The 57,671-nt window shown below is 71.3% G+C and carries 48 protein-coding genes (2 of these 48 running past the window's edge); 24 read left to right on the forward strand and 24 right to left on the reverse strand.

The window, feature by feature from the left end; all coding sequences use genetic code 11:
* A protein-coding gene (galK, locus tag H9651_RS08385) for a galactokinase (RefSeq protein ID WP_191718831.1) crosses the window boundary here: on the reverse strand, positions 1-375 show its beginning. 825 nt of this gene lie to the left of the window's left edge; 375 of the gene's 1,200 nt are visible here — the first part of the coding sequence; its start codon is at positions 373-375; the stop codon falls past the left edge of the window.
* Positions 372-1,541 carry a galactose-1-phosphate uridylyltransferase gene (gene galT, locus H9651_RS08390; RefSeq protein WP_191718975.1) on the reverse strand — a complete coding sequence of 390 codons (1,170 nt, stop codon included), beginning with the start codon at positions 1,539-1,541 and terminating at the stop codon, positions 372-374. Before galT ends, galK begins: the two co-directional genes overlap by 4 nt.
* A gap of 134 nt (positions 1,542-1,675) precedes the next feature.
* Between galT and H9651_RS08395 the strand changes: the two genes are divergently transcribed.
* Positions 1,676-2,659, forward strand: a complete 984-nt coding sequence (locus H9651_RS08395) for a LacI family DNA-binding transcriptional regulator (RefSeq protein ID WP_191718976.1) — start codon at positions 1,676-1,678, stop codon at positions 2,657-2,659.
* A 30-nt stretch (positions 2,660-2,689) separates the two neighbouring features.
* Here the strand turns inward: H9651_RS08395 and galE are convergent, their stop codons facing one another.
* The 8 genes from galE to H9651_RS08435 form a co-directional block, all read right to left on the reverse strand.
* Positions 2,690-3,667, reverse strand: coding sequence for a UDP-glucose 4-epimerase GalE (galE, locus tag H9651_RS08400; protein ID WP_191718832.1), 978 nt, complete (start codon positions 3,665-3,667; stop codon positions 2,690-2,692).
* 42 nt (positions 3,668-3,709) lie between these two features.
* Positions 3,710-5,467: a glycoside hydrolase family 35 protein gene (locus H9651_RS08405; protein ID WP_191718833.1), complete on the reverse strand. Its 1,758-nt coding sequence runs from the start codon at positions 5,465-5,467 to the stop codon at positions 3,710-3,712.
* A gap of 58 nt (positions 5,468-5,525) precedes the next feature.
* Positions 5,526-6,974: an aldehyde dehydrogenase (NADP(+)) gene (locus tag H9651_RS08410; RefSeq protein WP_191718834.1), complete on the reverse strand. Its 1,449-nt coding sequence runs from the start codon at positions 6,972-6,974 to the stop codon at positions 5,526-5,528.
* Between the two features lie 46 nt (positions 6,975-7,020).
* The gene (locus H9651_RS08415; RefSeq protein ID WP_191718835.1) at positions 7,021-8,109 is read right to left on the reverse strand and encodes a mandelate racemase/muconate lactonizing enzyme family protein; all 1,089 of its coding nucleotides are present in this window, start codon (positions 8,107-8,109) and stop codon (positions 7,021-7,023) included.
* Complete coding sequence (locus H9651_RS08420) at positions 8,106-9,005, reverse strand: 5-dehydro-4-deoxyglucarate dehydratase (RefSeq protein WP_191718836.1); 900 nt, start codon at positions 9,003-9,005, stop codon at positions 8,106-8,108. Before H9651_RS08420 ends, H9651_RS08415 begins: the two co-directional genes overlap by 4 nt.
* Complete coding sequence (locus H9651_RS08425) at positions 9,002-9,982, reverse strand: NAD-dependent epimerase/dehydratase family protein (RefSeq protein ID WP_191718837.1); 981 nt, start codon at positions 9,980-9,982, stop codon at positions 9,002-9,004. The genes H9651_RS08420 and H9651_RS08425 overlap by 4 nt, the downstream gene beginning before the upstream one ends.
* Entirely contained in the window at positions 9,979-11,316 is a 1,338-nt protein-coding gene (locus tag H9651_RS08430) for a Gfo/Idh/MocA family protein (RefSeq protein ID WP_191718838.1), read from the reverse strand. The genes H9651_RS08425 and H9651_RS08430 overlap by 4 nt, the downstream gene beginning before the upstream one ends.
* A gap of 91 nt (positions 11,317-11,407) precedes the next feature.
* Positions 11,408-12,409: a LacI family DNA-binding transcriptional regulator gene (locus tag H9651_RS08435; protein WP_191718839.1), complete on the reverse strand. Its 1,002-nt coding sequence runs from the start codon at positions 12,407-12,409 to the stop codon at positions 11,408-11,410.
* 124 nt (positions 12,410-12,533) lie between these two features.
* Here H9651_RS08435 and H9651_RS08440 point away from each other — a divergent pair, with 124 nt between their 5' ends.
* The gene (locus tag H9651_RS08440) at positions 12,534-13,577 is read left to right on the forward strand and encodes a M24 family metallopeptidase (protein ID WP_225216518.1); all 1,044 of its coding nucleotides are present in this window, start codon (positions 12,534-12,536) and stop codon (positions 13,575-13,577) included.
* 4 nt (positions 13,578-13,581) lie between these two features.
* Here H9651_RS08440 and H9651_RS08445 read toward each other — a convergent pair whose 3' ends face one another.
* Positions 13,582-14,259, reverse strand: coding sequence for a rhamnogalacturonan acetylesterase (locus H9651_RS08445; RefSeq protein ID WP_191718840.1), 678 nt, complete (start codon positions 14,257-14,259; stop codon positions 13,582-13,584).
* 57 nt (positions 14,260-14,316) lie between these two features.
* On the opposite strand from H9651_RS08445, the gene H9651_RS08450 reads away from it, so the two are divergent.
* Genes H9651_RS08450 through H9651_RS08475 form a run of 6 tightly spaced genes read left to right on the forward strand, consistent with a single transcriptional unit; the run spans position 14,317 to position 20,983 of the window.
* Positions 14,317-16,101, forward strand: coding sequence for an ABC transporter ATP-binding protein (locus H9651_RS08450; RefSeq protein ID WP_191718841.1), 1,785 nt, complete (start codon positions 14,317-14,319; stop codon positions 16,099-16,101).
* A gap of 40 nt (positions 16,102-16,141) precedes the next feature.
* The gene (locus H9651_RS08455; protein WP_191718842.1) at positions 16,142-17,266 is read left to right on the forward strand and encodes a Gfo/Idh/MocA family protein; all 1,125 of its coding nucleotides are present in this window, start codon (positions 16,142-16,144) and stop codon (positions 17,264-17,266) included.
* On the forward strand, positions 17,263-18,174 hold the full coding sequence (locus H9651_RS08460; RefSeq protein WP_191718843.1) for a DUF6807 domain-containing protein: 912 nt from the start codon (positions 17,263-17,265) through the stop codon (positions 18,172-18,174). The genes H9651_RS08455 and H9651_RS08460 overlap by 4 nt, the downstream gene beginning before the upstream one ends.
* Positions 18,174-18,890: a cupin domain-containing protein gene (locus tag H9651_RS08465; RefSeq protein ID WP_191718844.1), complete on the forward strand. Its 717-nt coding sequence runs from the start codon at positions 18,174-18,176 to the stop codon at positions 18,888-18,890. The genes H9651_RS08460 and H9651_RS08465 overlap by 1 nt, the downstream gene beginning before the upstream one ends.
* Before the next feature lie 57 nt (positions 18,891-18,947).
* Complete coding sequence (locus H9651_RS08470; RefSeq protein ID WP_191718845.1) at positions 18,948-20,042, forward strand: Gfo/Idh/MocA family protein; 1,095 nt, start codon at positions 18,948-18,950, stop codon at positions 20,040-20,042.
* Positions 20,039-20,983, forward strand: coding sequence for a family 43 glycosylhydrolase (locus H9651_RS08475; protein WP_318244814.1), 945 nt, complete (start codon positions 20,039-20,041; stop codon positions 20,981-20,983). Before H9651_RS08470 ends, H9651_RS08475 begins: the two co-directional genes overlap by 4 nt.
* Positions 20,984-21,015: 32 nt before the next feature.
* Here H9651_RS08475 and H9651_RS08480 read toward each other — a convergent pair whose 3' ends face one another.
* From H9651_RS08480 to H9651_RS08510, 7 genes are all read right to left on the reverse strand, one after another.
* Positions 21,016-22,410 carry an HNH endonuclease signature motif containing protein gene (locus tag H9651_RS08480; protein ID WP_191718846.1) on the reverse strand — a complete coding sequence of 465 codons (1,395 nt, stop codon included), beginning with the start codon at positions 22,408-22,410 and terminating at the stop codon, positions 21,016-21,018.
* A 189-nt stretch (positions 22,411-22,599) separates the two neighbouring features.
* Positions 22,600-25,251 carry an exo-rhamnogalacturonan lyase family protein gene (locus H9651_RS08485; protein ID WP_318244815.1) on the reverse strand — a complete coding sequence of 884 codons (2,652 nt, stop codon included), beginning with the start codon at positions 25,249-25,251 and terminating at the stop codon, positions 22,600-22,602.
* Positions 25,248-25,898 (reverse strand): DUF1961 family protein, encoded by a 651-nt coding sequence (locus tag H9651_RS08490; RefSeq protein WP_191718847.1) that lies wholly within the window; start codon positions 25,896-25,898, stop codon positions 25,248-25,250. The genes H9651_RS08485 and H9651_RS08490 overlap by 4 nt, the downstream gene beginning before the upstream one ends.
* Positions 25,895-26,776 (reverse strand): carbohydrate ABC transporter permease, encoded by an 882-nt coding sequence (locus tag H9651_RS08495; protein WP_191718848.1) that lies wholly within the window; start codon positions 26,774-26,776, stop codon positions 25,895-25,897. The genes H9651_RS08490 and H9651_RS08495 overlap by 4 nt, the downstream gene beginning before the upstream one ends.
* The gene (locus H9651_RS08500; protein ID WP_191718849.1) at positions 26,776-27,744 is read right to left on the reverse strand and encodes an ABC transporter permease; all 969 of its coding nucleotides are present in this window, start codon (positions 27,742-27,744) and stop codon (positions 26,776-26,778) included. The genes H9651_RS08495 and H9651_RS08500 overlap by 1 nt, the downstream gene beginning before the upstream one ends.
* A gap of 58 nt (positions 27,745-27,802) precedes the next feature.
* Positions 27,803-29,332: an extracellular solute-binding protein gene (locus H9651_RS08505; protein WP_191718850.1), complete on the reverse strand. Its 1,530-nt coding sequence runs from the start codon at positions 29,330-29,332 to the stop codon at positions 27,803-27,805.
* A gap of 59 nt (positions 29,333-29,391) precedes the next feature.
* Positions 29,392-30,030, reverse strand: coding sequence for a YesL family protein (locus H9651_RS08510; RefSeq protein WP_191718851.1), 639 nt, complete (start codon positions 30,028-30,030; stop codon positions 29,392-29,394).
* Positions 30,031-30,353: 323 nt separating this feature from the next.
* Here H9651_RS08510 and H9651_RS08515 point away from each other — a divergent pair, with 323 nt between their 5' ends.
* The 11 genes from H9651_RS08515 to H9651_RS08565 all read left to right on the forward strand — a co-directional run bounded on the left by H9651_RS08515 (position 30,354) and on the right by H9651_RS08565 (position 42,745).
* Positions 30,354-31,646 carry an ABC transporter substrate-binding protein gene (locus tag H9651_RS08515; RefSeq protein WP_191718852.1) on the forward strand — a complete coding sequence of 431 codons (1,293 nt, stop codon included), beginning with the start codon at positions 30,354-30,356 and terminating at the stop codon, positions 31,644-31,646.
* 74 nt (positions 31,647-31,720) lie between these two features.
* On the forward strand, positions 31,721-32,716 hold the full coding sequence (locus tag H9651_RS08520) for a carbohydrate ABC transporter permease (protein WP_191718853.1): 996 nt from the start codon (positions 31,721-31,723) through the stop codon (positions 32,714-32,716).
* Positions 32,713-33,636, forward strand: a complete 924-nt coding sequence (locus tag H9651_RS08525; protein WP_191718854.1) for a carbohydrate ABC transporter permease — start codon at positions 32,713-32,715, stop codon at positions 33,634-33,636. Before H9651_RS08520 ends, H9651_RS08525 begins: the two co-directional genes overlap by 4 nt.
* 13 nt (positions 33,637-33,649) lie before the next feature.
* Positions 33,650-34,303, forward strand: coding sequence for a hypothetical protein (locus H9651_RS08530; RefSeq protein ID WP_191718855.1), 654 nt, complete (start codon positions 33,650-33,652; stop codon positions 34,301-34,303).
* 31 nt (positions 34,304-34,334) lie between these two features.
* Entirely contained in the window at positions 34,335-35,633 is a 1,299-nt protein-coding gene (locus H9651_RS08535) for an ABC transporter substrate-binding protein (RefSeq protein ID WP_191718856.1), read from the forward strand.
* A 46-nt stretch (positions 35,634-35,679) separates the two neighbouring features.
* Entirely contained in the window at positions 35,680-37,203 is a 1,524-nt protein-coding gene (gene arfA, locus H9651_RS08540; protein WP_191718857.1) for an arabinosylfuranosidase ArfA, read from the forward strand.
* A gap of 179 nt (positions 37,204-37,382) precedes the next feature.
* Positions 37,383-38,510, forward strand: a complete 1,128-nt coding sequence (locus tag H9651_RS08545; protein ID WP_225216579.1) for a Gfo/Idh/MocA family protein — start codon at positions 37,383-37,385, stop codon at positions 38,508-38,510.
* Positions 38,510-39,712: a dihydrodipicolinate synthase family protein gene (locus H9651_RS08550; protein WP_191718981.1), complete on the forward strand. Its 1,203-nt coding sequence runs from the start codon at positions 38,510-38,512 to the stop codon at positions 39,710-39,712. Before H9651_RS08545 ends, H9651_RS08550 begins: the two co-directional genes overlap by 1 nt.
* Entirely contained in the window at positions 39,709-40,593 is an 885-nt protein-coding gene (locus H9651_RS08555) for a sugar phosphate isomerase/epimerase family protein (RefSeq protein WP_191718858.1), read from the forward strand. Before H9651_RS08550 ends, H9651_RS08555 begins: the two co-directional genes overlap by 4 nt.
* Entirely contained in the window at positions 40,590-41,621 is a 1,032-nt protein-coding gene (locus H9651_RS08560; RefSeq protein ID WP_191718859.1) for a LacI family DNA-binding transcriptional regulator, read from the forward strand. Before H9651_RS08555 ends, H9651_RS08560 begins: the two co-directional genes overlap by 4 nt.
* Positions 41,618-42,745 carry a glycerate kinase gene (locus tag H9651_RS08565; protein ID WP_191718860.1) on the forward strand — a complete coding sequence of 376 codons (1,128 nt, stop codon included), beginning with the start codon at positions 41,618-41,620 and terminating at the stop codon, positions 42,743-42,745. The genes H9651_RS08560 and H9651_RS08565 overlap by 4 nt, the downstream gene beginning before the upstream one ends.
* 140 nt (positions 42,746-42,885) lie before the next feature.
* On the opposite strand, the gene H9651_RS08570 is transcribed toward H9651_RS08565, so the two are convergent.
* Positions 42,886-43,884 (reverse strand): magnesium and cobalt transport protein CorA, encoded by a 999-nt coding sequence (locus tag H9651_RS08570; RefSeq protein WP_191718861.1) that lies wholly within the window; start codon positions 43,882-43,884, stop codon positions 42,886-42,888.
* Positions 43,885-44,081: 197 nt separating this feature from the next.
* On the reverse strand, positions 44,082-45,722 hold the full coding sequence (gene pgm / locus H9651_RS08575) for a phosphoglucomutase (alpha-D-glucose-1,6-bisphosphate-dependent) (protein ID WP_191718862.1): 1,641 nt from the start codon (positions 45,720-45,722) through the stop codon (positions 44,082-44,084).
* A 53-nt stretch (positions 45,723-45,775) separates the two neighbouring features.
* Here pgm and pheA point away from each other — a divergent pair, with 53 nt between their 5' ends.
* On the forward strand, positions 45,776-46,735 hold the full coding sequence (gene pheA, locus H9651_RS08580) for a prephenate dehydratase (RefSeq protein ID WP_191718863.1): 960 nt from the start codon (positions 45,776-45,778) through the stop codon (positions 46,733-46,735).
* Positions 46,736-46,760: 25 nt separating this feature from the next.
* Here pheA and H9651_RS08585 read toward each other — a convergent pair whose 3' ends face one another.
* The 3 genes from H9651_RS08585 to H9651_RS08595 all read right to left on the reverse strand — a co-directional run bounded on the left by H9651_RS08585 (position 46,761) and on the right by H9651_RS08595 (position 51,636).
* Positions 46,761-47,819, reverse strand: a complete 1,059-nt coding sequence (locus H9651_RS08585) for an LLM class flavin-dependent oxidoreductase (protein WP_191718864.1) — start codon at positions 47,817-47,819, stop codon at positions 46,761-46,763.
* 80 nt (positions 47,820-47,899) lie between these two features.
* Positions 47,900-50,431, reverse strand: coding sequence for an OmpL47-type beta-barrel domain-containing protein (locus H9651_RS08590; RefSeq protein ID WP_191718865.1), 2,532 nt, complete (start codon positions 50,429-50,431; stop codon positions 47,900-47,902).
* A 188-nt stretch (positions 50,432-50,619) separates the two neighbouring features.
* Positions 50,620-51,636, reverse strand: a complete 1,017-nt coding sequence (locus tag H9651_RS08595; protein WP_318244817.1) for a LacI family DNA-binding transcriptional regulator — start codon at positions 51,634-51,636, stop codon at positions 50,620-50,622.
* A 144-nt stretch (positions 51,637-51,780) separates the two neighbouring features.
* Between H9651_RS08595 and H9651_RS08600 the strand changes: the two genes are divergently transcribed.
* From H9651_RS08600 to H9651_RS08615, 4 genes are read left to right on the forward strand one after another with little or no spacing between them, the layout of a single operon-like run.
* Positions 51,781-53,799 carry a beta-galactosidase gene (locus H9651_RS08600; protein WP_191718867.1) on the forward strand — a complete coding sequence of 673 codons (2,019 nt, stop codon included), beginning with the start codon at positions 51,781-51,783 and terminating at the stop codon, positions 53,797-53,799.
* On the forward strand, positions 53,796-54,731 hold the full coding sequence (locus tag H9651_RS08605) for a carbohydrate ABC transporter permease (protein WP_191718868.1): 936 nt from the start codon (positions 53,796-53,798) through the stop codon (positions 54,729-54,731). The genes H9651_RS08600 and H9651_RS08605 overlap by 4 nt, the downstream gene beginning before the upstream one ends.
* Positions 54,728-55,633 carry a carbohydrate ABC transporter permease gene (locus tag H9651_RS08610; protein ID WP_191718869.1) on the forward strand — a complete coding sequence of 302 codons (906 nt, stop codon included), beginning with the start codon at positions 54,728-54,730 and terminating at the stop codon, positions 55,631-55,633. Before H9651_RS08605 ends, H9651_RS08610 begins: the two co-directional genes overlap by 4 nt.
* Before the next feature lie 59 nt (positions 55,634-55,692).
* A complete protein-coding gene (locus H9651_RS08615; protein WP_191718870.1) occupies positions 55,693-57,024 on the forward strand; it encodes an ABC transporter substrate-binding protein in 1,332 nt (443 codons plus the stop codon).
* Positions 57,025-57,066: 42 nt separating this feature from the next.
* On the opposite strand, the gene H9651_RS08620 is transcribed toward H9651_RS08615, so the two are convergent.
* A protein-coding gene (locus tag H9651_RS08620; RefSeq protein ID WP_191718871.1) for a cryptochrome/photolyase family protein crosses the window boundary here: on the reverse strand, positions 57,067-57,671 show its 3' end. It continues 733 nt past the right edge of the window; the window shows 605 of its 1,338 coding nt (coding positions 734-1,338); its start codon lies off the right edge, out of view — the gene reads right to left on this strand; it ends in the stop codon at positions 57,067-57,069.

A 57,671-nucleotide genomic window follows, 5' to 3' on the forward strand; every position in this document is an offset into this window, starting at 1 on the left:
GACCGCATCGGGGGTGAGGCTGGCGGCGTGCATGAGCGCCCAGGCGACCCCGAGCGGGTAGGCCGACCACTCCGGCACGCGCGGGGCGCCGTCGCTCGGGAAGAGCGCGTCGAGGTCGGCCAGGGCCACCTCCACCGGCTCCGGGTCGAAGGTCGAGGCCACGCGGATGCGGCCGTCGGTGCGGGGCGCCACGGCGACACGGGTGCGCTGCGGCGTCGCGAACGGCAGCACGAAGCCGTCGTTGTAGTCGGTGTGCTCACCGATGAGGTTGACCCGACCGGGGGCCGACCAGACGCTCTCCGGCTCGTGACCGGTGAGGTCGACGAACAGGTCGCGGGCGGCGCGCACCGAGGATGCGGCAGAGGACTCGGTCACAGGGACACTCCTTCGATGGCGGTGCGCAGCCGGTCGGCGGCGACTTCGGGGGGAACGTCGCCGATCCAGGCCCCCATGGCCGCCTCGCTGCCGGCGAGGAACTTGAGCTTGTCGGCGGCGCGGCGGGGACTGGTCAGCTGCAGGTTGAGGCGTACGGTGTCGCGGCCGTGGCGCACCGGCGCCTGGTGCCAGGCGGCGATGTACGGCGTCGGGGAGTCGTACAGCGCGTCGACGCCGCGCAGCAGCCGCAGGTACAGCGGCGCCAGTTCGTCGCGCTCGGCGTCGGAAGTCTCGCTGAAGTCGGCCACGTGACGGTGCGGCAGCAGGTGCACCTCCAGCGGCCAGCGGGCCGCGAACGGCACGAACGCCGTCCAGTGCTCGCCGCTGAAGAGCACCCGTTCGCTGCCGCGCTCGAAGTCGAGGATGCGCTGGAAGAGATCGGGAGCGGTGCGGTCGATCGAGTCGAGCAGACGGGTCGTGCGCGGCGTGATGTACGGGTAGGCGTAGATCTGGCCGTGGGGGTGGGGGAGGGTCACACCGATCGCCTCGCCGCGGTTCTCGAACGGGAACACCTGCTCGACGCCGGGGAGGGCGGACAGGGCGGCGGTGCGGTCTGCCCACGCCTCGATGACGGTGCGGGCGCGGGTGACCGACTGAGTGCCGAAGGAGCCGGAGTGCTCGGGGCTGAAGCACACCACTTCGCACCGGCCGACCGAGGACCGGGTGCGACCGAGCCCGAGGTGCTCGAGGTCGTCGATGCCGCGCGGCGGGTCGCCGGCGGCGGGGGCGTCGCCGTGCGCTTCGGCGAGGGCGGGCCCGAACGAGGGGGACTTGTTCTCGAACACGGCGACGTCGTACCGCGAGGGGATCTCCGACGGGTTGGTGGGGGTCTGCGGCGAGAGCGGGTCGAGCTCGGCCGGCGGCAGGAACGCGCGGTTCTGCCGGGAGGCGGCCACCGAGATCCAGTCGCCGGTCAGGATGTCCTGGCGCATCGTGGCGGTCGCCGGGCGCGGGTCGAGCGTGCGCGCGTCGATGGCGCGCTCCGGGCCGAGCGTCGTGTCGGGATCGTCGAAGTAGATGAGCTCCCGGCCGTCAGCCAGTCGCGTGGGACGTTTGACGACACCGGCCCCGAGGGTGACGGCGTCAAGATCGTGCTGCTCTGGCATGTTCACGTCAACATGCTATGTCGGGCGTGTGTTATCGTCAACATCACTTGGTCAGAGAGGATGCCGTGGCCCCCGACCCGATGACGGATCCCGAGCGGTCCACCGGTGCCCCCACACTCCGACGCCGGGTGTCGATGCTCGACGTCGCCGCCCGGGCGGGCGTGTCGGGCCAGACCGTGTCACGGGTGGTCAACGGCAGCCCACGCGTGGACCCCGCCACCCGGCAGCGCGTCGAACAGGCGATGGCCGACCTCGGCTACCGCCCGCACCGCGCGGCGCGGGCGCTGCGCACCGGACGCACCCAGACGATCGGCCTCGTCGCGACCACGCTCGCCACCATCGGCAACTCCCGCATGCTGCAGGCGGTCGTCGAGGCGGCAGCCGGCCGCGGCTACGCCGTCACCGTCGTGACGCTCGATGCGGCATCCGGCATCGGGGATGCCTTCGCCCGGTTGCGCGACCAGGGGGTCGACGGGGCCATCGTGCTCAACGAGGCGACCGCCGTCGTGAGGGATGCCACCGCGCCCGAGGGTCTCGCGCTCGTCGTCGTCGACTCGCCGCCCGACGATCGGTTCGCCGTCGTCGGCACCGACCATGCCGCAGGCGCGCGGGCGGCGACCGCCCACCTGCTGCGCCTCGGCCACGACACGGTCTGGCACCTGGCCGGGCCCGAGCCGTCGTTCGCCGCGGGCGAGCGCGAGCGCGGCTGGCGTGAGGCGCTCAGCGCTGCCGGTCGCCCCGCGCCGCCGCCGGTGCGCGGCGACTGGACCGCAGCATCGGGGCGCGCGGCGGCCGCCGGGCTCGCCGGCGATGTGACCGCCGTCTTCGCGGCCAATGACCAGATGGCCCTCGGGCTGCTGCGCGCCCTCGCCGAGTCGGGTCGGCAGGTGCCCGACCGGGTCAGCGTCGTCGGGTTCGACGACGTCGCCGACGCGGCCGACTACCGGCCACCGCTGTCGACGGTGCGTCAGGACTTCGACGCGCTGGGCGCGGCGGCGGTGGCGGCGCTGGTCGGAGCCATCGAGGGCACGATCGACGGTGCCGGCCACGTGCCGGCGCTGCTGCCCGCGCCGCTCGTCGTGCGCGACAGCACCGCGCCCCCGCCGCAACGCCCGTAGCGCGCGGCGGGAGACGCGGGAGCGGCGGAGTCAGTCCGCGGCGCGGCGGGCTTCCCAGCCGGTGCGCACCATCTCGTCGACCGAGTAGCGGTTCTCCCACTTCAGGTCGCGGGCGGCCAGCTCGCCGGTGGCGACGATGCGGTCGGGGTCACCGGCGCGGCGCGGGGCGATCTCGGGGGTGAAGTCCACGCCGGTCACGCGCGCCATGGCATCCATGATCTCGCGCACCGACAGGCCGTTGCGCGAACCCAGGTTGTACGCCGGCTCCAGCGGGTCGCCGGCGGCGAGCCGCTCGGCGGCCACGACGTGAGCGGCGGCGATGTCGGCGACGTGCACGTAGTCGCGCACGTTGGTGCCGTCGGGGGTGTCGTAGTCGTCGCCGTTGATGCGGGGCGTGCGACCCTCGATCAGGGCCTCGAACACGAGCGGGAACAGGTTGTGCGGGCTGGTGTCGTACACCTCGCGGTCGCCGGAGCCGACGACGTTGAAGTAGCGCAGCGACGTGTGGCGCAGCGGCTTGTCGGTGCCGGCCGTCGCGACCGCCTGATCGCGCAGCAGCCACTCGCCGATGAGCTTCGACTCGCCGTAGGGCGACGCCGGGCGCTTGGGGAGGTCCTCGGTGACGAGCTCGACCTCGGGGGTGCCGTAGACGGCGGCCGACGAGGAGAACACGATCTTGTCGACGCCGGCATCGGCCATCGCCTGCAGCACGACGCGCGTGCCCTCGACGTTCTGCTCGTAGGTGTGCAGCGGCCGGGTCACCGACACGCCGGCGTACTTGAAGCCGGCGACGTGGATGACGCCCTCGACGTCGTGCTCGCGCAGGGTCTGCGTGACCAGCTCACGGTCGAGGATCGTGCCCTTCACGAACGGCACCCCTTCGGGCACGAACGACGCGTGGCCGCTGGAGAGATCGTCGATCACGACGGGAGCGAGCCCCGCCGAAGCGAGGGCGCGGACGACATGGGCACCGATGTAGCCGGCACCGCCGGTGACAAGCCAAGACATGACTCCATCCTGCCGGATGCCGCCGCGCCCCACCGACCCCGGCTACTCGACCTCGTGTCCCAGGTGGGGACGGGCGACGAAGCGCGCGGTGGCATCGGTGAGCGCTTCGAGCTCGACGATGACGACCTCGTTCGTGCCCGCACGGGTGACCGGCCCCGGTACGTAGAGCGTGCGCTGCGGGCCGCGGCGCCAGTAGCGGCCGAGGAAGAACCCGTTGACCCACGCGAAGCCCTTGCCCCACCCGGCGGTGTCGAGGAAGAGGTCGGCGGCGGCGGCGAGCTCGAACGACGCGCGCAGGCCGACGGGGCCCGCGGCGCGGCCGCCGGTCACCGGGGCGGCGGCGGCGGCCTGCGCGACCGCCGCCCCGAGCGCGGGCACGTCGAACGTGCGCACGTGCCACGGTGCGGTGATCGGCTCACCGTCCAGGCGCACACCGCCGACGAGGCCCTTGGGCTCGCCGATCTTGGTGTCGTAGTTGACCCGGCCGGTCTCCTCGACGAGCAGACGCAGCTCGGCGCCCGCGGGAAGCGGCATCGCGAGGTCGCCGATCGTGCGCTGCAGGATGCCGACGGGGCGCTCGTCCACGGCCACCCAGGCGTAGTCGCGCACATCGGCGTCGAGCACGGTGGTCGCCTCGGTGTCGAGGGCCGCCGTGTACTCGGCGAGCACCAGGTCGGGGCCGAGCTCGTCGAGCGTGGGCGGGGTGTCGAAGACACCGCGGTCGGTTGCGACGAGCGGCAGCGGGTCGCCGACCGAGGCGAGCGCGACCTGCAGCACGGGGGCATCGACGGGCTCGGGGAGCGGCTCGTCGGGCACCGGCGCGTGCTTCGCGATCACCTCGCGGAACGCGCGGAACTTCTCGGTGACGTCGCCGGACTCGGTGAGGGGGGAGTCGTAGTCGTAGGAGGTCACCAGCGGCAGGTAGCGACCGGAGTCGTTCGCGCCGTTGGTGAGGCCGAAGTTGGTGCCGCCGTGCACCATGTAGATGTTCACGGATGCGCCCGCGGCGAGCAGCTCGTCGAGGTCGCGGGCGGCGTCGGCGAAGGTCGTGGTGTGGTGCTTCTCGCCCCAGTGGTCGAACCAGCCGCACCAGAACTCCATGCACATGAGCGGCCCGGTGGGCTGGTGTTCGCGGAGGGTCGCGAGGCGCTCGCCGATGCGGGAGCCGAACGACCCGGTCTTGTGCAGGCCCTCGTGCGCGCCGCCTTCGAGCATGTGCGCGATGGGCTGGTCGACCTGCGTGAGCGGCACCGTGATGCCGGCCGCGCGGGTGAGGCGGATCAGCTCGGCGAGGTAGGCCTTGTCGGAGCCGTACGCGCCGTACTCGTTCTCGATCTGCACCAGGATGACGCTGCCGCCCTGGTCGATCTGACGCGGCGCGACGATCGCGTTGATGCGGTCGAGGAAGCTCGTCACGGCCGCGAGGTAGCGCGGGTCGGAGCTGCGCAACGTCATCTCGGTGTCGGCGGTGAGCCAGGTGGGCAGCCCGCCGTTGTGCCACTCGGCGCAGATGTAGGGCCCCGGGCGCACGATGGCGTGCAGGCCCTCTTCGGCGACCAGATCGAGGAAGCGGCCGAGGTCGAGCCCGCCGGAGGCATCCCATTGCCCCGGCACCGGCTCGTGCGCGTTCCAGGCGACGTAGGTCTCGATGGCGTTCAGCCCCATGAGCTTCGCCTTGCGCAGGCGGTCGCGCCAGAGGTCCGGGTGCACCCGGAAGTAGTGCATCGCGCCCGAGATGATGCGGTGGGGTTCGCCGTCGAGGAGGAAGTCGGTCTCGCCGATCCGGAAGCGGGAGGTCATCGCCCCAGCCTAGCCAGCAAACGCTTTCCCTCCCGACGGCGGCCGGGTGCCGCCCCGGCTACCGCGAGGGCACCGTCAGCACGCCGTTGCGGCGGTGCGGCACGCCCGCCAGCGCCTCATCGCGCAGCGCCGGGGGGAGCAGCGGCGTCGGGGCGTCCTGGAAGGCGATCGGCCGCAGGAACCGGCGGATCGAGGTCGCTCCCACCGACGTGTGCAGCGACGTCGTGGCCGGCCACGGGCCGCCGTGGTGCTGCGACCAGGTGACGGCGACACCGGTGGGCCAGCCCGCGAACAGCACCCGACCGGCGCGCTCCTGCAGCAGGGCGAGGGTCCGGGCGACGTCGTCGCCCGGCTCGGCGTGCAGCGTCGCGGTGAGCGCTCCCGGCACGGCGCGCAGCGCGCGGTGCAGATCGTCGGCGCCGTCGTAGCGCACCAGCAGCGTCACCGGTCCGAAGCACTCCTCCAGCAGCGTCTCGGGGCGCGCGGCGACGGCGTCGGCGTCGGTCGCCAGCACGATCGGCCGCGCCCCGTCGGGCGTCTCGGCGCCGGTCGCGACGACCTCGACGGCGGGGTCGGCGGTGAGCGCCTCGACCCCGGACGGGAAGGCCTCGGTGATGCGGTCGGTCAGCAGCGGCCCGCCGGCGATGCCGGTGACGGCGGCTGCGGTGGCCGCTTCGAACCCGGCCCCGCGCGGCACGAACACCACGCCCGGTTTGGTGCAGAACTGGCCGACCCCCAGCGTGAACGAGCCGGCGAGGCCCGTGGCGAGCTGCTCCCCGCGTGCCGCAGCCGCGGCGGGCGTGATCACGACGGGGTTGGTGCTGCCGAGCTCACCGTAGAAGGGAATCGGGTCGGGCCGTGAGACGGCGAGGTCGAACAGCGCCCGGCCGCCCGAGAGCGATCCGGTGAAGCCTGCGGCCTGCACGAGCGGATGCCGCACCAGCGCGTTGCCGGCCTCGCGACCCTCGACCAGTGCGAGCGAGCCGGCCGGTGCGCCGGCGGCCTCGAGGGCGGCGACCGCGATCTCGGCGGTGCGCCGGGACAGCTCGGGGTGACCGGAGTGGGCCTTCACGATCACCGGGTTGCCGGCGGCGAGAGCCGAGGCGGTGTCGCCGCCGCACACCGAGAACGCGAACGGGAAGTTCGAGGCCGCGAAGACCGCCACCGGCCCGACGCCGGTGAGCATGCGGCGCAGCTCGGGGCGCGGCGGGGTGGCCGTGGCATCCGCGTCGTCGACGATCAGCTCCTGGTAGGACCCCTCTTCGACCACGGCCGCGAACAGCCGCAGCTGGCCGGTGGTGCGGCCGACCTCGCCGGCGAGGCGCGTGGTGCCCAGGCGCGTCTCGCGGTCGGCGATCTCAACGAGTTCGTCGGATGCCGCATCGAGCGCGTCGGCGAGGGCGCAGAGCCACCCCGCACGCTCGGCGGCGGACGACGCACGCCACACCGGGGCGGCCGCGGCCGCGGCCGAGACGAGGGAGTCGAGCTGATCGGACGTGGTGGTCATGGTGTGGCCTTTCGTCGGCGGGGACGGCGGATCGGGCGGGGTGCGTCTAGCGCAACCGCATCCCGAGTCCGGCGTGCGGGGTCTCGGTGAGGCGCCCGTCGGCGATGGCGACGGGGGAGGGATCGGACAGCGCGCCGAGGAAGCCGAACCCGGCATCCTCGACGTCTTCGACCAGCGGCGCGGGCACCCCGGGGGTCGCGGGAAGGCACAGCGCCAGCTGGCCCGAGAGCTCGGGGAGCAGGTGCGGATGCAGCGCCGCGCCGTGGTCGGCGGCACGCTCGGCGATGCGCAGGAAGGGGGTGATGCCTCCCACGCGCACGATGTTCGGCTGCACGATCTGGGCGGCATCGGCCCGCAGGAAGTCCGCGAACCGGTGCACCGTGTGCAGGTTCTCGCCCAGCGCGATGGGGATGGCGGACGAGGCGCGCAACCGGCGGGCGAGCTCGGTGTGCCCGGCGAGGTCGTCGGCGCGCAGCGGCTCCTCGATCCAGGCCGGGGAGACCTCGGCCAGCACCTCGAGGTGGCGCGTCGCGCGGTCGAGGTCCCACCGCTGGTTGGCGTCGATCATGAGCGCGCGGTCCGCTCCGATGACCTCGCGTACGGCGCGGAGGCGCTCGAGGTCTTCGGTGACGTCGGGCTTGCCGACCTTGACCTTGACGGCGTCGAAGCCCGCCGCCGCCCAGCGCTCGGCCTGGGCGACGAGCTCGGGGAGCGGGTAGTGCAGGTTCACACCGCTGCCGTAGACCGCCACGCTCTCGCGGTGCCGCCCGACGAGCTGCGAGACCGAGCCACCGGCGGCGCGCGCCGCGGCATCCCACACCGCCAGATCGAGCCCGGCCAGGGCGATCGTGGTGATGCCGCCGCCCCCGGCCTCGTGCAGGTGCTCCCAGAGCCCCTGCCACGCCTCACCGGGGGCGGCCGAGCGCCCCACCGCGGCGGGGGCGAGGTCGTGCTGCAGCAGCGCCCGCACCGCTTCGGCGCCGATCTGAGGGGTCCACGAGAACCCCCAGCCCTCGGCGCCGTCGTCACGCACCAGGTGGGTCGCGATCACGCCCACGCTCGTCACATCGGCGCCCCACGGGCGCGTCAGCGGCACGCGCACCAGGCGCGCGTCGAGCGAGGCGATGGTGGTCACAGCAGCGCCCGCCCGGCGTCGAGGATCGCGGCCAGGCGTGCCTCCTGCTCGGGCGTCGGGTCGACCAGCGGCGCACGGACGCTGCCGACCGGGAGCCCGCTGAGGCGGAGCCCGGCCTTGACGAGCGAGACGCCGAAGCCGGGGGTCTCGTCGCGCAGGGCCACGAGCGGTGCGTAGAACCCGTCGAGCAGGGCCAGGCGACGGGCTTCGTCGCCGTCGACGTAGGCGCGGTAGTGGGCGCCTGCCACCTCGGGGATCATCGCGAACGCCGCCGACGAGTACAGCGGCATGCCGATGCCGCGGTAGGCGGCCTGCGTGAGCTCGGCGGTGAGCAGCCCGTTGAACAGGGCGAAGTCGTCGCGGCCGGATTCGGCCACGGCGCGCACGATCAGCTGGGCGGTGCCGATGTCGCCCACGCCGTCCTTGAAGCCGACGACCTTGGGGTTCTCCAGCAGACGGCGCACCGAATCGGGCGTGAACTGCGCGTTCGCACGGTGGTAGACGATGACCGGCAGATCGGATGCCGCGGCCACCGCTTCGACGTACGCGACGAGCCCGGCCTGCGGCGCCCCCACGAGGTAGGGCGGCAGCACCAGCAGTGCGTCGGCGCCGGCATCGGCCGCGCCCCGCGCCACCTCGAGCGCGTGACCGAGGGGTCCGCCGGCGCCGGCGACGACCGGCACGGCGCCGGCCACCGCGGCGACGGCGGTGCGCACGACCGCGGTCGCCTCGGCCGACGTGAGCGCGTGGTACTCGCCCGTGCCGCAGGCGGGGAAGACGCCGCCGGCGCCGGCGGCGATGCCGGTGGCGACGTGCTCGGCGAGGAGGGTGTGTTCGATCGCGCCGGCGCGGTCGAACGGCGTGACGGGGAAGAAGAGGATGCCGTCGAATCTCATACGGGCGCGTCCTTTCGGGCGGGGGTGGGAGGGAGGGTGGCGGTGGCGTGTGTCGGGACGTCTGCGTCGGTGGTCGCGCCGACATCGGCGAGTTCGGTGCGCCAGCTGTGGCGCGGCGCCCAGCCGAGCAGGCGGCGGGCTTTGGCGTTGGAGAAGGCGGGCAGGGTGCCGGTGAGGCCGGCAGCCAGCTCTGCTGAGCCCGGCACGAACAGGGGCAGCAGTTCGGCGAGCGGGCGGCGGGCGAGGGCATCGTCGGCGCCGACGAAGAACGTCTCGCCGTTCGGGATGTCGGGGAGGGCGGCCAGCAGGGTGTCGGTGAAGCGGGCGACATCGCGCGCGTCGACGTAGTTGAACAGGGCCGGGGCCGCCAGTGCGGGGTCGTCGAGGCGTTCGCGCACGGTGTGGCCCTGCTGAGTGGGCTCGCCTGCCCATTCTTCGGGGGTCAGCACGTAACAGGGACGGAACGACGCGAACCGCACGGCGTCGCCCACCTGGCGGCGCAGCATGTCGACCGTCTGCTCGATCACGAGCTTCGACAGGGCATAGGCGTTCCACGGACGCGGCGGGGTGCGCTCGTCGAGCGGGAAGCGCTCGGGAAGCCACCCGGCGGGGGCGTGGTACCCCAGCACGGTGGGGCTGGATGCCGCGACCACCCGGGTGACGCCCGCGGCCACCGCGCCGCCGAGCACCGACATCGCCAGTGCGGCGTTCGTGCGCAGGATGACGTCTTCGGGGGCGCTGAAGGGCACCGCGATCGCGGCGAGGTGCACGACCGCCTCGGGGTGGGCGGCCTCGAGCGCGGCGCGGGTGGCCGGCGCGTCGCAGAGGTCGATCTCGCGCTGCGTGACGCCCGCCGACTCCAGCGCGGGCGAGGTGGCGCGGTCCAGCGACAGCACGTCGTGGCCGGCGGCCGCGAGCCCTGCGGCGAGGGTGCGCCCCAGCCGCCCGGCGCCTCCGGTGACGACGATGCGGCTCACGCGGAGCCTCCCGACAGCAGCGGGATGCCGAGCTCTTCCACTCGCACCGGCAGGCCCGTCTGCAGCGAACGGTTGCCGGCGATGCCCACGGCGATCGAGCGCACCCCGTCGGTCCAGTCCGCCGGGCGGGACAGGGGATCGTCTCCCGGTCCGACGAACACGTCCGACAGCAGCAGCGCGTCACCGCCGCCGTGCCCGCCCGCTCCGGCGTGGATCGGCACCTCGACGGCCTCTTCCCAGTGGCGCTGCACGAGCAGCCGCTCGCCCCGGGGACGCAGCGAAGCCGCATCGGCGGCGGCCACGGCGCTCGGGTCGAGCACGGGGTGCAGGCCCTCGTCGACGAGCACCGCGCCGCGCTCGACGACCTCGAGCTCCGCGCGGCCGAGGGTGCCGTTGACGGCCACCCGGTAGCCCTCCCACGGGGCGTGGGCGTTGAGGGAGTACGACAGTGTGGCGCCGCCGGAGTAGTCGACGACGAGGGCGAGGTTGTCTTCGATCGTGATGCCCGGACCGAACACGTCGCGGTCGCGGATGTACCCGTCGTGCTGTTCCGCCGCGAGGTAGAGGGCCTCCAGACGAGGGTCGTCGCGCAGGTCGAGCTCGAACGGGTCGTGGTCGCCGTCGTGGGTGCCGCGGGTCGGGCGCTCGCCCAGGCCGCGCGCGGCGGCGTTGGCGTCACCGTAGAAGCGCAGCCCGCCCGAGGCGTAGACCCGTCGAGGTTCCTGGCGCAGCCACCAGTTGACCAGGTCGAAGTGGTGGCTGGATTTGTGCACGAGCAGCCCGCCGGAGTGCTGCTTCTCGCGGTGCCAGCGGCGGAAGTAGTCCGCCCCGTGCTTGGTGTCGAGCATCCAGGAGAAATCGACCGAGGTGACCTCGCCGATGAGGCCGTCCTGGATGACCTGGCGCAGCGCGCTGTTGCGAGGCGAGTAGCGGTAGTTGAACGTCAGCACGACGCTGCGCCCCGTGCGCTCGACGGCGCGCTCGATGGCGGCGGCGCTCGCCGCGTCGATCGTGAGGGGCTTTTCGACCACGACGTCTGCGCCCGCGTCGAGCGAGCGCACGATCAGCTCGGCGTGCAGGTCGTCGCGCGCGCAGACGATGACCCGATCGATGTGCTCGGCCCGGATCATCTCCTCGAGCCGGTCGGGCGTCCAGACCGTGGGGGCCTCGGCGCCGCGCTCTTGGGAGTAGGCGACGGTGCGGGCGGCACGCACCGGGTTGGGCTCGCAGACGGCCACCAGCGTCGCGCGGTCGGCGTATTGCTCGGTGAGGGCGTCGACGTACATCTGCGAGCGGTGGCCGGCGCCGAGGAGCGCGTAGCGGGTCTTCGTCATGGGTCTCTCTTGTCGGACATCATCGGCCAGGAAACGTTTTCTCACGATAGCACGCCGCAGATGCGGCTCGGCCCCCGCGGCGCGGGAGGCGTCAGGCCGGGGCGGGCCCGGTGCTGCCGCGCACCAGCAGCCGCGGGGTGAGCGCGACGGCGGCATCCGCCTCGCCCCCGGTCAGCTGCGCCTTCATCGCCGCCCACGCGCGTGCGCCGAGGTCGCCGCCGGGGACGGCGGAGGTCGTCAGCGGCGGTGTGGTGTACTGCGCGAAGGGGATGTCGTCGAAGCCGGCCACTGAGATGTCCTGCGGCACCCGGATGCCACGATCGGCGAGTGCGGACAGCAGCCCCATCGCGACGAGGTCGTTGAAGGCGAGCGCTCCCGTCGCGCCGCTGGCGCTCACCGCGTCGGCGGCCCCCGACCCGCTGTCGAAGTCCACGCCGCAGGGGATCTCATCGACCACCAGGTCGGCGTGCGCGGCGCGGGCATCGGCGAGCGCCGCCCGACGGGCCGCGTTCGAGGCACTGCGTTCGAGGCCGGCGAGGTAGATGAGGTGTCGGTGGCCCCGCCCGTACAGGTGGTCCACCACCGTGCGGAACGCCGTGCGGTAGTCGGCGCCGACGACCGGTGCGCTCGCCTGCGCCGGGCGGTTGATGACGACGACGGGGGTGAGGGTCGGCAGGAGCGCTGCGAGGTCGTCGTCGGTCATGCGCGGCGCGCAGAGCACGACGCCGTCGGTGCGTCGGCGGGTCTCGGTCGCGAGCACCGGCTCTTCGGCGACCTGCTCGGCCGAGTCGGCGATGAGCACGTGGTAGCCGTCGGCGGCGGCGGCGCGGCTGAGTCCTCGCAGGATCTCCTGGAAGGTCGGGTTGGCGAGGTCGGGCACGACGACGGCGATGGTCTGGGTGCGGCCCAACACGAGGCTGCGCGCGAGCGGGTTGGCGGTGTAGCCGAGCTCGGAAGCGGCGGCGCGCACGCGCTCGGCCATCTCGGCGTCGACCGTGGCGTTGCCGTTCATGACGCGAGACACCGTCGACAGCGACACCCCGGCGCGGTGCGCGACGTCGGTGATGGTGGGCTTGCCCGGCGTTTTCGCCATGTGCGGTGTTTCCGTCCCCGTTGCGTCCCAGCGGCCGGCGGCCGGATCCCATAGTATCGCGAGAAATCGCTTTCCGCGCGGGTTCGCGCGTCGCTCCCCGCCACCCCTGACCAACGAGGTTCCCATGCCGTCCATCGCCGACCGCCGCGTCAAGAGAGAACGCCTCGCACGAGTGCGCGCCCAGGCGGGCGGCCGCCCGCTGCTGCTGACTTCCCATGAGGCGGTGTCCTGGTACCTCGATGGCGTGCGCACCCACGTCTCGCTGGCGGGTCCGCCCGTGGTCGCGGTGCGGGTGGAAGACGACGGCGACGCCCTCTACGTCGCCGCCAACGAGGCGGAGCGGCTCGCGGCCGAGGAACTGCTCGCCGATGACGCCGCCCGCATCGTCACCGTGCCGTGGTGGACGCCGCCCGCCGTGGCGGCCGCTGCCGCGGGCGGCGCGATCGAGGAGGCCGCGGTGGCGGCGTCGCTGCGGGCGGCGCGCGCCTCGCTGCTGCCGCGCGAGCGGGAGCGCTACCGGGCGCTGGGGCGGGAGGCCGCCGAGGCGATGACCGATGCCGCCGGCTCCCTGTCGCCGGCGACCTCGGAGCACGGCGCGGCGGCGGCGCTCGCCGCGGCCCTCGTCGAGCGGGGGATCGAGCCGCTCGTGGTGCTCGTCGCCGGCCGATCGCGCCTGGTCCACCGGCATCCGCTCCCCACCGAAGCGCCGCTCGGCGACCGCGCCATGCTCGTGGCCTGCGGGCGCCGACACGGCCTGATCGCGAACCTGACGCGCTGGGTGGGCGAGTCCGGGGGCGATGACGAGCGGATCCTCGCCGTGGAGGCGGCGTTCCTGGCGGCGTCCCGACCGGGGGAGAAGCTCTCCGACGTCTTCGCCGCGGGGTGCGCCGGCTACGGTGCCCAGGGTTTCGCGATGGACGAGTGGACCCGCCACCACCAGGGTGGGCCCACCGGCTACGCCGGGCGCGACCCGCGGGCCACGGCGGAGACCGATGACGTCATCGCCTCGCACCAGGCGTTCGCGTGGAACCCCAGCGCCCCGGGCGCCAAGGTCGAGGACACCGTGATCGTCGGCGACGACGGCGTGGAGGTGCTGACGACCGACCCGCGCTGGCCGGCGGTCGCCCACGCCGGTCTGCTGCGGCCGACGGCGCTCGCGTTCTCCTGACCGCTCAGGCGAGGTGCGGTGAGCCCAGCGCCGGTGCGTCGCCGTCGCGCCGCTCGATCGCCCGCAGCGAGCGCGCCACGAAGGCGGCGATGCGGCGGGCGCCCTCGAGGCGGAAGTGCGTGTCGTCGACCAGGCCCTCGGGCCACGCCGGCGCCTCGTCGGGCGCGAAGTGCGAGAAGAGTCCGGCCGATGCCACGGGCCCGAGGTCCTCGTAGAGCCACGTCGTGAACGCGGTCAGGTCGATGAGGGGCGCACGCAGGTCGTCGGCCAGGTCGCGGACGGCGTTGGGATGCGCGCCGTGGGTGGGGGTGACGTGCCCGTCGTCGTCGAACCGACGGCGTTCGCAGGGCGTGCACAGCACGGCGACGGCGCCGCGTTCGCGGGCCTCGAGCGCGAATCCCCGCAGTCGGCGGGTGTAGCCGCCCCGGGCGTCGAGCAGGGGATCCTTCTGGTCGTTGTGGCCGAACTGGATGACGACGGTGTCGCCCGGCCGCACCTCGGACAGCAGCCGCTGCCAGCATCCGGTGGACTCGAACGTCGCCGTCGTGGCGCCGCCGAACGCGAGGTTGCGCACCACCGCGCCCAGCTGCTCGCTGAGTGCCTCGCCCCAGCCGGCCATCGGCGACTCGGCCGGTTTCATCGGGGCGACCGTCGAGTCCCCTGCCAGAAGGTAAGTCGTCATGGGTTCGTCCTCCGGACATCCGTGACGCACGTGCCTCTGCGGCGCGGCGTCGCTAGCATGGACATCGTGCCACGGAAACCGCTTTCCAGCTCACTGGACCTGATCGACGGTGCTCATCCGGCCCGATCGGTGCTGCGGCTGCTCGCGCGGCGCCCCGGTCGCATGGCCCTGGCCGTCGGTGCGTTCGCGGTCAAGGAGATCCCGATGTGGTTCCTCCCGGTGATCACCGCCGCGATCATCGACATCGTCGCCGGCGGCGGTGAGGTGACCGCCGTGCTGTGGTGGTTCGCCTTGGCGGTGGTGCTGCTCCTGCAGAACTATCCGAACCACATCCTGTACACGCGCAGCTTCATGACCGTCGTGCGCGACACCGGCGCCGACCTGCGCAACGCCCTCGCCGCACGCCTGCAGAGCCTGTCGATCGGCTACCACACCCGCATGAGCTCGTCGATCGTGCAGACGAAGGTCGTGCGTGACGTCGAGAACGTCGAGCTCATGCTGCAGCAGGTGACCCACCCGCTGCTGTCGGCCACGATGGTGATGGCCGGTGCCCTGTCGATGACGGCCATCGCGGTGCCGCAGTTCCTCCCGGTCTACGCGCTGGCGGTGCCGATCGCCATCGGCATCCGATGGGGCATGCGCAACCGCTCGCGCAGCCGCAACGAAGTGTTCCGCCGTGAGGTGGAGACCCTGTCGGCCCGCGTGGGGGAAATGGCCTCGCTCATCCCCGTGACCCGCGCCCACGGTCTGGAGCAGACCGCCGTCAGCCGCGTGAGCACCGGCGCCGAGGGGGTGCGCCGCGCCGGTCTGCACCTCGACATGCTCAACGGTCACGTCGCCTCGATCTCGTGGGTGGCGATGCAGCTGCTGGGGGTGGGGTGCCTCGTGCTCGCCGCCACGTTCTCGCTCACCGGCATCCTGCCGATCTCCCCGGGCGAGGTCGTACTGCTGTCGACGTACTTCACCCTGCTCACCCAGGGGCTGACGCAGCTGCTGATGCTCATCCCCGTGGGTGCGCGCGGGCTCGAATCGGTGCGCTCCATCGCCGAGGTGCTGCAGGAGCCCGACCTCGAGCAGAACGAAGGCAAGCCCGCCGTCGCCTCGGTCACCGGCGACCTGCGGCTCGAACGCGCCTCGCACCGCTACCCCGGCGCCGACGACGACGCGCTGCACGAGATCGAGCTGCACATCCCCACCGGGCGCACGTATGCGTTCGTGGGGTCGTCGGGTTCGGGTAAATCGACGCTGCTGAACCTGGTGCTCGGGTTCCTGCGCCCCACCGGCGGGCGCATCCTGCTCGACGGCGCCGACATGCAGCAGCTCGACCTGCGCACCGTGCGGCGCGCGGTGTCGGTGGTGCCGCAGGAATCGGTGCTGTTCGAGGGCACCGTGCGGGAGAACATCGCCTACGGCCTGCCCGATGTGTCGGACGAGCGCGTCGAGCAGGCGCTGCGCGACGCCAACGCGTGGGAGTTCGTCAGCGCTCACCCCGAGGGGTGGGATGCCGTCGTGGGCGAGCGCGGTGCGCGGCTGTCGGGTGGGCAGCGCCAGCGGCTGGCGATTGCGCGTGCCCTCGTGCGCGACCCCCGCATCCTGCTGCTGGACGAAGCCACGAGTGCCCTCGACCCCGAGTCGGAGGAGCTGGTCAAAGAGGCGCTCGGCCGCCTCATGCGCGGGCGTACGACGCTCGTCGTCGCCCATCGACTGTCCACGGTGCGCCAGGCCGACCGAATCGTCGTGCTCGAGCGCGGCCGCATCGTCGAGCAGGGCACGCATGACGAACTCCTCGCCGCCGATGGGCGCTACGCCCGGCTGCACCTCACCCAGACCGGCCTGGGCTGACCCCCACGACACCCGCAGAACGACGCGAAGGAGCGAACACATGACGGATGCCACCCCTGCGGCGCTGCGGTCGGCGATCATCGGCACGGGCGGTATCGCCCACGCCCACGCACAGGCGATCGCCGATCTCGCCCCGCGCATCGGCCTGGCGGCCGTGGTGGACATCGACGGCGACCGCGCCCGGGCGTTCGCCGAGCGGTTCGATGTGCCGGCGGTCTACGCCGACGTCGACGCGCTGCTGGCGCAGGGCACGGCCGACCTCGTGCACATCTGCACGCCGCCGCAGACGCACGTGCCGCTGGCGATCGCGGCGCTGCGGGCCGGGATGCCTGCGCTCATCGAGAAACCGACGGCGCTGAGCCTGGCGGAGATGGACGAACTGGTCGCGGTGTCCCGCGAAACGGGTGTGCCGGCGCTCACGGTGTACCAGCACCGCTTCGGTGCGGGTGCCCAGCGGCTCATGCGCCTCGTGCGCGAGGGTCTGCTCGGCCGCCCCCTCGTGGCCACCTGCGAGACGCTGTGGCACCGGGGTCCGGAGTACTTCGACCTGCCCTGGCGCGGGCGCTGGCACGTCGAGGGCGGCGGGCCCACCATGGGCCACGGCATCCATCAGTTCGACCTGCTGCTGGCCGTGCTCGGGCCCTGGGCCCGGCTCACCGCGTTCGCGGCGCGGCAGCAGCTGCCCACCGACACCGAAGACGTGTCGATGGCACTCGTCGAGTTCGACAACGGGGCGCTCGCGACGGTGGTCAACTCCCTCGTCTCGCCGCGGGAGACCTCGCGGCTGCGTGTCGATTTCGCCCACGCCACCGTCGAGGTCGAGCACCTCTACGGCTACACCGACGCCGACTGGACGTTCACCCCGGCGCCCGGTCACGAGCACCTCGCCGAGCGGTGGGCGAGTGACCCGCACGAGCCGGTGAGCAGTCACCGGGCGCAGCTCGCCGCGATCGTCGACGCCCTGCAGGCGGGGGCGGCGCCCGGGGTCGACGTCGACGATGGCCGCCGCACCCTCGAATTCGCCGCGGCGACCTATGCCTCGGCGTTCCGCGGCACGCCCGTGCGCGCCGGCGAGATCGCCGGCGACGATCCGTTCCTGCGCTCCATGCACGGCGGCGCCGTGCCCTGGGCGCCGGTCAAACCCCCGATGGAGGACCCCCGATGACGTTCGAGATCGACCACGACGACGCTGCGGCATTCACCGTGCGCGACGGCGACATCGAGCTGCTGCGCTACACGTACGCGCCCGATTCCCCGCAGCTGGAATCGCCGAAGCCCTACCTGCACCCGCTGCGCACGCGCGCGGGTCACCTCGTGAGCCTCTTCCGGCCGTGGGACCACGTGTGGCACAAGGGCATCGCATGGTCGCTGCCGGTGGTGGGGGAGGAGAACTTCTGGGGCGGGCCCACCTTCGTGCGGGACCGCGGCTACGTGCAGCTGCCCAACGACGGCACGCAGGCCCACCGCGGCATCGACCGGCTGGGCGTCGACGACGACGGGGTCGTGCGGTTCGCGCACGAGCTCGACTGGGTGAGCGAGGGCGGCATCCATCTGTTCACCGAGCGGCGCGAGCTCACGGCACGCGTGCTGCACGCCACCGCCTGGGTGCTCACCGTCGACACCGCGATGACGAACGTGTCGGGTGAACAGATCGCCCTCGGCTCGCCGACGACCCGGGGGCGCGACAACGCCGGCTACGGCGGCCTGTTCTGGCGAGGCCCCCGGTCGTTCACCGGCGGCACCCTCGTGACGGCGGACGGCACCGGATCGGGCGACGACGTGCGCGGGCAGCGCCACGAGTGGATGGCGTTCGCCGGGCGGCACGACGAGGTCGACGCGCAGTCGCTGGTGGTCATGGTGGATGCCGTCGACAACCCGCACCACCCGCCGCAGTGGTTCGCCCGCTCCGAGGAGTTCGCGTGCCTGAACCCGGCACCGTTCTTCAGTGACGAGCTCGTGGTGCAGCCGGACGAGACGGTGGCGTTCCGCTACGGCGTGGGAATCGCCGACGGCGGGGCGGAAGCTGCCCGTGGTGTGGCCGACGCGGTGCGCGCCGTGATCGGTGGAGCGTGATGGCCGCGCCCCTCTTCCCCGGCGGGGTCGCCGTGAGTGACCTGGCCGTGTACGACGGGGAGGGCGCCGACGGCAGGTGCGGCGGCTCGCCCCATCTGCACACCGCCTCGAGCGAGGGGTACGTGGTGGTCGGGGGATCCGGCGCGGTCGAGACCCTCTCGGCGCAGGGTGCCGAGGTGCACCCGCTCGCGACAGGCGACATCGTCTGGTTCTCGCCGGGCACCGTGCACCGGCTCGTCAACGACGGCGGGCTGCGTCTGCTCGTGGTGATGTCCAACGCGGGGCTCCCCGAAGCGGGCGATGCCGTGCTGACCTTTCCCGACGAGGTGCTGGCCGACCCCGCCGCCTATGCGACGGCGACCGCGCTTCCCGACGGCGAGGGACGGGCGGATGCCGCGCGCGCCCGGCGCGACCTGGCGCTGGCGGGATACGAGCGGCTGCGAGGGGAGGTCGCCCGCACCGGTGGTGCGGCACTGGCCGCGCTGCACGCGCGTGCCGCGCGCCTGGTGCGCCACCGCGTCACCGGGTGGCAGGAGCACTGGGAGGCGACGGTCGCCGCTGAGGCGGAGCGCACCCGCGCCCAGTTGGCGGCGCTCGCCGCGGGAGAAGCGGGTGCCATGGCAGCGGCAGCCGTCGTGCGGGCAGACGCCGTGCCTGGCGAGCGCGGCTACGGGATGTGCGGGCGGCTGCGCACCTGGGAGTGGCCCACCGCCTGAGTCCGCCGATGTCGGCTGGGATAGCGCTTTCCGCGTGTCGCTCGTAGGGTGGATCGTGTGACCTCCTCCCTCCGCTGCGTGATCGTCGGCACCGGCGCCGTCGCGCACTTCCACGCCCGGGCCGTCGCGGCCTATCCCCACGCCGAACTCGTCGCTGTGACGGACCTCAGCCGCACGGCGGCCGATGCGTTCGCCGCGCAGTGGGGCGAGCCTGCCGTGTACGACACCCTCGAGGAGATGCTCGCCGCCGAGCATCCCGACGTCGTGCTGATCTGCACGCCACCGGCCGTGCATGCCGCGCAGTCGCTCGCGGCGTTCGCGGCCGGCGCTCACGTGATCGTCGAGAAGCCGCCGGCGCCGTCGCTGGCGGAGCTCGACGAGATGCGTCGTGCGGCCGAGGACGCCGATCGCCAGTTGGCGGTGGTCTTCCAGCAGCGCACCGGTACCGCGGCCGCCCACGTGCGAGGGCTCCTCGGCAGCGGTGCGCTGGGCCGGCCGCTCATCGCGGTCTGCCAGACGCTGTGGTTCCGCGACCCGGCCTACTTCGCCGTGCCGTGGCGGGGGGCGTGGGAGACCGAGGGCGGCGGGACGACGCTCGGTCACGGCATCCATCAGATCGACCTGCTCGCCTTCTTGCTCGGGGACTGGACGAGCGTGCAGGGCCGGCTGTGGCGCCTGGACCGCGAGACGCAGACCGAGGATGCCTCGACGGCCACGGTCACCTTCGCCGGCGGAGTGGTGGCGCAGGTGGTCACCAGCGCGGTGTCGCCGCGGGAGGTCAGTTCGATCCGCATCGACACGCAGAAGGCCACGGTGACGGTGGACCATGTCTACGGTCACGGCCATGAGAACTGGCGTATCACCCCGGCTCCCGGGTTCGAGGCCGAAGCCGACGCGTGGGCGCTGCCCGATGTGGAGGAGCGCAGCGACCACGCGCCGCTGCTGCGCGATGTGTTCGATGCCCTCCGCCACGGCACGCTGCTGCCGCCGACCGCCGATGCGCCGGCCCGCTCCCTCGAACTGGTGGCAGCGATCTACGCGTCGGCCGCCGCCGACGGGGCCGTGATCACCCCCGCGGACCTGGCGACGCACCCCACGCACCGCCAGGGGTTCGCGAGCCCCGTCGCCGACATGCGTGCGGTGGGCGGGTGACCGCGTCGGCGTCGGCGACGGGGGAGCTGTACCGCGACCCGGTCTACGACGGCGCGACCGACCCGACCGTGGTGATCGCCGCGCACGGGGACTGGTGGATGTTCTACACCCAGCGCCGGGCGACCCACCCCGATCCCGGGCCGGGCGTCGCGTGGGTGCACGGCAGCCGCATCGGGGTCGCCCGCTCCGCCGACGGCGTGCGATGGGAGTATGCGGGGACGCTCGAACCGGATTCCACCGGGCAGGCGCTGTCGCTCGAGGCGGGTGCGCCCCCGGCCGAGGTCGCGGCCACCCACTGGGCGCCGGAGGTGATTCGCGACGGTGGGCGCTGGCGCATGTACCTCACCGAGATCGACGGCGTCCCCGACCGGTGGCCGGGGCACGCGCGGTCGATCGTCGAGTACGTCTCCGACGACCTCGTCGACTGGCGGCGGCGCGGGCCGCTCGCGCTCGCGAGTGATCGGGTGATCGACGCCGCCGTCGCGCGCACCCCCGACGACCGGTGGCGGCTCTGGTACAAGGACGAGGCCGCCCACAGCGTGACGAGGGTCGCCGTGTCGGACGACCTCGCCGACTGGCGTGATGAGGGCGTCGCGATCGGCGGCGACCCGCACGAGGGCCCGCACGCCTTCGAGCTCGGCGGATGGTGGTGGATGATCGTCGACGAGTGGCGCGGCATGGGCGTCTACCGGTCGACCGATGCCGTGGCGTGGGAGCGCCAGGGCGGACCGGATGCCGTGATCCTCGGTGCCGGCGAGGTGCCGGGTGAGGAGTTCGGTCACCACGGCGCCGCCGTGCGCGAGGGCGACGTGCTCTGGTACTACTACTTCGGGCATCCCGCCCGGGCTTCGGCACCCGAGAGCGTCGATGACCGTCGGTGCGCCGTCTACCGCGCGCGGCTGCGGGTGCGCGACGGGGTGCTGGTCGCCACCGCCGACTGACGCCGACCGCAGCCGCGGCTGACGCCGGCGGTCTAGAACGGTGCGGGTTCTGCGGCGGTGGTGAGGGCCATGAACTCGAGCACGCGGCGCGGGATGTCGAGGTAGACCCGTCCGGTGGGGCTGGTCCATTGGAGGATGCCGTCGGGTTTCTGCTCGACGCTCCACGCGGTGCCGTGTTTGACGGGGTGATGTCGGCCGGGACAGAGGTTGGCGAGATTGGTGACGTGGGTGGGTCCGCCGAATGCGGCGTCGACGGTGTGGTCGTCGTCGCAGTGCCGTGCGGGTCTTCGACAGCCGGGGAATCGGCAGTGCTCGTCGCGGGCGTCGAGGAATCGGCGCATCTGCACGCTGGGTCGGTAGGTGTCCACGTGCACGACGGCTCCGGTGGCGGGGGAGGTGAACAGGCGTTCCCAGATGTCGGCGGTGGCGGCGAGGCGTCGGGCGGTGTCGGGGTCGATGGGTCCGTAGCCGACGAGTTCGGCGGGTTCGGTGCTGTGGCCGGTGAGGGTGTCGGCGGGGATCGTGATCTGCACGTGCGCGGTGATCGCGCGGCCCTCGGGGATGCTGCCGGACGATACGGGTGCGGTGGCGTGTCCGGTGAGGAGCAGGTCGGTGAGAACGTCGGCGCGGACCTGATCGGTGGTGCGGCAGTCGGTCGCCACGATCTCGACGACGTCGAGGGCATCAGTCGTGTCGGTGTCGGTGTCCAGGGCAGAGCCGGCAGCGGCGGCCCGTGCGGCGCGCGCGGCCGCGACGATCTCGCGTGCGTGGGCGCTGAGTCGGTCTCTGATCGCGTATGCCAGTGGTGCGGGGAGGACGGCGGCGAGTTCGGCCATGCCGTCGTCGAGGTCCTGCACCCACACCCGCCGGCCCGCTGTCGCTTCGGCGTGGCGTTCCTCCAGCGGCACGGGGTCGAGTTTCTGGGCGAGCATCAGGATGATCGGCCGCGCCCGCCCCGGGGTCTCCCGTTCGGCGACGACCAGCGCGGCCTGCTCGAACCGGCACCGGGCGTCGGGGTCGGTGATGCGTGCGCCGGCATCGTGAATCACCCGCACATGCGCCACGTCGATGCGCCCGTGCTCCAACGCGCGCACGGTCGCGGGGAACCCGTCGACCAGCACGGCGGCGTCCCGCATCCGCTGCTGCATGCCCCGATCCGACCGACGCAGCACCGCGGCGACTTCGGCGGCCATCCCCCGCCGGGGCATCTCCCGCTCCCGGCTCTCACTCGACGGGATGCGAGCCGTCTCCGCCGCCGCGAGAGCCTCCGCCCGCGCCAGCCACTGCAGTTCCTGCGCCTGCAGCGCCGCGATCGCCCGGCGGGTGTGCTCCACACCGGTGATCACCGCGCCGTGCGAGGCGGTCGCGATCGACCCCGCACCGCGCGACGGTGCGGCGACCGAGACGGTGATCGGGGAACTGTTCATGCCCCAATTCTGTCGACCCCCCCCGACATCCCAGACAGGCAAACCCCAGGCCATCGTGGGATTGTGGAAAACTCACGAAAGGCCGGACTGGGGAGAAGGCGGCAACGCCCGAGCGGCCCGAGCGCCCGAGTGCCCGAGCCAGCGGCCCGACAGCCCGCCGCGCCGGCAGCCCCGCTCCTACCCCCGCCCCTACCCCCGCGGCAGCCGATCGCCGATGAGCGCCAGATTCTGGATCGCGGCGAGGCCGTACTGCGCGGCATCGTTGGTCGACACGCTCGGCACCTCGTCGACGGGGTTGAGCACGTGCGGCGCCTCGATCCGCTGCGCCGCGAAGTCGCGCCGGTGCACCAGCCACTCGCCCATGCCCTCGAAGGCTCGCCACGCCAGCTGCGCCAGCTCGTCGTCGTCGGCGTGGCGGGCGGCCCAGGCAGCCAGGCGACTGTGCGCCTGCTCCAGGTGGATGCCGCTCAGCGGTGCGCCCACGGCCTGTTCCTGTTCGGCGGGCGAGGCGAGGTACAGCCGGCAGTACTCGTGCCAGGCCTCGGCGAAGCCGGGCACATCGACGAGCGAGATCAGCTCGCTGCACACCTCGACCAGTCCGAACACGGCGCTCAGGTGCGAGACCGACACGCGGTCGCGCGTGGTGTCGAACCGGCCGGTCTCGAGGTCGTACAGTGCCTCGCCGGTGAGGAATCCGCGCGGCATCGCGGCGATGTCGGCCATGGTGCCCAGCAGTCGGTCGCGCGAGCGCTCGTTGCCGGTGCGCTCCCAATCGGCCAGCCAGGTCGCCGCCAGCGCGCCCCAGTCGGTGCCGAGTCCCACGGCCAGCGCCGCCGGGTCGGGCCGGTAGGTCGCGGCATCCGTGCGCACCTTGCGGGTCGGGTCGGTGTCGAGGAAGCGCTCGTCGCTGTCGCGCAGCTCGGTCAGCAGGTCGCCGACGCGCTCATCGGCGGTGAGGTAGTGGAAGAACCGGCGGTACACGGGGCTGCTGATGCGCAGCTGCTTGGCGCTGCATCCCCAGTGCTGCACGTTGTGGCGCGAGCCCAGACCCTTCCAGCGGCCGAGGTGGTAGACATCGACCTCGCCGGTGTGGCGGGTCATGGCCTCGGCGAGGCGGAAGACATCGGCCCGGCCGGTGCGCAGGTAGGAGTACCAGAGCCACAGGTCGGGGGAGAGTTCGCTGTTGTCCCACGCGTAGCCGCCCACGTCGTACCGCCAGACGTGGCGGTCGAGGTCGTAGGCGTGCATGACGTCGCCGTAGTTCCAGAACCCGTACCAGCGGCGCTGGTCGATCTGCTCCAGGTAGTACGCCAGCAAGAAGTCGATGCTGTCCTCGATCTCGGCGCGCAGCGGCGTGCTGCGATCCACCGGCGCCCAGTCGCCGAACACGCCCACGGCGTGCAGATGCTCCGGCGTGGGCTGCAGCAGCGGTGGGGTCTGCAGCTGCGCGACATCGAGGGCGAGCTGTTCGATCGGCGGCGTCGCGTCGTACGCGAACAGCGTCACCTCGTGGGTGCGGGCGACACCGTGGGCGTCACCGAACCCGGGCTCGTAGTCCTCGTAGGTGATCTCCAGCGCGTCGAGCTGGCTGGCGTAGTCGTCCTGGCCGAGCCCGTCGTGGTAGAACCGCATGTCCATCGGCGGTGCCTCGGGAGAGTGCAGCCAGGCCGTCACCGTGGCCCGCTCGCCGGCCAGGCCGCGCACATCGAGCTGGCCGGGGTGCGACTGCCAGAACGCGCGCACTCCCATGCCGAAGCCGCCCTCGGGATCGCTCACCGAGACGAAGCCCTCCGCGCGCGTGCCGGCGCCGGCATCGATCCAGGCGTGACCGGGCGCGGTGCGCTTGCGGATGCCGAACCCGTCGGCGCTCAGCTGGGTGAGGGTCACATCGTTCCACGCGGGGATGAGGTGCAGTCGCGTCGACACCTGCGGGCTCCAGGTCTCCACCGCCGGCGTCGGGCGGCCCGCGACCTGCGCCGCGCGCACCTCGGCGCCCGGGTCGCGGCGCAGACCGGTGAGGCCGCGCACCGCCTCGGCGAAGAATCCGCCGTCAGCCCCGGCGATGCGCACGTGCCGGTCGTGCGGCTGCGCACGCAGCGGCACCTCGGCGCGCACGCCGAGTCCGGCGACGAAGTCGGTGGCGGCATCGCCGTTCCAGATCACGGTGTGCACCACCCGCACGCGCTCCGAGCCGGCGATCACCGCGAGGCGCACCGTGAACGGCAGCCACTCGCGCCCGCCGTCGACGGCGCGATGCACGCCCTCGACGCGCACCACTGCGCGCACCGGGCCGCGCTGCTCGACCGTCACGGCGGTGATCCGCGAGCGGAACGGATGCCGCGTTCCCGTGCTGCCGTCGTCGGCCACCTCGTGCTGCAGCAGGCTCACCAGGTGCGCGTTCTCGGCGACGACGACCGCGCCGCGCCGGAGCCGACGGAAGAGGGTGTCGACGGGCTCGGCGTCGCCGCCCCGGGGGAGGTCGAGCTCGAGGGCGAGCAGACCGTTGTCGATGACGACGGCATCCGCACTCTCGGTCACGACGACCCGGTGCACCGGCTCGGTCGGCGCGGCCCCGTCGGCGACGATCTCGTAGTCGCCCGGCTGCTCGGTGGCGCCGAGGGCGGCGCCTGCCCACTTGAGCGACCCGTCGGGCCAGGTCGCCAGCGACCAGAACTGCGCGGGAACGGCGTCACCGCCCACCCGGCGCAGCCGCAGCTCGTCGGGCGAGGCCACCGTGCCACGGGGGAGGGGCGCTCCCCACACGGTGCCGCCGGGCAGGTGCGCGGGCGCGGTGTCGTCGAGCCAGCGCAGCGGAACGGTGAGGGTGGGGGAGCCGGTCACAGCGAATGAACCTCCAGGTTGCGGTAGCAGGCCACGAGCGGCGACATCTGGCGGAAGCCGATGCGCCCGTCCCGCACCCGTGGGCCGGTGGACTCGTCGTCGGTCCACGCGAACAGCGGCAGACCGTCGATCGAGAAGGCGACGTCGGCGCCGTCCTTCACGACCTCGATGCGGTAGAACGCGCCCCGGGCGTCGACCACGGGCGGCAGCGGATCGGCGCCCTGCGCGACGAGGTGGAACCCGGGCGACTTGCGCAGGTTGCAGGTGTGGAACGCGCGCTCGTCCTCCCAGCGCCGCCGGAAGTACGACACGTGGAGCGTGCGGATGTCGCCGGAGTGGTACTGCGGGTAGACGCCCGAGCGGGGTGCCAGCGCGTCGTCGAAGATGCCACCGCCCGCCGCGCCCGCCGCACCGAAGAACAGCATCGCAAGGCCCGGCTCCTCCCGCGGGGAGAAGTCCCAGCTCACCCGGATGCGGTCCCCGAACACCTCGGGGCACCACAGCGTCCAGTGGTCGTCGCGGCCGCCCGCCGACGACAGCAGCACGCCGTCGGCATCCGGTGTGACCGCCACGGGTCCTTCGCGGACCCAGTCATCGAGGTCGGCGGGGCGCGTCAGGGCGTTGCGGTAGAGAAGTTCGCCACTCATCCCTTGACCGAGCCGATCAGCATGCCCTTGGCGAAGTGCTTCTGCAGGAACGGGTAGAACAGCAGGATCGGCAGGGTCGCCACGACGATCACGGCGAACTTGATCCCCTGCGCGGGCGGCATCTGGCTCGGGTCGGCCTCGACGATCGACAGGTCGGTGGCGACCGTCACCTGACGCAGGAACATCTGCAGCGTCCACATCGAGTTGTCGTTGAGGTACAGCAGCGGCGACATGAAGTCGTTCCAGATGCCGACCGCGTAGAACAGCGCGAACGTCGCGAGCACGGGCTTGGACAACGGCAGGATGACGCGCCACAGCGTCTGCATCTCGTTGGCGCCGTCGATCTTCGCCGACTCCTCGAGCTCTGCGGGCAGCTGCTGGAAGAAGTTCTTGATGATGATGAGGCTGAACGGGTTGATCGCGGCGGGGAGGATCAGCGCCCAGTACGTGTCGAGCAGCCCGAGGTCCCTCACCATGAGGAACGTCGGGATCATGCCGCCCGAGAACACCATCGTGAACACCACGAGTGAGAGGATCAGCCGGCGTCCGGGGAGGTTGCCCTTGGACAGCGGATAGGCCATGGATGCCGTCAGCACCAGCTGCACGACGGTGCCGACCGCCGTGACGGCGATGGTCGTGATCATCGCCCGCACGAACGCGGGGCTCGTGAGGATCGACTCGTAGGCGCGCAGGCTGAACGTCTCGGGCCAGAGGAAGAACGACCGCGTGGCCAGTTCGGACTCGGTCGCGAACGAGCCGGCCGTCACGTAGATGAACGGCAGGATCGCCACGGCGCCGAGGACCACCAGCAGGGCGACGTTGAAGACGTCGAACACACGGCCCGCCGGGGTGTTGAAGCGGTACTTCTCGCGTGCCATCAGAAGATCCCCGTCTGGTTGAAGCGGCGGGCCAGCCAGTTGGCGCCGAAGATCAGCACCACCCCGACGATCGCCTTGAACAGGCCGACCGCCGTGCTGTAGCTGTAGCTGCCCTGGGTGATGCCCATGAAGTAGACGTAGGTGTCGAACACATCGGCCACCTGACGGTTGAGCGAGTTGGTCATGAGGTAGATCTGCTCGAATCCGGTGTTGAGCACCTGCCCCATCTGCAGCACGAGCATGACCACCACGGTCGGCATGATCGACGGCAGCGTGATGTGCCACACCCGCTGGAACCGTCCCGCGCCGTCGATGATGGCGGCCTCGTACTGCTCCTGGTCGACGCTCGCCAGCGCGGCGAGGAAGATGATCGTGCCCCAGCCGGTGTTCTTCCAGATGTCCTGCAGCACGATGATCGGCCGGAACCAGGCGGGGTCGGTGAGGAAGTTGATGTCGGTGCCGAGCACCGTGTTGATCACCTGGAACAGCGGACCGACGTCGAGGGCGAACAGCAGGTAGGTCAGCGACGCCACCACCGTCCACGACAGGAAGTGCGGGATGTAGACGAGGGTCTGCACCGATCGCTTCAGCAGGTTGATGCGCAGCTCGTTCAGCAGCAGCGCCATCACGATCGTCAGCGGGAACGCGATCACGAGGCTCAGCAGCGCAAGGATCAGCGTGTTGGCCAGCAGCCGCGGGAAGTCGGGGCTGGCGAAGAAGTCCTCGAAGTGAGCGAACCCGACCCACGGGCTGTCCTGGATGCCGAGGAACGGCACGTAGTCCTTGAACGCGATGATCGCGCCGTACATCGGGCCGTAGCGGAACGTCGCGAAGTAGATGATGCCGGGCAGCAGCAGCAGATACAGCCACTTGAACTGGGTGAAGTGCACGCGTGCGCCGACCCGCCGCTTGCGCGGCGGCACCACCAGCGCTTCGGTGGCGGCGACCGTCCTGTCGAGAACAACCATGGGGGGGGGGTCCTGTCTGAAGGAGGGGCGGATGCCGTGGCATCCGCCCCTCTCGGCGTCAGCCGGCCTGGGCGGCCAGTTCGTTGATCTCGGCGGTGACGGTGTCGCCGCCGCTGGTGCGCCACAGCTCGATCGCGGCGATGAGTCCGTTGCGGTCGATCTGGCCGGCGATGTACTGGATGCGGGCATCCGACACGATCGTGTCCAGCTGTGCGCCCTTGGCGATGTAGGTCTCCGAGACGAAGGCCGCGGCCGGGTCATAGGTCGCCGACTCGAGGTCGGAGGCTTCGATGGCCTTGCGCTTGTCGTACATCTCCTGCTCGTAATCGGTGCTCTGCTTGGGCAGGTAGCCCTGGAAGCCGGTGACGTTCATCCCCAGCTGCGAGTAGCTGAGCACCGCGTCCTTCAGCGTCTGCGGGGCGTCGGCGACGGGAACGGCGAGGTCGCCTTCGAGCGTGTACGTGGTCCCCTCGATGCCGTGGTTGAGCAGCGGCCCGGCCTCGGCGGAGTTGAGCTTGTCGAGGACCTCGAGCACGGCACGCAGCTGCTCCTCGGTGCGCACCTTCGACTTGGGGATCGCCAGGAACCCGCTGTAGCCGGTGGTCGGGTGGGCGTACAGCTCTCCGTCGGGGCCGACGAGGTTGCCGCTGACGTCGACGTAGTCGGCGAAGTCGTCGGGGTTGGACTCCTTCAGCAGGTTGATCAGCACGCCGGCGCGCGAGTGCACGTCGATGATGATGCCGCCCTTGCCGTTGAGGAACGGCTCGTTCCAGTTCGCCGAATCGAACGTGGCGTAGTCGGGGTTGACCAGGCCCTCGTCGACCAGGCGCTTCTCATACTCGACGGCCTCGAGCCATTCGTCGGTCGTGAAGCTCGGCACGAGCTCACCGTCGCGCTCGGTCCAGCGGTTGCCGGCACCGTGCCACGTCTCGATGACGTCGTACGGGCTGTTGCTGCCGATGGCGCCGGGCCACTTGGGGATGATGAGGCCGTAGGTGTCGTCGACACCGTTGCCGTCGGGGTCCTGCTCGGTGAACGCCTTCGCGACGTTGTAGAGGTCGTCGGTGGTGGTCGGCGTCTCCAGGCCCACAGCGGCGAGCCAGTCCTTGCGCACGATGACGGCGGCACGCATCACGTCGCGCGAGCGGAAGATGCCGTACACGGTCCCGTTGACGCTCGAGGCCTGCTGCACCTCGGGCATGGTGGTGTCGAGGTTCGGGTAGTCGGGGAGGTAATCGGTGAGATCCCAGAACGCACCGGCCTCGGCGTTGCGCACGAACCCGGGGTCCTTGCCCTGGATGACCATGACGTGAGGGATGTCGTCGCCGGCGAGGGTGATGTTCGTCTTGTCGCCGTAGGAAGAGTTCGGCACCCAGTTGATGTCGAGGTCGACCCCGGCGATCTCCTCGATCGCCTGCTCGATCTCGTTGTCGGCGGTGGGGGCGTTCGTCACGAGGTAGGGCGCCATGATCGACAGGCTCTCGAGCTCGGCGGATTCGGGCGCGTCCCCGCCGCCGGTGCATCCGGCGAGGGTGATCGCGCCGACGGCGACGAGGGCGACGCCGGCGATTCGTTTGCTGTGGTTCATGGGGATGAACTCCTTCGTTCTGGTGGGGGTCTGCGGCGCGCCGATGCGGCGGGCCGGAGTCAGGGGGCGGGAGACGCGACGAGGCGGTCGTTCGCGGTGAACAGCCCGATCGCGAGAGCGGTGCTGATGGTGAGCCATGCGCCCACCGACACGAAGGGGACGAGGCCCGGGATGAGGGCGCTGATGCCGATGACCCCGGCCGCAGCGACCGCCAGCAGCAGGACCGGTGCGGCGTTGCGCAGCATCCACCGCGACGCGGTGGGGAGGTAGGCGCGCAGTGGCAGGTCGTAATGCGTGTACAGCGGTGTCACGACGGCTGTCACCAGGAACGCCAGCACTGCGGCCACACACAGTGCGACTCCCGATGCAGTTCCCAAGGTGCCGCCCGAGGCGGAACCGGCGACCTGCAGCGTCAGCAGCGCCGTCACCGCCAGCGGTGGCCCGACCACGGCGTTGGCACGCCAGAACTCGTCGCGCCACGTGCCGGCGAAGGTGCGGATGACGGGGAAGGCCTCACCGCGCAGGCGTCGGCGGGTGAGGGCGGTGGCCGTCACGACGGCCGGTGCGGTCCCGAGCACGATGCCGCCGGCGAGTGCGGACGCGATGACCAGCGCATTGACGGTCATGGTCCACATCACCCAGTCGCAGGCAGCGTGGACACGCAGTGCCCATGTGCCGGCAGGGATGGGTGTGGTCATGGGAATCTCCGTCGATCACCAGCTTGGAATACGCTTTCCGGGGAGCGTAGCGGGCCGAAGTGAAACGTGTCAAACGAAGCGCTCGGCCCGACCGGGGTGCACCGAGCCCGTACGATGGGAGGCCCCTGTGAGCGGTTACAGGCGCGAGGGGCGACCCGCCCGGAAAGCGCGTTCCGAACTTCTTGCCAATCGATTCGGGGCGTAGTACCGTGATCGGCAAGCGCTTTCCCGACGCACAGCACGCGGGGAGCGTCACACCGCACCCACGGACAACGAACGTCCGGCGGACCAAGACGAACACGGACGTTCCAGGAAGGACAAAGATGTTCAGCACCAAGCGGGCACTCGCCGCCGTCGCCCTCGCGACCGGCGCAGCCCTGGCCCTCGCCGGCTGCGCCGGCGGCACCTCTGACGAGGCGGCCACCTACGACCCCGACGAGAAGGTCACTCTCGACCTCGCGTTCTGGGGCAACGACGTGCGCGCCGGGCTCTACAACGAGGCCATCGACGCCTTCAACGAGGAATACCCGAACATCACGGTGAACGCCACGTTCCTCACCTTCCCCGAGTTCTGGGAGAAGCGTCAGACCGAAGCCGCCGGCGGTGGCCTGCCCGACGTCATGCAGTTCGACTACTCGTACCTGCGTCAGTACGCCGAGAACGGCCTGCTCCTCGACCTCGACCCGTACCTGGGTGAAATCATCGAGACCGAGCCGCTGCCCCAGAACATCCTGGACATCGGCGTCGTGAACGACACCACCTACGCCATCCCCACCTCCACGAACGCGTGGGGCCTGTTCACCAACCCCGTCGTGCTCGAGACCGTCGGCGTCGAGCAGTTCGCCGGCGGCTCGTGGGAGGACTACGCCGACTGGATGGGCGAGGTCACCGCCGCCGGTGGCGGCGAGCTCTACGGCGGTGGCGACTACACCGGCCGCATCCAGAACTTCGAGCTGCAGCTGCGCGCCGAAGGCTCCCAGCTTTTCGATGAGAACGGCGAGCCCGGCTTCGACGAAGAGCGCCTGACCGAGTTCTGGGAGTCGGGCGCCGTGCTGCGTGACGGCGTCGCCTTCCCCCAGCAGCTGGTGGAGGAGCTCTCCCCGCTCGGCCCGTTCGACACCGGCCTGGCTGCGAGCGAGATGACGTGGGACAACTTCGGTGCCGGCTACCTCGGCAACCTCGGCGAGGGCTACACCGAGCTCGGGCTGATCGAGCCTCCCGTCACCGAGGAGGGCGCGAAGGACCTCTACCTGAAGCCGTCCATGCTGCACGCCGTCTCGGCCAAGACCGAGCACCCCGAAGCCGCGGCGACGCTGGTGGACTTCCTCATCAACTCGCCCCAGTCGGGTGAGATCTTCGGCACCAACCGTGGCCTCCCCGCCTCGGAGACCGCCCTCGAGGCCGCCGAGCTCGACCCGCTCAGCCAGCAGGTCGCCGACTACGAGGCATCCATCGCCGATCGCCTCGGCGACGCCCCGCCGGTCCCGATCGTGGGCTACGGCACGCTCGAGGAGAAGTTCCGGGTGCTCGGCACCGAGCTGAACTTCGGCACCATGTCGGTGCAGGACGCCGTCTCGCAGTTCTTCAACGAACTGGACCTCGTCCTCAACCAGTAAGGCCTGCCGGGGGTCCGGGCGTCGTCGTCCGGACCCCCGTCGCATGCACTCGCCTCACCATTTCAGGAGCACCCGTGAGCACGACCGCGACCAGGGTCATCGTCACCAAGCAGGAGCCGTCCAAGCGGCGACTGGTGCGCAAGCAGCGCCCCGAACATCTCGCCCGCCCGGGGCAGCGCCAGCGGGCACGCCGCGAGACCGCCGCCGGCTACGCGTTCCTCGTGCCGTGGCTCGTCGGGTTCTTCGGGCTGACGCTGTTGCCCATGGGCTACTCGCTGTACCTGTCGTTCACGAGCTACAACATCTTCTCGCCGCCCAAGTGGATCGGTCTGGACAACTACATCCGGCTGTTCACGAATGACCCGAACTTCCTGCAGTCCGCGCAGATCACGCTCATCTACGTGCTCGTCGGCACCCCGATCACACTGCTGGCGGCGCTCGCGGTGGCCATTCTGCTGAACTACCGCGACAAGGGTGCGGCTTTCTTCCGCTCCGCCTTCTACGCCCCCTCACTCATCGGCGGCTCGGTGTCGGTCGCCATCGTCTGGCGGGCGATGTTCTCCACCGACGGACCCGTCGACAACGGGCTCAGTCTCTTCGGGATCGACCTCGGCGGCTGGATCGGGCAGCCTTCGCTGATCCTCCCGATGATGATCCTGCTGTCGGTGTGGCAGTTCGGTGCGACGATGGTGATCTTCCTCGCCGGGCTCAAGCAGGTTCCCAAGGAGCTCTACGAAGCCGCCGAGATGGACGGGGCGAATGCCTGGCGTCGCTTCCGCGCGGTGACCATCCCCATGCTCTCGCCGGTCATCTTCTTCAACCTGCTGCTGGGCCTCATCGGCGCCTTCCAGGTCTTCGCCTCGGCCTACATCATCTCCAACGGCACCGGCGGACCCGCCGGCATGACCAACTTCATCACCGTCTACCTCTACAAGACGGGCTTCTCCGACGGCCGCATGGGGTACGCCGCCGCGATCGCCTGGGTGCTGCTGATCGTCGTCGCGATCATCGCCTTCATCCTCTTCCGCACCCAGAAGTCGTGGGTGCACTACTCGGGAGACAACCGATGACCATTTCCTCCACCCCGAACGCGCTCGCCCAGATCGAGAACCAGGTCGACCCCGACCCGAAGACCGTGCCGCGGCGTCGCATCAAACGCAAGACGTGGCAGACCGTCGTCTGGATCGTCGCGCTGCTGGTCATCACCGCGGTCGTGCTCTACCCGCTGGTCTGGCTCTTGGTGTCGACCTTCAAGCCCAACTCCGAGTTCGGTCAGAACCAGGGCCTCATCCCGCAGAGCCCCACGCTCGACAACTACACCAAGGTGATGGAGGGCATCGCGGGCGTGCCCATGGGGCAGTTCTTCTGGAACTCGTTCGTGCTGGCCGCGCTGTCGGTCATCGGCACCGTCATGTCCTCGGCGCTGGCCGCCTATGCGTTCGCGCGCCTGCAGTTCAAGGGCCTCGGCGTCCTGTTCGCCGCGATGATCGGCACGCTCCTGCTGCCGTTCCACGTCGTGATCATCCCGCAGTACATCCTGTTCAACAATCTGGGGCTGGTCGACACCTTCGTGCCGCTGATCCTGCCGAAGTTCCTCGCCACCGAGGCGTTCTTCGTGTTCCTGCTGGTGCAGTTCATCCGCCAGATGCCGCGCGACATGGACGAGGCGGCCAAGATCGACGGCGCCGGTCACCTGCGCGTGTTCTGGTCGATCATCCTGCCGCTGATCAGGCCCGCGCTCATCACCTGCGCGATCTTCTCGTTCATCTGGGCGTGGAACGACTTCCTCGGGCCGCTGCTGTATCTGACCAGCCCCGAGAACTATCCGCTCCCCATCGCCCTGCGCCTGTACAACGACCAGACCTCCACGAGCGACTACGGGGCGACCGTGACGGCATCGTTCCTGGCGCTGCTGCCGATCCTGCTGTTCTTCATCGTCTTCCAGCGATTCCTGGTCGACGGCGTGGCCACGCAGGGACTCAAGGGCTGAGCGGATGCCGGCGATGACGAGCCGCCGCGCCGAGCGCGCCGCCCACCGGGCGGAGCTCTCGGGCGCGGGCCCGGTGCGCGAGGAGCGCGCTCCGGCGCCGTTCCCGGGCGCCTCGGCGCGCTTCGCGCTGTTCGGCGAGGTGCTGCTGACGGGCCTGCTCGTCACCGTCGTCGGCCTGCTCGTGGTGACGCTACCGGCGGGGCTGGCCGCCGGCATCCGGCACATGCGCCGTCACGTGGCCGCAGAGGACTCGCGTCTGCAGCTGTTCTGGGCCGACGTGCGCCGCGCGCTGCTGCCGGGCGCGGTGGTGGGGGCGGTGGCCCTGGCCGCCACGCTCGTGCTGCTGCTGGACATCGACCTCGCCCGCTCCGGCATGCTGCCCGGTGGCCCCGTCATCGAGGTCGTCGGATGGGTCGGTCTCGCCGTGGTCGCCCTCGTCCTCCTCAGCGCCGCCGGAGCATGGACGCCCGAGTCCGGCTGGCGTGCGGCGCTGCGCGCGGTGCCGGGCGGCGTCGTGGCCGACCCCGCCGGTGCGCTGTATCTCGTGGCCACCGCCGGCTTCGTCGGCGTGGCCACCTGGGCCCTCGTCCCCCTCTTCCTCCCCGCCGTCGGCTGTGCCGCACTGGCGGTCGTGGCAATCCCCGTCCGCCGTCGCGGCCGGGCCTGACAGACGACATCCGTTCTTTTCAAGGAGCATCATGACGAAGAAGACCTCTCTGCGGCGCGCGCGCGTGCAGGCCACGATCGGTGCGGCCGCCACCGCAGCCCTGCTGCTCGCGGGATGCGCCGCGACACCGGCATCCGACGGATCGGGTTACGACGGCGAGCAGGAGGTGAGCATCGACTTCGCCTTCTGGGGAAACGATGACCGCGCGGACCGCTACACCCGGCTCATCGAGGCGTTCAACGAGGAACACCCCAACATCACGGTCAAGATGTCCTTCAGCGACTTCCCCTCCTTCTGGGAGAAGCGACAGACCGAGGCCGCCGGCGGTGGCCTGCCCGACGTCTTCCAGTTCTCCGACAGCTACCTGCGGCAGTACGGCGAAACCGGCCGACTGCTGGACCTTGCGACGGTGTCCGACTACGTGACCACGGACACGTTCGACGACGCGCTGCTGGGCACCGGGGCGCTCGACGGTGTGCAGTACTCCCTCCCCACCGGCTACAGCCTGTGGGCGAACTTCATCAACCAGGACCTGCTCGATGCGGCAGGCCTGGAGGCACCCGAGCCGAACAGCGATTTCGGCGCGCTCGACTCGTGGATGGCGGAGGTCACCGACGCCACCGGCGGCGCCGTGTACGGCGGGACCGACTACACCCAGCGCATCCAGTCCTTCGAACTGGTCCTCCGCGCCCACGGCTCGAACCTCTTCACCGACGACGGTGAGCTCGCCTTCACCGAAGACGAGCTGCGCGACTTCTGGAACTCCGGCGCCGATCTGCGCGACGGGGCTGCCGTGCCGCAGCAGCGACTCGAAGAGCTCTCGCCGATGTCGGGGTTCGGTGCCCAGATGACCGCCAGCGAGATGAGCTGGAGCAACTTCCTCGGTGGCTACCTGGCTGATTCCGGCGCCACCGGCATCTCGGTGATCGCGCCGCCCACCGCCGTGGCGGGCTCGAAGGACCTGTACCGGCAGGCCGGACTGCAGATGGCGATCAGCGAGAACACCGATCAGCCCGAGGCTGCGGCCATCTTCCTCGACTTCGTGGTCAACAGCGAAGCCGCCGGTGAGATCTTCGGCACGACCCTGGGCTTCCCGGCGTCGTCCTCCAAGCTCGCCGGAGCGACGCTCGAGGGTCCCGACAAGCAGGTGGCGGACTACATCGAGTCGGCCGCCGCCCGCATCGGCGACGCGCCGCCGGTCCCCGTGGTCGGCTACGGTTCGATCGAGCAGACGTTCTGGGAGCTCGGCAAGTCCATCGGGCTCGGCGCGATCAGCGTCGACGATGCGGTGAAGTCCTTCTTCTCCGAGGCCGACGCCCTCCTCAGCTGACAGCCCGCCGCGCCCGCTCAGACCGAATCCATCGGAAGGATCACCTGTGACGTCCGCCTTCGGGTACATCGACCCGCACCTCGAGATCTCCGACATCGACCGGCGCCTGTTCGGTGGGTTCGTGGAGCACCTCGGCCGTCACATCTACGACGGCATCCACGAGCCCGGTCACCCCACCGCTGACGCCGACGGGTTCCGTGCCGACGTCATCGAGCTGGTCAAGGAACTCGGGGTGTCGACCATCCGCTACCCGGGCGGCAACTTCGTCTCGGGCTACCGCTGGGAAGACGGCGTGGGGCCGGTGGCGGAGCGACCCCGCCGGCTCGACCTCGCGTGGCACTCCACCGAGACCAACCAGGTCGGGCTGCACGAGTTCGCGCGCTGGCTCGACAAGGTCGGCAGCGACCTGATGCTCGCGGTCAACCTCGGCACGCGCGGCACGGGGGAGGCCATCGACCTGCTGGAGTACGCCAACGCGGATGCCGACACCGACTGGACCCGCCGGCGTGCCGAGAACGGTCGCGACGAGCCGTTCGGTGTGACCATGTGGTGCCTGGGCAACGAGATGGACGGCCCGTGGCAGTTGGGCCACCGCAACGCCGACGACTACGGCAAGCTCGCCTCGCGCACCGCCAAGGCCATGCGCATGCTCGACCCGGGCGTCGAACTCGTGGTCTGCGGATCCTCCAGCAGCGGCATGCCCACGTTCGGATCGTGGGAGCGCACGGTGCTCGAGCACACGTTCGACGACGTCGACTTCATCTCGTGCCACTCGTACTACCAGGAGATGGGCGGCAACGCGCAGGAGTTCCTCGCCTCGGGGGTCGACATGGCGCGCTTCATCGAGTCGGTCGTGTCGATCGCCGACGCGGTCGCTGCGACGAAGAAGAGCGACAAGCGCATCATGATCTCGTTCGACGAGTGGAACGTCTGGTACCTCCACGATGACGGGGGCGGCCAGAACGACAAGCCGAAGGAGACCGGCTGGCCGGTGGCGCCGCGGCTGCTCGAAGATCAGTACCACGCACTGGATGCCGTCGTCTTCGGTGATCTGCTGATCACGCTGCTGCAGCACGCCGACCGCGTGCGCTCGGCCTCGCTCGCGCAACTGGTGAACGTCATCGCGCCGATCATGACCGAGCCCGGTGGCATCGCCTGGCGGCAGACGACCTTCTTCCCGTTCTCGATCACCTCGCGCCTGGCGGGGGAGCGGGTCGTGCGGGTGCCGGTGACGACCGGCACGTTCACGAGCGAGCGGTTCGGCGAGGTGGCATCGGTCAACGCCGTCGCGACCGTCGACGATCAGGGCGTGAGCGTGTTCGTCGTCAACCGCTCCACCACCGACACCGCGGACCTGAGGGTGGACCTCGCCGCGATCGCCGCGCAGTTCGGCCGCGACCTCACGATCGCCGAGTCGCACCTGCTGCACGACGATGACCTCTACGCCGCGAACTCTCTCGAAGACCCCGAACGGGTGGGCGTGCGACCGCTGGACGGAGCCCGGGTGGCGGACGGGGCGCTGGTGGCATCCCTCCCGCCCGTGTCGTGGGTCGCCGTGCGCCTGAACTGACCCGCGCGATCGGGCGGAGACGCTTGCGGAAAGCGTTTTCAGGTGTCAGGATGAGTACGTATCGGAAAGCGCTTACCAGACGGAAGCGCCGAGCAGAAGGAACCACCGTGTCAGAGACGACCACCCTGGACGCCCCCGCCGCCGCAGCCGCCCCTCCCGTGCGCGAGATCGGCATCATCATGAACGGCGTGTCCGGCCGCATGGGCTACCGACAGCACCTCGTGCGCTCGATCCTCGCGATCCGCGAGCAGGGCGGTATCGAGCTGCCCGACGGCTCCAAGGTCACGGTGAAGCCGCTGCTGGTCGGCCGCAGCGAGGCCAAGCTCGCCGAGCTCGCCGCCCGCCACGGCATCGAGGACTACACGACCGACCTCGACGCCGCCCTCGCCGACCCGCGCTGGGAGATCTACGCCGACTTCCTGGTCACCAAGGCCCGCGCCACGGCGCTGCGCAAGGCCATCGCCGCCGGCAAGACGATCTACACCGAGAAGCCCACCGCCGAATCGGCGGAGGAAGCGCTGGAGCTGGCGAAGCTCGCGGCCGAGGCAGGAGTGAAGACCGGTGTCGTGCACGACAAGCTGTACCTGCCGGGCCTGCAGAAGCTCAAGCGCCTCATCGACTCCGGGTTCTTCGGGCGCATCCTGTCCGTGCGCGGCGAGTTCGGGTACTGGGTCTTCGAGGGGGACTGGCAGCCCGCGCAGCGGCCCAGCTGGAACTACCGCGCCGAAGACGGCGGCGGCATCATCGTCGACATGTTCCCGCACTGGAACTACGTGCTCGAGAACCTGTTCGGGCAGGTCAAGACCGTCTACGCCCAGGCCGCCGTGCACATCGCCGACCGCTGGGATGAGAACGGCGAGCACTACACCGCCACGGCCGAGGACGCCGCCTACGGCATCTTCGAGCTCGAAGGCGATGTCGTCGCGCAGATCAACTCCAGCTGGACGGTGCGGGTCAACCGCGACGAGCTGGTGGAGTTCCACGTCGACGGCACGCACGGCTCCGCCGTGGTCGGCCTCTTCGGCGCCAAGATCCAGTCGCGCAACGCCACCCCGAAGCCGGTGTGGAACCCCGACCTCGCCGACGACCACGACTACGACGCCGACTGGGCGGGTGTCCCCACCAACGACGTCTTCCAGAACGGCTTCAAGCAGCAGTGGGAGGAGTTCCTCGTCTCCTACATCACCGGCACCGACTATGAGTTCGACCTGCTCGCGGGTGCGCGCGGTGTGCTGCTGGCCGAAGCGGGGCTGCGCTCCAGCCGTGACGGGTGCAAGGTGTCGCTGCCCGCCCTCACCCTGGACTGATCGTGCGGCTCACTCTCCTGGGCGCCGACGGCGCCGCGACCACCGATGAGCTGAACCCGGCGGCCGGCTACGCCAAGCCGACCGGGCCGCTGCAGAGCCGCGTCGCGTACGCCGCTGCGCACGTCGTGCCGGTGACGTGGGGGGACAACACCCCCGGTCAGCCGGCGGAGATCGACTGGGATGCCACGCTGGCGTTCCGTCGCAGCGTGTACTCGTGGGGCCTGGGCGTGGCCGACGCGATGGACACCGCCCAGCGCAACATGGGGCTGGATGCCGCGGCGACCCGCGAGCTCATCGCCCGCTCCGCCGAGGTCGCCCGTGAAGAGGGCGGTTCGGTCGTGGTCGGGGTCAACACCGACCACGTCGAGGCGGAGCACCTCTCGATCGACGAGATCATCTCGGCCTACATCGAGCAGCTGCACTTCACCGAAGAACAGGGCGCCGGTCCCGTGCTCATGGCCAGCCGTCACCTCGCCCGCGCGGCGGAGTCGGCCGACGACTACCGCCGGGTGTACCGCGCGGTGCTGCAGGCGGCGACCACCCCGGTCGTGCTGCACTGGCTCGGCACCGCGTTCGATCCGCAGCTGGCCGGCTATTTCGGTTCGAGCGACTGGCGGGCGGCATCCGATGTGCTGCTGGAGATCATCCAGGACAACGCCGACCGTGTCGCCGGGGTGAAGATGAGCCTGCTGGATGCCGCGTCCGAGGTGTCGGTGCGCGAGCGCCTGCCCGAGGGCGTGCGCATGTTCACCGGTGACGACTTCAACTACGTGGGACTCATCGGCGGTGCCGATGTGCCCGAAGCGACTCAGCCCGACCGCGACCCGGCGAGCCCGCGACAGCACTCCGATGCGCTGCTGGGCGCATTCGCGGCGCTGACGCCGGTGGCATCCGCCGCGATCCAGGCGCTCGACGCCGGCGATCCCGCCCGCTACCTCGAGATCCTCGCACCCACCGAGGCGCTCAGCCGGCAGGTCTTCGCCGCGCCGACGTTCTACTACAAGACCGGTGTCGCGTTCCTGTCGTGGCTGAACGGTCACCAGGGCGCGTTCCAGATGGTCGGAGGGCTGCACGCGGCGCGCAGCCTGCCGCACCTGTCGCGCATCGTCGAACTCGCCAATGCCGCGTACGCGTTGGAGCACCCGGAACTCGCCGCCGAGCGCTGGCACGGCATGCTGCGCCTGAACGGGGTGGATGCATGAGCGTCGACCCGCGCCTGTCGATCAACCAGGCGACCATCAAGTACGCCGACCTCGCCACGGCGCTGCGGGTCACCGTCGAGGCAGGGGTGCCGGCGATCGGCCTCTGGCGCGAGCCGGTGGCCGACGTCGGCCTCGCCACCGCATCGCGCATGCTCACCGACTCGGGCCTGCGGTTCACCACCCACTGCCGCGGCGGGTTCTTCACCCTCCCCGAGGGACCGGCCCGGCGCGCGTCGATCGATGACAACCGCGTCGCGATCGACGAGGCGGCCACGCTCGCCGCGGCGGGAGCCGCAGGGTCGACCGCGATCCTCGTGCTCGTCGCAGGCGGTCTGCCCGAGGGCTCCCGCGACCTCGTCGGGGCGCGCGAGCGGGTGCGTGACGCGATCGGCGAACTCGCCCCGCACGCGGCGGCGGCCGGGGTGACGCTGGCCATCGAGCCGCTGCATCCGATGTACGCCACCGACCGCTGCGTCGTGTCGACGCTCGGGCAGGCCCTGGACATCGCCGCCGACTTCGAGCCCGCGGTCGTGGGCGTCACCGTCGACACGTTCCACATCTTCTGGGACCCCGACGTGGAGGCATCCATCGCCCGCGCCGGCCGCGAGGGTCGCATCGCCACCTATCAGGTGTGCGACTGGAAGACCCCGCTGCCCGCGGACGTGCTGCTCGGGCGGCACTATCCGGGCGACGGCGTGATCGATCTGGGCGCGCTGACCCGCGCCGTGAGCGAGACCGGATACGACCGGGACATCGAAGTGGAGATCTTCAACGAGCAGGTCTGGGCGACCGACCCGCTCGTGGCGGTGCAGCGCACCGCGGCCGCGTTCGGCGGGGCGGTCTCGCCCCACCTGAGCGCACCTCTAGAATCACGATCGTGACCGAAGCCAACGAACGCCTGCGGTCCGGCTCCGCCACGCTCCACGACGTCGCGCGTGAGGCGGGGGTGTCGCTGGCGACCGCGTCGCGCGTGCTCAACGGCTCGAGCCGAAAGGTCGCGGAGTCGTACCGGGAGCGTGTGCAGGCCGCCGCCGACCGCCTGGGCTACAGTGCCAACCTCTCCGCGCAGGCCACCGCGCGCGGCACGTCGGCGATCATCGCACTGCTCGTCGCCGACATCGCCGACCCGTACTTCGGTGAGATCGCCTCGGGGGTCGCCCAGGGCGCCGACGAGGCCGGCCTCGTCGTGACCATCGCCATCACCGAGCGCGACACCGACCGCGAAGTGCGTCTGGTGCGGGCGCTGCGCGGTCAGCGGCCGCGCGGAGTCATCCTCGCGGCATCGCGCACCGCGCCCGAGATCGCCCCGCAGCTCGTGGCCGAACTCGACCTCGTCACCGCGGCGGGCGGGCGGGTCGTGGCGCTCGGCGCCGGCACCGACACGGTGCGCTCGGTCATCATCGACAACCGCGGCGGCGCCCGCGCGCTCGGCACGGCCCTCGCCGAGCGCGGGTACCGGAGCGCGGTCGTGCTGGCCGCCGCCGAGGGCGTGCTCACCAGCGACAACCGCGTCGCCGGGTTCACAGAGGGATTCACCACGGCGGGCGGCGAGGCAGCCCGCGTCTACCGCGGTGCGTTCACCCGTGAGTCGGGTGCCGAGATCATGGCCGCAGCCCTCGCCGACGGTGTCGAGCCGCAGACCCTCGTCTTCGCCGTCAGCGACGTCGTCGCAATCGGGGCGATGTCGGCGCTGCGTGCTGCGGGACGCGAGCCCGGCACCGACGTCGCCGTCGCGGGCTTCGACGACATCGCCACGAGCCGCGACGTCACGCCCGCGCTGACCACGGTGCGAGTGCCGCTCAGCGACGTGGGCCTCGAGACCTTCCGCGCCGCGACCGACCCCGACTGGACGCCGCAGCAGCTGCATGTGGAAGTGCAGCTGCGAGACAGCACGCCGCCGCTGTCGTGAAGGTCGTCGTCGCGCTGGACAGCTTCAAGGGGTCGATCGGCGCCGCCGCGGCATCCCTCGCCTTCGCCGACGGCTGGCGCGACGCGGCACCCGATGCCGCAGTGGAACTTCGGCCCATGGCCGACGGGGGAGAGGGCACGCTCGAGGCCTTCGCCGCCGCCGTACCGGGGGCCCGGCGCATGCCGGTGCGGGTGACAGGGCCTGACGGCGCACTCGTCGACGCCGCGTGGCTGCTGCTGCCGCCGACCCCCGACGCCCCCGCCGGCACCGGCGTGGTCGAGCTGGCATCCACCTCGGGCATCGAACTGCTCGGCGAGCGACGCGCGCCGTGGCGTGCCGACACCACCGGGTTCGGGCAGGCCATCGCGGCGGCGCTGGATCACGGCGTCTCGCGGCTCGTGCTCGGCATCGGCTCGAGCGCGTCGACCGACGGTGGGCTCGGCATGCTGCGCGCGCTCGGCGCGGACGTGACGGATGCCGACGGCGCGGCCGTCGCTCCGGGCGCCCGTGGCCTCGCCGCCGCCGCTGCCGTGGACGTCGCTTCCCTTCGCCGGCCGCCGGCCGCGGGCGCGGTCGTGCTCACCGACGTCACCAATCCGCTCTGCGGACCGGCCGGTGCCGCGGCGGTGTTCGGACCGCAGAAGGGTCTCGACGCCGACGGCGTCGCCCGCGCGGACGCCGCCCTCACCCACTGGGCGTCGCTCTTCGCCGGCGACCCCGAGCTTGCGGATGCCGCCGCGCTCCCCGGCGCCGGCGCCGCCGGCGGGACCGGCTTCGGCCTCGTCGCCTGGGGTGCGCGGCTCGTTCCCGGGGCGCCCGAGGTGGCGGCGCTCATCGGGCTGCGGGATGCGGTGGCCGGCGCCGACCTGGTCGTCACCGGCGAGGGATCGTTCGACGGCCAGTCGGCCGCCGGCAAGGTGCCCGCCTTCGTCGCGGGCCTCGCCGCCGAGGCGGGAGTGCCCGTGGCGCTCGTCGCGGGGCGCATCGCCGACGATGCCGACACCTCGGGCTTCACGGCATCCGTCTCGCTCACCGCCCTCGCCGGCAGCCCCGCCGCGTCACTGGCCGCGCCCGCGCAGCACCTCCGCGCCGCCGGCGCCGCCCTGGCCCGCCCCCCGCGCTGACCCCGCCCGCGCACCCCGGCGGGGCCGCGCTGAGACGAATGTGGGTGGACGAGGCGGTGGGTGTCACCCGCGGTCTCGGCCGTCGGTATTCGTCTCACCGGTCGGCGGGGTGTGGGCGGGCGGGCGCGAGGGCGGGCGGGTCACATCCAGTGGCGGGCCTTGAAGACGAGCCACAGCGCGACGGAGGTCGCAGCCATGGCGGCCAGGGCCAGCGGATATCCCCACGGCGAGGCCAGCTCGGGCATGTACTCGAAGTTCATGCCGTAGATCGTGCCGACCAGTGTGGGGCCGAAGAGGATCGCCGCCCACCCCGAGATCTTCTTCACCTGCTCGCTCTGCACGAGGGCGGTCTCGGTCTGGCGATGCGTGACGAGGGTGGCGTTGACAGTGAGGGCGTTCTCGAGGATCGACCGCATCGCGGCGAGCCTGTCGGTCACGCGGATGACGTGGTCGAGCACGTTGCGCAGCGATCGCTGCAGCTCGATGTCGGCGCGCTCCGAGTCGTCGCCCTGCAGCAGCTGCTCCAGCATGTCGGTGAGCGGCTCGGCCGCGCGCTGGAAGTGGATGACCTCACGGGACAGGTCGTAGATGCGGCGGGTGAGTTCGGTGCCGGTGCCACCGAACAGCGCGTCCTCGATCTCGTCGACGTCGGTCAGCAGCCCTTCCACGACCGGCGCGTACTCGTCGATGACCTCATCGAGGATGGCTGCGAGCACCGCTTCGGGGCCCTTGGCGAGCAGCTCCGGATGCTGTTCGAGTCGCCGGCGCACCGTCGCGAGGTCGGGCACTTCGGCGTGTCGGATCGTGACGACGAAGTCCGGACCGACGAACACGTGCAGCTCGCCGAACTCCACCGTCTCGGTCGCATCGTTGTAGCGCGCGGGCCGCAGCACCGCGAACAGGGTGCCCCCGTAGCGCTCGATCTTCGCGCGCTGGTGGCCCGACAGGGCGTCCTCCACGGCGAGTGGATGCAGCCCGAACTCGGCCGCGACCTGCTGGATCTCCTCCGCCGTGGGTCGCAGCAGACCGATCCACGCCATCCCGTGGTTGTCCCGCATGTGTTCGAAGGTCTGCTCGAGGCTCTCGGGGTTGCGGATGCGGCCGCCGTCCACGTACACGGCGTTGTCGATGATCGGCATTCCGCCAGTCTGCCGCTCCCCGCGCCGGCCGCCCGCCACCGCCGCGCGCCGCCACCGCCCGCCGCCCGCCGCCGCCGCGAACCCTTCCACCGGTGAAACGAATACTGGCGGCCGAGACAATGGGTGTTAACCACTGTCTCGGCCGCCAGTATTCGTCTCACGGTCTGGGGTGCGCGGCCGACGGCCGCCCCCGCGGGTCAGGCGCCGAGGGCGGCGGCGACCACGGCGCGGGCCTCGGCCTGCACCTCGGCGAGATGCTCGGGGCCGCGCAGCGACTCGGCGTAGAGCTTGTAGACGTCTTCGGTGCCCGACGGGCGGGCGGCGAACCACGCGTGCTCGGTCTGCACCTTCAGGCCGCCGATCGCGGCGCCGTTGCCGGGCGCGTGCGACAGCTTCGCGGTGATGGGCTCGCCGGCGAGCTCGGTGGCGGTCACGGCATCCGGCGAGAGCTTCGCCAGCGTCGCCTTCTGTGCCGGCGTCGCGGGCGCATCGACCCGCTGGTACGCCGACGACCCGAACTCGGCCTCGAGCTCCGCATAGCGCTGCGACGGCGTCTTGCCGGTGACGGCGAGCATCTCGGCCGCCAGCAGGCACAGCAGGATGCCGTCCTTGTCGGTCGTCCAGACGGTGCCGTCCTTGCGCAGGAACGACGCCCCCGCCGACTCCTCGCCGCCGAAGGCGACCGAGCCGTCGAGCAGGCCCGGCACGAACCACTTGAACCCGACGGGGACCTCCAGCAGGCGCCGGCCGAGCGACTCGGCGACGCGATCGATGATCATCGACGACACCAGTGTCTTGCCCACGGCGGCATCCGCCGGCCACCCCTCGCGGTGGCGGAAGAGGTAATCGATCGCGACGGCCAGGTAGTGGTTGGGGTTCATCAGCCCCGCGTCGGGGGTGACGATGCCGTGCCGGTCGGCGTCGGCGTCGTTGCCGGTGAGGATGTCGTACTGGTCGCGGCGGGCGACGAGCGCGGCCATCGCCGACGGCGACGACGGATCCATGCGGATCTTCTCGTCCCAGTCCAGCGTCATGAACCGCCAGGTCGGGTCGACGTCGGGGTTGACGACGGTGAGGTCGAGCCCGTACACCTCGGCGATGAGCGCCCAGTACTCCACCGATGCCCCGCCGAGCGGGTCGGCGCCGATGCGCACACCGGCGGAGCGGATCGCGTCGATGTCGATGATCGAGGCGAGGTCGCGCACGTACGCGTCACGGAAGTCGTAGCTGCCCAGCCGTGTGGTGTCGATGTCGGCGAAGCGGGTGCGCGTGACGCCCTCGAGTCCCGCGGCGATGAGCGCGTTGGCACGATCGGCGATCCACCCGGTGGCGTCGGTGTCGGCCGGTCCGCCGTGCGGCGGGTTGTACTTGAACCCGCCGTCGCGCGGCGGGTTGTGCGACGGGGTGACGACGATGCCGTCGGCACGGCCGGGGTCTGCGGCATCCATCCCGCGGTTGTGGGTGAGGATCGCGAGGCTCAGCGCCGGCGTCGGCACCCACGCGTCGCGGGAGTCGACGCGCACGTCCACGCCGTTGCCGACGAGCACCTCGATGGCGCTGCGCTCGGCGGGACGCGACAGGCCATGGGTGTCGCGTCCGAGGAAGATCGGACCGGTGATGCCCTGTTCGGTGCGGTAATCCACGATCGCCTGGGTGGTGGCGAGGATGTGGTCCTCGTTGAAACTGGTCGACAGCGACGAGCCGCGATGACCGCTCGTGCCGAAGGCCACGCGCTGCTCGGGCGCCGAGGCGTCGGGCTTGCGGTCGTAATAGGCGTTGACGAGTTCGTCGATGTCGACGAGGTCGGAGGCTTCGGCGGGCTGTCCTGCGCGGCTCATCCCCTCAGTCTGCCACCCGGGCCGCCGACGTGCGCGGACTAGGCTTGCTCCCTGTGAGCACCGCGCCCGACTCTGCTGCCCGACGTACCTACAGTTATCTGGGTCCGGCAGGCACCTTCACCGAGGCGGCGCTCGCGCAGGTCGCCGAGGCCCGCGACCAGCAGTGGCGCTCCGTGCGCAACGTCGGCGAAGCGCTCGCGGATGTCGTGGAGGGGCGGTCGGATGCCGCCATGATCGCCATCGAGAACTCGATCGACGGCGGCGTGTCCACCGCGCAGGACGCGCTGGCGACCATGCCGGGCCTGCAGATCGTGGGCGAATACCTCGTGCCGGTGAACTTCGTGCTGGTGGGTCGCCCCGGCACGACGCTCGCCGACGTGTCGCTGGTCGCCGCGCACCCCGTCGCGTACGCCCAGTGCCTGCACTGGCTCTCCGCCCACCTACCCGCGCACGCCCACCTGCCGGCGGCCAGCAACGTCGCGGCGGCGCTGGACATGCTCGACGGATCGAGCAATGCGGATGCCGCGATCGCGCCTCCCGGCATCCTGGAGCACCACGACCTGGAGCCCCTGGCCGAGGCGATCGGCGACAACCCGAACGCCGTGACGCGCTTCGTGCTCGTGAGCCGCCCGGGGGCGCTGCCCGCACCCACCGGCGCCGACAAGACCTCGATCATCGCCGAGTTGCCCGACGACCACCCGGGCGCCCTGCTGGAGCTGCTGGAGCAGTTCTCGACCCGCGGCATCAACCTGTCGCTGATCGAATCGCGCCCCATCGGCGACGCGCTCGGGCGCTACCGCTTCGTCATCGACGCCGACGGGCACATCGAGAACGAGCGCATGGCCGACGCACTGCTGGGCTTGCGTCGCTTCAGCCCGCGCGTGCTGTTCCTCGGCTCGTACCCGCGCGCCGACCGTTCGATCGTGCACTACCCCGACCGCTACGCCGACGAGGTGTTCGTCGAGGCGCGCGACTGGCTGCGCGGACTGCTGGCGGGCGAGCCGGCCGACTGACGGCCCGCCCGCCCCGCCGGGGGCGTCAGCCCGCGAGGGCGGCGGTGAGCAGCTCGAGCGTGCGGGCCCGGCCGGGCGCGGCATCCATCGGCTCGCCCTCGCGCGCGGCGGCGATGGGCGAGACCATGATCTCGTCGACGCCGTGGGTGCGGGCGAGTTCGCGCAGCTCGGATGCCGCCTTGTCGCCGGCGCCGATGATCCAGCGCTCCCGCATCGCCTCGACGAGCGGGGTCATCGCGTCGTCGGGAGCGGCGGACTGCGCGGCCTCGACGGTCTCCATCGCACCCATCGGCCGGTTCAGGCGCAGGCGGGCCATGGCGCGCATCTGGGGGAGCGCCCGCGCGTCGGCCTCGTCGGCGGTGTCGGCGGCGACGACGTTGGCGGTGAGGAAGGTCACGGGCTCGGGGTGCGCCTCGCTCGGCCGGTACTGCCCGCGGTAGAGCCCCAGCGCCCGCTCGAGCCCCTCGCCGGAGAAGTGGTTCGCGAAGACGTAGGGCAGCCCGAGCGATGCCGCCAGCTGCGCGGAGTAATCGCTCGACCCCAGCAGCCACACCTGCGGTGTGCCGGTGGCCGCGGGCGTCGCGTGCACGTCGTATGTTCCGCCCGAGGTGAACTGCAGCGTCGCGCCCTCGGGGGAGACGAGAGCGAGGATGTCCTGCACATGCTGCGGGAACCGCTCGACGTCGCTGGAGGTGCCCGACATGCGCAGCAGCTGCGTGATGACCGGGTCGCTGCCGGGGGCGCGGCCGATGCCGAGATCGATGCGGCCCGGCGCCAGCGCCTCGAGGGCGGCGAACTGCTCGGCGACGACCAGCGGGGCGTGGTTGGGGAGCATCACGCCGCCGGAGCCGACACGGATGCGCGAGGTGCGCGCGGCGGCGGCGGCGATGAGCACGGGCGGCGTGGTCGACCCCACCGAGGACATGTTGTGGTGCTCGGCGAACCAGTAGCGGCGCAGACCCAGCCGGTCGGCGGTCTCGGCCAGCGCGAGCGCGGCGGTGACGGCTTGGGAACTGGTCTGGCCGGTGCGCACCGGAACGAGGTCGAGGACGGACAGGGCCGGGGCGGGGGCGGTGGTGCTCATCACGAGAGCCCAACCCCCCGCCCCGCCCGGTCATTCCCGGCTGGCGTGGCGGCGTCGGCGCCGAGGCGGCGGCCGGCGGCTCACCTCAGCACGAGCAGCGCCGACACCGAGGACGAAGAGGCGAAGCCCGTTCCGGTGAACTCGGCCCGCAGCACATGGATGCCGCGCGCGAGCCGGGGCAGGGTGATCGTCGCCGTGCCGCCGGCGTCGGCCGCGAGCTCGATCGTCGCCACCGGGCGGCCGTTGTCGGTCACCGCGACCGTGCCGACCGGTGCGGCGCCGTCTTTCGCGGTCACCGACACCGTGTACGTCACGGGGGTGTTGCCCGAGACCACGAGCCGGCTCGTGCTCGCTCGGGTGACCGTCGCCGTCGGCCGCAGCTGCGCCGTCGTCGTCGAGGCGACCGGGCTGATGTTGCCGGCCGCGTCGGTCGCCCGGTACGACAGGGTCGACGCCCCGTCCAGGCGCACCGGGGCGCGGTAAGGCGTCCAGTCCACGACGGTGCGGCCGTGCTTGGTCACGAGGTACTCGATCTCCGCCACACCGGAGGTCTCATCCGTGGCGGTGAGCACCACCCGCTGCCGCTGGTCGAGGGCTGCCGCCGCGCTCGGGGCGGTCGCGTCGATGCGGCCCGACCAGGCGACCGACTCGCTGACGTTGCCCGCCGCGTCGGTGGCGCGCACCGTCACGGTGCGCTCGCCGTCGCCGGCGACCTCGATCGGTCCGCTCACCGCGGCCCAGTCGCCGCCGTCGCGCTGCGCCTCGATGAGGGGCGCCTCGTCACGGTCGTCGGTCGCCGTGGCGGTCAGGGTGACGGGGCCGCGGTACCAGAGGTCGGCGCCGTCGGGGGAGGCGGGCGCGGCGTCGAGGGTGAGGGTGGGTGCGACGGTGTCCGCGTCGAGCCCGGCGGCGCGGAAGTGGTCGGAGTGCACCGTGAACGAGTCACCCAGATGCGGCAGCCAGCAGGCGTCGTTGTGTCGCCCCTCGGGGTAGACCGCCCACGTGTGCGCCACGCCCTTGCCGGTGAGCAGGGCGCTCATCGCCCGCGCGGCGTCGTCGAACCGGTACTCGTCGTACTCGCACGCGTCGAAGTACAGGTCGTACTGCGACAGCTGCTCGGCGGTCATCGCCTCGGCCTGGGCCAGCGGCGTCGGCAGGCTCGAGCCCGAGAAGCTCAGCGAGCCGATGTGGGAGGCCAGCGAGGAGAACAGCTCCGGGTGCGACAGGCCGAGCGAGTACGCCCCGAAACCGCCCATGGACACTCCGGTCAGCGCCCGGAACGCGGGGTCGTCGAGGGTGCGGTACTCGGCATCCACCAGCGGCACCATCTCGGTGAGGAACATGCTGCGCCAGGGCGTGCCGCCCGGCTGATCGGCGTACCAGAGCGACTCGCCGTCGGGCATGATGACGATCGATTCGGCCAAGCCCTGCGCCCACAGGTCGTCGAACACCCGGTCGATCTCGCGCGGCTCCCACTCCCGGCTGCCGCCGTTGATGCCGTGCAGCAGGTACACCACCGGGTAGTCACGGTCGGGGTCGGTCAGGTACGACGGCGGCAGGTAGGTGACGAACTCGCGCGTCTGACCTTCGAGCCGCGAATCCACCGTCTCGCGGAAGAAGCGCGAGCTGTTGCCGGTCTCGCGCAGCGTCTCGGCGGAGAACTGCAGAAACTGCTGCGCCGCCGGCTGGAACACGTGCGCCGCGCCGTCGCGGGTGCCCACGATGGCGCGGTTGGTGTCGACGATGAGCGCGCCGTCGGCGCCCTGCACGACCTCCACCTCGCCGTCGGTGAGGGTGAGGGTGCCGGAGTCGGCGACCCAGTCGCGCAGTTCGCGCTCGCGCCGCTCCTTCGTGCGCCCGTCGTGGAAGTACGTCTCGTCGAGCGACGCGAGGTACGCGTCGACGTCGCCGGCAGCCAGCGCGGCGCGCTGCGTCTCGAGCACGGCTGCCACCGCCGCGGACGTCGCCGCATCGGCGGGCGGGCCGGTGATGCCGTAGACGTTCTCGCGCACGGCATCCTTCGAGAAGATGCCGACGGGGCCCTCGTACCAGCCGCCGCCGCCGTTCATGTCGTACAGGCGCACGGCAAGGGTGTTCTCGCCGCCGAAGTTCGGGGCGGCGGCGGGCACCGGGTAGAGCCGCTTCTCGAACCACTGGCTGCTCGCGGCGGGCGGCAGGGTGCCCGACCCGCCGATGCGCACGCCGTTGAGGAACGCCTCATCGACGTCGTCGAGGAATCCGAGCGAGGCGACCAGGTTGCTGCCGGCCGCCCCGGCGGGCAGCGTGAAGTCCAGGCGGTACCAGGCGAATCCGTCGTAGTCGTCGAAGGGCGACCCGTCGCCGGGCACCTGGATGCTCTCCCATGCGGAGTCGTCGAAGGCGGGGTCGGCGTACGCCGGGTCGTCGCCGAGCGTGAACTGCCACGCCCCTTCGAGGTCGATCGAGACGGTGTCGGTCGTGGCGGTGTCGATCGAGACGGTGTCGGTCGTGGCGGCGATCTGCGCGGATGGCTGCGCGGACGCCGTCGGGGCGAACAGAAGGGAGGCGGCGACCAGCGCCACCGTCCCGGTGGCGATGCCGGCGCGCCGGCGGGTGGGGGTGAGGGTGTTCACGAGCTCCTACTTCGTCGTCGAGCCGTCCGTCGCGGCGGCTGCGCCCGACGGTCTGTGCACGTTCACAGACGCGATCAAGAGGCACCTGTGAACGTACACAGAGGGTGCCAGTCGTGCGAGGCCGTGTCAATCGCCTCGGCGGGCGGCCGGCGCACCGATTGTGGAGAGCAACCGTGGCGCCGGTCGGACTACGCCGATCCGCGCCAGATGATCGGGCACTCCAGCAGATGCGGCCCGCCGGCGCCTTCGCCGCGCAGCTGCCGCAGCACGGCTTCGGCGGCCGCGCGTCCGAGCTCGGTCGCGGGCTGGTGCACCGTCGACAGCGGTGGGTCGCAGCGCAGCGCCCATGAGCTGTCGTCGAACCCGACGATGCCGACCTGCTCCGGCACGGATCGCCCGGCCGCGTGCAGCACGTCCAGTGCGCCCGCCGCGACCGCATCGCTCGAGGCGAAGACGCCGTCGATGTCGGGTTCGCGCTCGAGCAGCGCCCGCATGCCTTCCTGCCCGCACGAGAACGAGTACAGCGGCACGCTCTGCACCAGCTGCGGATCGAAGCGATGCCCGAGTGCGTCGACGAAACCCGCCAGGCGGTCCGACCCCGAATCGCGGTCGAGGGCGGCGGCGATCATGCCGATGCGCCGGCGGCCGGTGCCGACCAGGCGCGTGGTGACCTCGCGCGCCGCGGCGCGGTTGTCGATCGCGACATACGCCGCATCGCCGATGTCGCGGGGGTGGCCGACGAATGCCGCGGGCAGCCCCAGGTGTGCCACGGCCTGGGTGATCGGGTCTCCGACGCGCGCCGAGACGATGATCACGCCGTCGATGAGACCGGCGCCGAGGAAGTGGGAGAGGCGTTGCACGTCGCGCGGTGAATCCGCGATGAGGCTCGCCATCTGGTATTCCGCCTCGGACAGCGCGGCGTTGGCGCCGAGCAGGATCGACCCGATGTTGGGGTCCTCCACGAAGAGCGAGTGCGGCTCGTGCACGATGAGTCCGATCGCCTGCGAACTCTGCATGACGAGGCTGCGTGCGGCCCGATTGGGAACGAACCCCACCTTGGCGATCGCCGCGTCGATCGCGGCGCGAGCCTCGTCCGACACATAGGGCTGGCCGTTGAGCACCCGGCTCACCGTGCCGCGGGAGACCCCGGCCTCCAGCGCCACATCCTTGACTGTTGCCCGTCGTCGTCGCCCCGTCGCTTCCACGGTCACATCGTATGTGCACGAGCACATGTGTCGCCGCACGTGTTGACAGGTCAGGGTGTCGCTCGTACTCTGTTCACGTTCACAGACTCTCAGCGCGGAGAATCCTCGCCTCGGCCTGTGCACGTTCACAGATCCGAGGAGACAATGACGCCCCCCGCCCGCCGCCCTTTCGCGCACGACGGCATCGCGTTCGGTTGCGATTACAACCCCGAGCAGTGGACCCCTGAGGTGTGGGACGAGGACATCGCCCTCATGACCGAGGCGAAGGTCGACCTCGTGGCGATCAACATCTTTGGGTGGTCGCACATCGAGCCGAAGCCGGGGGAGTACGACTTCGCCCGCCTCGACGACATCGTCGGTCGGCTGCACGCCGCCGGCATCCGCATCAACCTCGGCACCGGCACCGCGTCGCCGCCCGCATGGCTCGCCCGCCGCCACCCCGAGATGCTGCCGATGGCCGCCGACGGCACCCGGCGTTACCCCGGCGGGCGGCAGGCGTTCTGCCCCAGCTCACCGGTGTTCCGCGACGCGGCGGTGCGGCTCGCATCCGAGGTGGCCCGTCGCTACGGCGACCACCCCGCCGTGGCACTCTGGCACGTCTCCAACGAACTCGGATGCCACAATGCGCTGTGCTACTGCGACGTCAGCGCCGCAGCCTTCCGCACCTGGCTGCGCGACCGCTACGCCACGATCGACGCGCTCAACGCCGCGTGGGGCACCGCCTTCTGGAGCCAGACCTACGGCGACTGGGACGAGATCCTGCCGCCGCGCACGACCCTGTCGACGTCGAACCCGTCGCAGACGCTGGATTTCCACCGGTTCAGTTCTGACGAGCTGCGCTGCCTGTACCGGGCCGAAGCCGAGGCGATCCGCCCGCTCAGCGACCGGCCCATCACGACGAACTTCATGGTCACCGCCCACATCGAGAACATGGACTACTGGTCGTGGGCTGCCGACATGGACGTCATCGCCAACGATCACTACCTCGACGGGCGCCTCGCCGACCCCGTCGCCGAGCTCGCCTTCGCCGCCGACCTCTCCCGCGGTCTCGGGGACGGGGCGCCGTGGCTGCTGATGGAGCACTCCACCGGAGCGGTCAACTGGCAGCCGTTGAACACACCGAAGGCGCCGGGCCAGATCATCCGCAACTCCCTCACGCACGTCGCCCGCGGCGCCGACGGCGTGTGCTTCTTCCAGTGGCGCGCCTCGGTGCAGGGCAGCGAGAAGTTCCACTCCGCGATGCTGCCGCACGCCGGCACCGACTCCGCCCTGTGGCGCGAAGTGACGGAGCTGGGGGCGATCGTCGATCGCATCGCCGAGGTCGCAGGCTCCCGGGTCGACGCCGACGTCGCGGTGGTGTTCTCGTGGGAGTCGTGGTGGGCGACCCAGACCGAATCGCGCCCCAGTCAGTCGCTCGGCTACCTCGACCAGGTGCACGCCGCCTACACCGCCGTGCACAGCCTCGGTCTCACCGTCGACGTGGTGCGACCGGGCGCCGATCTGTCGGGCTACCGGCTGGTCGTCGTACCGGGTCTGCACCTCGTGCGGGCCGACGAGGCCGCCGCGATCACCGACTGGGTGGCCGCAGGCGGCAGCGCGCTCATCACCTTCAACAGCGGCATCGTCGACGCCGAGGACCGGGTGTGGACGGGCGGCTACACGGGACCCTTCCGCGATGCGCTCGGCGTGCGCATCGAGGAGTTCGCCCCGGTCGCCGCCGACGAGGTCGTGCACCTCACCGACGGCACCACCGCCCGCCTGTGGAGCGAGCGGGGACGGGCGACCACGGCCGAGGTCGTGGCATCGTTCGCCGACGGGCCCGCCGTCGGGCACCCCGCCCTCACCCGCAACGCGTGGGGCGAGGGCGCCGCCTGGTACCTGGCGACGCTCCCCGATGCGACCGCCTACCGCGACCTCATCGCCCGCCTCGCCGCCGAGGCGGGGGTGCGCCCGCCCGCCCCCGTGCAGGGTGACATCGCCGCGCTCGAGCTCGTGCGCCGACGTGGCCTCGACGCGTCGTACCTGTTCATCGTCAACCACGCCCCGCATGCCGCGACCGTCACGGCATCCGGTGTCGAACTCGTCACCGGTGCCGTGGTGCCAGGGAGCATCGAGGTTCCCGGCGGTGCCGTGCGCATCGTCAGAGAGGAGGCGGCAGCATGACCGTCACAGAGGCCATCACGCGCGCTCCGGATGCCGGGCGGTCGCGGCGGCGCCGCGGCGAGCGTCGCAAGGTGCAGCACAAGAGCGCCATCGCGATCTTCACCGGTCCGTTCGGGGTGCTGTTCCTGCTCTTCTATCTGATCCCCATCGGCTACGCCGTGTGGAAGTCGCTTCAGGTGGTCGAGCGCGAGGGCACGTACGGGGCGCCGCAGGAGGTGTTCGGCGGACTCGCGCAGTACGTGCTGGTGTTCCAGAACGCGCCGTTCTGGGAGTCGGTAGGCCGGGTGCTGCTGTTCGGCATCGTGCAGGTGCCGGTCATGCTCGGGCTCGCGCTGCTGTTCGCGCTGCTGCTGGATTCGCCGGCGCTGAAGGGCAAGCGCTTCTTCCGGCTCGCGTTCTTCGCCCCCTATGCCGTCCCCGGTGTGATCGCGGCGATCATGTGGGGCTTCCTCTACTCCCCGAACCTGTCCCCGTTCACCGATGTGACGCGGACGATCGACTTCCTGTCGCCCGAGATGGTGCTGTGGTCGATCGCCAACGTGGTCACCTGGGTGTTCGTCGGCTACAACATGCTCATCATCTACTCCGCTCTGCTGGCGATCCCCTCGGAGGTCTACGAGGCGGCACGGCTGGACGGTGCCGGGCAGATCCGCATCGCGTGGTCGATCAAGATCCCCATGGTCGCCCCGGCCATCGTGCTCACGGCGGTGTTCTCCATCATCGGCACGCTGCAGCTGCTGGCCGAGCCCCAGGTGTTCCGCTCGTTCAGCTCGGCCGTCTCGTCCGGATTCACGCCCAACATGCTCATCTACGCCACCAGCTCCGTGCCCAACACCCAGCTGGCGGCGGCGTTCTCGGTCGTGCTGGCGCTGGCGACCTTCGCCCTGTCGTTCACGTTCCTCAAGTCCACCCAGCGGAAGGCCGCGCAATGAGCATGCTCACCCGTACCCGCGGGGCCACCGCGGACGACCTCGCCCCCGCCCGCTCGAGGGGCGCGCGCGAGAGCGTGCTGTCGCGCGGCGCCGCCCTGCTGGTGATGGGGGTGTTCACCCTCTACTTCCTCGTGCCGATCTGGTGGCTGTTCATCGCCTCGACCAAGGACCGTGGCGACCTGCTGACGACGCCGGCGCTGTGGTTCGCAGACTGGAACTTCTTCACCAACGTCGGCGACCTCATCTCCTACGGCGACGGCATCTACTTCCGCTGGCTGCTCAACAGCCTCGGATACGCCGTCGTCGGTGCGCTGCTGGCGACGGTGTTCGCCGGCATGTGCGGCTATGCGCTGGCGAAGTACCGCTTCCCCGGGCGGGAGCTGTTCTTCAACGTCGTGCTCGGCGGCGTGCTGGTGCCGGCGACCGCGCTCGCCCTGCCGCTGTTCCTGCTGTTCAGCCAGGTGAACCTCACCAACACGTTCTGGGCGGTGCTGCTGCCGAGCATCGTCAGCCCGTTCGGGGTGTACCTCAGCCGCATCTATGCCGCCTCGTCGGTGCCCGATGAGCTGATCGAGGCGGGTCGCATCGACGGGGCCGGTGAGGTGCGCACGTTCTTCACCGTGTCGGTGCGGCTCATGACCCCCGCGCTGGTGACGGTGTTCCTGTTCCAGTTCGTGTCGATCTGGAACAACTTCTTCCTGCCGCTGATCATGCTGCGCAGCGAGGAGCTGTTCCCCATCACCTACGGCCTGTACGCGTGGAACACCCAGCTCAACCAGATCCCCGAGCTGCGCACCTACGTGCTCACCGGCTCGTTCCTGTCGATCCTGCCGCTCATCATCGCATTCCTGCTGCTCCAGCGGTTCTGGCGCAACGGACTGGGCAGCGGCTCGGTCAAATGACCCCCGGAGGGCTGCTGCCCGCCGGTTCCCTGTAACACCACCACCGAGTAAGGAAGATCATGCAGCACACCAAGAGGGCAGTCGCCACCGGCGTCGTACTGCTCAGCGCGATCGCGCTGGGCGGGTGCTCGACCGGAGGCACAACGGACACCGGCACGGATGCCGCCGCCTGCGCGCCGTCGGAGGGCGACGTGACGCTGGAGTTCACGTCGTGGATCCCCGGCATCGAAGACATCGTCGCCGTGTGGAACGAGGAGAACCCCGACATCCAGGTCGAGGTCCAGACCGGACCCAACGGCAACTCCGGCACCTACAAGAGCTTCTTCAGCCAGCTCGAGGCGGGCAACGCCCCCGACCTCGGCCAGATCGAATACGACGCGCTGTCGAGCTTCCGGGTGCAGGACGGCCTCGAGAACCTCGCCGCGTGCGAGGACGTCGTCGCCGCCGAGGCGGACTTCATCCCGTGGACCTGGGGCCAGGTGACCCTCGGCACCTCCGACGGCGTCTTCGGTGTGCCACAGGACTCCGGACCCATGGCGCTGTTCTACCGCTCCGACCTGTTCGAACAGAACGGCATCGAGGTTCCGACCACGTGGGAGGAGTTCAAGGAAGCGGCCGTGAAGGTACGCGAGGCCGGCGGCTACATCACCAACTTCTCCACCGGTGACATCAACCAGTTCGCCGGGTTCGTCTGGCAGGCCAACGGTGACTGGTTCACCAACGACGGCGACGCGTGGACCGTCGACCTCACCGGCGATGCGTCGACACAGGTCGCCGACTACTGGCAGGAGCTGCTGGACGAAGACCTCGTGGCGACGTACCCGGCGTGGACCGAGGAATGGAACAACGCCTACAACTCCGGTGCCGTGTGGGCCTGGAACTCCGCCGTCTGGGGCGCGAACTCGATCTCCAGCGGCGCCCCCGACACGGCGGGCAAGTGGTCGGTCGCGCCCGCCCCGCAGTGGGAGGCCGGCGGCCAGAGCTCGGGCAACTGGGGCGGCTCGTCGATCGCGGTGTTCAAGGGCACCGACCACCTCTACGAGGCGTCGAAGTTCGCGCTGTGGCTGAACACGTCGGAAGAGGCGCTGACGGCGCTGAACACGTCGGCGAACATCTACCCCGCCACCCTCGAGGGGCTGACCCTGCCGACGCTGCAGGAGGGTGTGGAGTTCTACGGTGGGCAGAAGATCTACGACGTCTTCGCCGAGGCGGCCGAGCAGGTCAACCCCGACTTCGTGTGGGGTCCGACCATGACGCAGACCTACGCCGACGTCTCCGACGGCTTCCAGAAGGCCGTGACCGGTCAGGGCACCCTGCTCGAAGCCCTCGAGAGTGCGCAGGAGTCGACCATCTCGACGCTGAAGGCGCAGTCCATCCCCGTCGCAGAGTGACCGCGGCGTGACCCGGTGACCCCGTGCGGCTGACGCACGGGGTCACCGCTCGCGTTTGACCACCTCGTAGGCCGCCAGCGCCGCCTTGCGGGTCGCGGCGAGGTCCACGAGCGGCTCCCGCTCCTCGGCATCCGGAGCCCACCGCGTCGTATATGCGCCGTCGGCGTCGAACTTGGTGCGCTGCAGCTCGGGGTTGAACACACGGAAATAGGGGGCCGCATCGGCGCCGGAGCCGGCGACCCACTGCCAGTTGAACGGGTTGCTGGCGTCGTCGGCGTCGACGAGGGTGTCCCAGAACCACTGCTCGCCGTGCCGCCAGTCGATCAGCAGGTTCTTCACGAGGAACGACGCCGTGACCATCCGCACCCGGTTGTGCATGTAGCCGGTGCGCCAGAGTTCGGCCATGCCGGCGTCGACGAGTGGGATGCCGGTGCGACCGCGCTGCCACGCCTCGAGGTGGTCGCGGTCGAGCGGCGGCCACGGGAATGCGTCGAACTGCGCCCGCAGGTTCTTGGTCGCCAGATCGGGGAAGTGGTGGAGGGTGTGCCACGCGAATTCGCGCCACCCGAGCTCCGACAGGAACCGCCCCGCGCCAGGCGTGCCGGCGGCGGCATGCCACACCGTGAACGGGCTCAGCTCTCCCCACC

Source organism: Microbacterium pullorum (genome assembly GCF_014836535.1).
Taxonomy (GTDB): Bacteria; Actinomycetota; Actinomycetes; order Actinomycetales; family Microbacteriaceae; genus Microbacterium; species Microbacterium pullorum.

Coding starts and splice junctions, on each gene's coding strand:
- galT (WP_191718975.1), bottom strand. CDS start 1,541: ATGCCAGAGCAGCACGATCTTGACGCCGTCACCCTCGGGGCCGGTGTC.
- H9651_RS08395 (WP_191718976.1), top strand. CDS start 1,676: ATGCTCGACGTCGCCGCCCGGGCGGGCGTGTCGGGCCAGACCGTGTCA.
- galE (WP_191718832.1), bottom strand. CDS start 3,667: ATGTCTTGGCTTGTCACCGGCGGTGCCGGCTACATCGGTGCCCATGTC.
- H9651_RS08405 (WP_191718833.1), bottom strand. CDS start 5,467: ATGACCTCCCGCTTCCGGATCGGCGAGACCGACTTCCTCCTCGACGGC.
- H9651_RS08410 (WP_191718834.1), bottom strand. CDS start 6,974: ATGACCACCACGTCCGATCAGCTCGACTCCCTCGTCTCGGCCGCGGCC.
- H9651_RS08420 (WP_191718836.1), bottom strand. CDS start 9,005: ATGAGATTCGACGGCATCCTCTTCTTCCCCGTCACGCCGTTCGACCGC.
- H9651_RS08430 (WP_191718838.1), bottom strand. CDS start 11,316: ATGACGAAGACCCGCTACGCGCTCCTCGGCGCCGGCCACCGCTCGCAG.
- H9651_RS08435 (WP_191718839.1), bottom strand. CDS start 12,409: ATGGCGAAAACGCCGGGCAAGCCCACCATCACCGACGTCGCGCACCGC.
- H9651_RS08440 (WP_225216518.1), top strand. CDS start 12,534: ATGCCGTCCATCGCCGACCGCCGCGTCAAGAGAGAACGCCTCGCACGA.
- H9651_RS08445 (WP_191718840.1), bottom strand. CDS start 14,259: ATGACGACTTACCTTCTGGCAGGGGACTCGACGGTCGCCCCGATGAAA.
- H9651_RS08450 (WP_191718841.1), top strand. CDS start 14,317: ATGGACATCGTGCCACGGAAACCGCTTTCCAGCTCACTGGACCTGATC.
- H9651_RS08455 (WP_191718842.1), top strand. CDS start 16,142: ATGACGGATGCCACCCCTGCGGCGCTGCGGTCGGCGATCATCGGCACG.
- H9651_RS08460 (WP_191718843.1), top strand. CDS start 17,263: ATGACGTTCGAGATCGACCACGACGACGCTGCGGCATTCACCGTGCGC.
- H9651_RS08465 (WP_191718844.1), top strand. CDS start 18,174: ATGGCCGCGCCCCTCTTCCCCGGCGGGGTCGCCGTGAGTGACCTGGCC.
- H9651_RS08480 (WP_191718846.1), bottom strand. CDS start 22,410: ATGAACAGTTCCCCGATCACCGTCTCGGTCGCCGCACCGTCGCGCGGT.
- H9651_RS08490 (WP_191718847.1), bottom strand. CDS start 25,898: ATGAGTGGCGAACTTCTCTACCGCAACGCCCTGACGCGCCCCGCCGAC.
- H9651_RS08495 (WP_191718848.1), bottom strand. CDS start 26,776: ATGGCACGCGAGAAGTACCGCTTCAACACCCCGGCGGGCCGTGTGTTC.
- H9651_RS08500 (WP_191718849.1), bottom strand. CDS start 27,744: ATGGTTGTTCTCGACAGGACGGTCGCCGCCACCGAAGCGCTGGTGGTG.
- H9651_RS08505 (WP_191718850.1), bottom strand. CDS start 29,332: ATGAACCACAGCAAACGAATCGCCGGCGTCGCCCTCGTCGCCGTCGGC.
- H9651_RS08510 (WP_191718851.1), bottom strand. CDS start 30,030: ATGACCACACCCATCCCTGCCGGCACATGGGCACTGCGTGTCCACGCT.
- H9651_RS08515 (WP_191718852.1), top strand. CDS start 30,354: ATGTTCAGCACCAAGCGGGCACTCGCCGCCGTCGCCCTCGCGACCGGC.
- H9651_RS08525 (WP_191718854.1), top strand. CDS start 32,713: ATGACCATTTCCTCCACCCCGAACGCGCTCGCCCAGATCGAGAACCAG.
- H9651_RS08530 (WP_191718855.1), top strand. CDS start 33,650: ATGACGAGCCGCCGCGCCGAGCGCGCCGCCCACCGGGCGGAGCTCTCG.
- H9651_RS08535 (WP_191718856.1), top strand. CDS start 34,335: ATGACGAAGAAGACCTCTCTGCGGCGCGCGCGCGTGCAGGCCACGATC.
- H9651_RS08545 (WP_225216579.1), top strand. CDS start 37,383: ATGAACGGCGTGTCCGGCCGCATGGGCTACCGACAGCACCTCGTGCGC.
- H9651_RS08555 (WP_191718858.1), top strand. CDS start 39,709: ATGAGCGTCGACCCGCGCCTGTCGATCAACCAGGCGACCATCAAGTAC.
- H9651_RS08570 (WP_191718861.1), bottom strand. CDS start 43,884: ATGCCGATCATCGACAACGCCGTGTACGTGGACGGCGGCCGCATCCGC.
- pgm (WP_191718862.1), bottom strand. CDS start 45,722: ATGAGCCGCGCAGGACAGCCCGCCGAAGCCTCCGACCTCGTCGACATC.
- H9651_RS08585 (WP_191718864.1), bottom strand. CDS start 47,819: ATGAGCACCACCGCCCCCGCCCCGGCCCTGTCCGTCCTCGACCTCGTT.
- H9651_RS08600 (WP_191718867.1), top strand. CDS start 51,781: ATGACGCCCCCCGCCCGCCGCCCTTTCGCGCACGACGGCATCGCGTTC.
- H9651_RS08605 (WP_191718868.1), top strand. CDS start 53,796: ATGACCGTCACAGAGGCCATCACGCGCGCTCCGGATGCCGGGCGGTCG.
- H9651_RS08610 (WP_191718869.1), top strand. CDS start 54,728: ATGAGCATGCTCACCCGTACCCGCGGGGCCACCGCGGACGACCTCGCC.
- H9651_RS08615 (WP_191718870.1), top strand. CDS start 55,693: ATGCAGCACACCAAGAGGGCAGTCGCCACCGGCGTCGTACTGCTCAGC.